Source organism: Mesobacillus jeotgali, assembly GCF_014856545.2.
Classification (GTDB): Bacteria; Bacillota; Bacilli; order Bacillales; family Cytobacillaceae; genus Mesobacillus.
The window spans coordinates 2,551,564-2,609,234 of sequence record NZ_CP109811.1; the positions used below are offsets into that span (position 1 = coordinate 2,551,564).

Annotated in this window: 51 protein-coding genes and 1 pseudogene (2 of these 52 only partly in view); 17 read left to right on the top strand and 35 right to left on the bottom strand. The window is 41.2% G+C overall.

Annotated elements, in window-relative coordinates; genetic code table 11:
• From FOF60_RS13010 to xerS, 5 genes are all read left to right on the top strand, one after another.
• A protein-coding gene (locus FOF60_RS13010; protein WP_192472325.1) for an MATE family efflux transporter crosses the window boundary here: on the top strand, positions 1-701 show its end. The gene continues 733 nt to the left of window position 1, outside the view; only the last 701 of its 1,434 coding nucleotides appear in the window; its start codon lies off the left edge, out of view; the stop codon is at positions 699-701.
• 760 nt (positions 702-1,461) lie between these two features.
• Entirely contained in the window at positions 1,462-1,914 is a 453-nt protein-coding gene (locus FOF60_RS13015; protein ID WP_413632896.1) for a YdhK family protein, read from the top strand.
• 206 nt (positions 1,915-2,120) lie between these two features.
• On the top strand, positions 2,121-2,633 hold the full coding sequence (locus FOF60_RS13020) for an AlbA family DNA-binding domain-containing protein (RefSeq protein WP_192472326.1): 513 nt from the start codon (positions 2,121-2,123) through the stop codon (positions 2,631-2,633).
• The gene (locus FOF60_RS13025) at positions 2,630-3,391 is read left to right on the top strand and encodes a hypothetical protein (RefSeq protein WP_192472327.1); all 762 of its coding nucleotides are present in this window, start codon (positions 2,630-2,632) and stop codon (positions 3,389-3,391) included. The genes FOF60_RS13020 and FOF60_RS13025 overlap by 4 nt, the downstream gene beginning before the upstream one ends.
• A gap of 511 nt (positions 3,392-3,902) precedes the next feature.
• Entirely contained in the window at positions 3,903-4,985 is a 1,083-nt protein-coding gene (gene xerS, locus FOF60_RS13030; protein ID WP_192472328.1) for a tyrosine recombinase XerS, read from the top strand.
• Positions 4,986-5,635: 650 nt separating this feature from the next.
• On the opposite strand, the gene FOF60_RS13035 is transcribed toward xerS, so the two are convergent.
• The 5 genes from FOF60_RS13035 to parE all read right to left on the bottom strand — a co-directional run bounded on the left by FOF60_RS13035 (position 5,636) and on the right by parE (position 13,107).
• Positions 5,636-6,127: a staygreen family protein gene (locus tag FOF60_RS13035; protein WP_192472329.1), complete on the bottom strand. Its 492-nt coding sequence runs from the start codon at positions 6,125-6,127 to the stop codon at positions 5,636-5,638.
• A gap of 92 nt (positions 6,128-6,219) precedes the next feature.
• Entirely contained in the window at positions 6,220-6,966 is a 747-nt protein-coding gene (locus FOF60_RS13040) for a hypothetical protein (RefSeq protein WP_192472330.1), read from the bottom strand.
• Positions 6,967-7,057: 91 nt separating this feature from the next.
• Entirely contained in the window at positions 7,058-8,491 is a 1,434-nt protein-coding gene (locus FOF60_RS13045) for an alanine/glycine:cation symporter family protein (protein ID WP_192472331.1), read from the bottom strand.
• Between the two features lie 204 nt (positions 8,492-8,695).
• Positions 8,696-11,131 carry a DNA topoisomerase IV subunit A gene (parC, locus tag FOF60_RS13050; protein WP_192472332.1) on the bottom strand — a complete coding sequence of 812 codons (2,436 nt, stop codon included), beginning with the start codon at positions 11,129-11,131 and terminating at the stop codon, positions 8,696-8,698.
• The gene (gene parE / locus FOF60_RS13055; protein ID WP_192472333.1) at positions 11,128-13,107 is read right to left on the bottom strand and encodes a DNA topoisomerase IV subunit B; all 1,980 of its coding nucleotides are present in this window, start codon (positions 13,105-13,107) and stop codon (positions 11,128-11,130) included. Before parE ends, parC begins: the two co-directional genes overlap by 4 nt.
• Positions 13,108-13,713: 606 nt before the next feature.
• Here parE and FOF60_RS13060 point away from each other — a divergent pair.
• Positions 13,714-15,108 carry a S8 family peptidase gene (locus FOF60_RS13060; protein ID WP_192472334.1) on the top strand — a complete coding sequence of 465 codons (1,395 nt, stop codon included), beginning with the start codon at positions 13,714-13,716 and terminating at the stop codon, positions 15,106-15,108.
• Positions 15,109-15,159: 51 nt separating this feature from the next.
• Here FOF60_RS13060 and helD read toward each other — a convergent pair whose 3' ends face one another.
• The 7 genes from helD to FOF60_RS13095 all read right to left on the bottom strand — a co-directional run bounded on the left by helD (position 15,160) and on the right by FOF60_RS13095 (position 24,988).
• Positions 15,160-17,487: an RNA polymerase recycling motor HelD gene (helD, locus tag FOF60_RS13065; RefSeq protein ID WP_319801526.1), complete on the bottom strand. Its 2,328-nt coding sequence runs from the start codon at positions 17,485-17,487 to the stop codon at positions 15,160-15,162.
• Positions 17,488-17,775: 288 nt separating this feature from the next.
• Positions 17,776-18,909, bottom strand: coding sequence for a glycerate kinase (locus FOF60_RS13070; RefSeq protein WP_192472335.1), 1,134 nt, complete (start codon positions 18,907-18,909; stop codon positions 17,776-17,778).
• An 87-nt stretch (positions 18,910-18,996) separates the two neighbouring features.
• A complete protein-coding gene (locus FOF60_RS13075) occupies positions 18,997-20,265 on the bottom strand; it encodes a GntP family permease (protein ID WP_192472336.1) in 1,269 nt (422 codons plus the stop codon).
• 120 nt (positions 20,266-20,385) lie between these two features.
• Positions 20,386-21,498, bottom strand: a complete 1,113-nt coding sequence (locus FOF60_RS13080) for a sugar diacid recognition domain-containing protein (protein WP_192472337.1) — start codon at positions 21,496-21,498, stop codon at positions 20,386-20,388.
• A 101-nt stretch (positions 21,499-21,599) separates the two neighbouring features.
• A complete protein-coding gene (locus tag FOF60_RS13085; protein ID WP_192472338.1) occupies positions 21,600-22,013 on the bottom strand; it encodes a CoA-binding protein in 414 nt (137 codons plus the stop codon).
• A gap of 69 nt (positions 22,014-22,082) precedes the next feature.
• Positions 22,083-23,381, bottom strand: a complete 1,299-nt coding sequence (locus FOF60_RS13090; protein ID WP_192472339.1) for a purine/pyrimidine permease — start codon at positions 23,379-23,381, stop codon at positions 22,083-22,085.
• A gap of 170 nt (positions 23,382-23,551) precedes the next feature.
• Positions 23,552-24,988 carry a phospholipase D family protein gene (locus FOF60_RS13095; RefSeq protein ID WP_192472340.1) on the bottom strand — a complete coding sequence of 479 codons (1,437 nt, stop codon included), beginning with the start codon at positions 24,986-24,988 and terminating at the stop codon, positions 23,552-23,554.
• Positions 24,989-25,172: 184 nt separating this feature from the next.
• On the opposite strand from FOF60_RS13095, the gene plsY reads away from it, so the two are divergent.
• Positions 25,173-25,757, top strand: a complete 585-nt coding sequence (gene plsY / locus FOF60_RS13100) for a glycerol-3-phosphate 1-O-acyltransferase PlsY (protein ID WP_192472341.1) — start codon at positions 25,173-25,175, stop codon at positions 25,755-25,757.
• Positions 25,758-25,815: 58 nt separating this feature from the next.
• Here plsY and FOF60_RS13105 read toward each other — a convergent pair whose 3' ends face one another.
• Positions 25,816-26,655, bottom strand: a complete 840-nt coding sequence (locus FOF60_RS13105) for an STAS domain-containing protein (protein ID WP_192472342.1) — start codon at positions 26,653-26,655, stop codon at positions 25,816-25,818.
• 157 nt (positions 26,656-26,812) lie between these two features.
• Between FOF60_RS13105 and FOF60_RS13110 the strand changes: the two genes are divergently transcribed.
• The 4 genes from FOF60_RS13110 (at position 26,813) to FOF60_RS13125 (ending at position 30,241) form a co-directional block, all read left to right on the top strand.
• Positions 26,813-27,811, top strand: a complete 999-nt coding sequence (locus FOF60_RS13110) for an ATP-binding protein (RefSeq protein ID WP_192472343.1) — start codon at positions 26,813-26,815, stop codon at positions 27,809-27,811.
• Between the two features lie 107 nt (positions 27,812-27,918).
• Positions 27,919-28,107 (top strand): hypothetical protein, encoded by a 189-nt coding sequence (locus tag FOF60_RS13115; RefSeq protein ID WP_192472344.1) that lies wholly within the window; start codon positions 27,919-27,921, stop codon positions 28,105-28,107.
• Positions 28,108-28,702: 595 nt separating this feature from the next.
• The gene (locus FOF60_RS13120; RefSeq protein ID WP_192472345.1) at positions 28,703-29,869 is read left to right on the top strand and encodes a CapA family protein; all 1,167 of its coding nucleotides are present in this window, start codon (positions 28,703-28,705) and stop codon (positions 29,867-29,869) included.
• A gap of 78 nt (positions 29,870-29,947) precedes the next feature.
• On the top strand, positions 29,948-30,241 hold the full coding sequence (locus tag FOF60_RS13125; RefSeq protein WP_192472346.1) for a HesB/YadR/YfhF family protein: 294 nt from the start codon (positions 29,948-29,950) through the stop codon (positions 30,239-30,241).
• Between the two features lie 22 nt (positions 30,242-30,263).
• Here the strand turns inward: FOF60_RS13125 and FOF60_RS13130 are convergent, their stop codons facing one another.
• The 10 genes from FOF60_RS13130 to FOF60_RS13175 form a co-directional block, all read right to left on the bottom strand.
• Entirely contained in the window at positions 30,264-30,566 is a 303-nt protein-coding gene (locus tag FOF60_RS13130; RefSeq protein ID WP_192472347.1) for a hypothetical protein, read from the bottom strand.
• Positions 30,567-31,010 carry an acyl-CoA thioesterase gene (locus tag FOF60_RS13135; protein WP_192472348.1) on the bottom strand — a complete coding sequence of 148 codons (444 nt, stop codon included), beginning with the start codon at positions 31,008-31,010 and terminating at the stop codon, positions 30,567-30,569.
• A 28-nt stretch (positions 31,011-31,038) separates the two neighbouring features.
• Positions 31,039-33,360: an AAA family ATPase gene (locus tag FOF60_RS13140; RefSeq protein ID WP_192472349.1), complete on the bottom strand. Its 2,322-nt coding sequence runs from the start codon at positions 33,358-33,360 to the stop codon at positions 31,039-31,041.
• Positions 33,361-33,471: 111 nt separating this feature from the next.
• Positions 33,472-33,693: a small acid-soluble spore protein Tlp gene (gene tlp, locus FOF60_RS13145; protein ID WP_192472350.1), complete on the bottom strand. Its 222-nt coding sequence runs from the start codon at positions 33,691-33,693 to the stop codon at positions 33,472-33,474.
• Positions 33,694-33,829: 136 nt separating this feature from the next.
• Positions 33,830-33,973, bottom strand: a complete 144-nt coding sequence (locus FOF60_RS13150) for an acid-soluble spore protein N (protein WP_192472351.1) — start codon at positions 33,971-33,973, stop codon at positions 33,830-33,832.
• Between the two features lie 67 nt (positions 33,974-34,040).
• Complete coding sequence (locus FOF60_RS13155; RefSeq protein ID WP_144480839.1) at positions 34,041-34,172, bottom strand: FbpB family small basic protein; 132 nt, start codon at positions 34,170-34,172, stop codon at positions 34,041-34,043.
• A gap of 166 nt (positions 34,173-34,338) precedes the next feature.
• On the bottom strand, positions 34,339-34,860 hold the full coding sequence (locus FOF60_RS13160; RefSeq protein WP_192472352.1) for a redoxin domain-containing protein: 522 nt from the start codon (positions 34,858-34,860) through the stop codon (positions 34,339-34,341).
• A 367-nt stretch (positions 34,861-35,227) separates the two neighbouring features.
• Positions 35,228-36,277, bottom strand: coding sequence for an S-methyl-5-thioribose-1-phosphate isomerase (mtnA, locus tag FOF60_RS13165; protein ID WP_192472353.1), 1,050 nt, complete (start codon positions 36,275-36,277; stop codon positions 35,228-35,230).
• Positions 36,278-36,432: 155 nt separating this feature from the next.
• Positions 36,433-36,969, bottom strand: coding sequence for a DUF3231 family protein (locus tag FOF60_RS13170; protein WP_192472354.1), 537 nt, complete (start codon positions 36,967-36,969; stop codon positions 36,433-36,435).
• Between the two features lie 61 nt (positions 36,970-37,030).
• Complete coding sequence (locus tag FOF60_RS13175) at positions 37,031-37,921, bottom strand: LysR family transcriptional regulator (protein WP_192472355.1); 891 nt, start codon at positions 37,919-37,921, stop codon at positions 37,031-37,033.
• A gap of 134 nt (positions 37,922-38,055) precedes the next feature.
• Between FOF60_RS13175 and FOF60_RS13180 the strand changes: the two genes are divergently transcribed.
• On the top strand, positions 38,056-39,342 hold the full coding sequence (locus tag FOF60_RS13180; RefSeq protein WP_192472356.1) for an NCS2 family permease: 1,287 nt from the start codon (positions 38,056-38,058) through the stop codon (positions 39,340-39,342).
• Positions 39,343-39,473: 131 nt separating this feature from the next.
• Here FOF60_RS13180 and FOF60_RS13185 read toward each other — a convergent pair whose 3' ends face one another.
• The 3 genes from FOF60_RS13185 to acnA all read right to left on the bottom strand — a co-directional run bounded on the left by FOF60_RS13185 (position 39,474) and on the right by acnA (position 44,561).
• The gene (locus FOF60_RS13185; RefSeq protein ID WP_192472357.1) at positions 39,474-40,343 is read right to left on the bottom strand and encodes a DMT family transporter; all 870 of its coding nucleotides are present in this window, start codon (positions 40,341-40,343) and stop codon (positions 39,474-39,476) included.
• A gap of 284 nt (positions 40,344-40,627) precedes the next feature.
• Positions 40,628-41,176 carry a hypothetical protein gene (locus FOF60_RS13190; RefSeq protein ID WP_192472358.1) on the bottom strand — a complete coding sequence of 183 codons (549 nt, stop codon included), beginning with the start codon at positions 41,174-41,176 and terminating at the stop codon, positions 40,628-40,630.
• A gap of 676 nt (positions 41,177-41,852) precedes the next feature.
• A complete protein-coding gene (gene acnA / locus FOF60_RS13195) occupies positions 41,853-44,561 on the bottom strand; it encodes an aconitate hydratase AcnA (RefSeq protein WP_192472359.1) in 2,709 nt (902 codons plus the stop codon).
• A gap of 332 nt (positions 44,562-44,893) precedes the next feature.
• Here acnA and sspO point away from each other — a divergent pair, with 332 nt between their 5' ends.
• Positions 44,894-45,043, top strand: a complete 150-nt coding sequence (gene sspO, locus FOF60_RS13200) for a small acid-soluble spore protein SspO (RefSeq protein WP_192472394.1) — start codon at positions 44,894-44,896, stop codon at positions 45,041-45,043.
• 34 nt (positions 45,044-45,077) lie between these two features.
• Here the strand turns inward: sspO and FOF60_RS13205 are convergent, their stop codons facing one another.
• Entirely contained in the window at positions 45,078-45,335 is a 258-nt protein-coding gene (locus tag FOF60_RS13205) for a hypothetical protein (protein ID WP_192472360.1), read from the bottom strand.
• A 113-nt stretch (positions 45,336-45,448) separates the two neighbouring features.
• Here FOF60_RS13205 and FOF60_RS13210 point away from each other — a divergent pair, with 113 nt between their 5' ends.
• Positions 45,449-45,592 carry a small acid-soluble spore protein P gene (locus FOF60_RS13210; protein WP_023614207.1) on the top strand — a complete coding sequence of 48 codons (144 nt, stop codon included), beginning with the start codon at positions 45,449-45,451 and terminating at the stop codon, positions 45,590-45,592.
• 75 nt (positions 45,593-45,667) lie between these two features.
• On the opposite strand, the gene selA is transcribed toward FOF60_RS13210, so the two are convergent.
• Both selA and FOF60_RS24575 read right to left on the bottom strand, forming a co-directional pair.
• Positions 45,668-47,074, bottom strand: coding sequence for an L-seryl-tRNA(Sec) selenium transferase (selA, locus tag FOF60_RS13215; protein ID WP_192472361.1), 1,407 nt, complete (start codon positions 47,072-47,074; stop codon positions 45,668-45,670).
• Between the two features lie 121 nt (positions 47,075-47,195).
• Positions 47,196-47,384 (bottom strand): annotated as a pseudogene (locus FOF60_RS24575) (Rdx family protein); the annotation flags it as partial.
• A 142-nt stretch (positions 47,385-47,526) separates the two neighbouring features.
• On the opposite strand from FOF60_RS24575, the gene selD reads away from it, so the two are divergent.
• Positions 47,527-48,627 (top strand): selenide, water dikinase SelD, encoded by a 1,101-nt coding sequence (gene selD / locus FOF60_RS13220; RefSeq protein WP_192472362.1) that lies wholly within the window; start codon positions 47,527-47,529, stop codon positions 48,625-48,627.
• Between the two features lie 30 nt (positions 48,628-48,657).
• On the opposite strand, the gene FOF60_RS13225 is transcribed toward selD, so the two are convergent.
• The gene (locus FOF60_RS13225; RefSeq protein ID WP_192472363.1) at positions 48,658-49,602 is read right to left on the bottom strand and encodes an L-threonine 3-dehydrogenase; all 945 of its coding nucleotides are present in this window, start codon (positions 49,600-49,602) and stop codon (positions 48,658-48,660) included.
• Positions 49,603-49,669: 67 nt separating this feature from the next.
• A complete protein-coding gene (locus FOF60_RS13230) occupies positions 49,670-50,860 on the bottom strand; it encodes a glycine C-acetyltransferase (protein ID WP_192472364.1) in 1,191 nt (396 codons plus the stop codon).
• Positions 50,861-51,380: 520 nt separating this feature from the next.
• On the opposite strand from FOF60_RS13230, the gene arcA reads away from it, so the two are divergent.
• Entirely contained in the window at positions 51,381-52,613 is a 1,233-nt protein-coding gene (gene arcA / locus FOF60_RS13235) for an arginine deiminase (RefSeq protein WP_192472365.1), read from the top strand.
• Positions 52,614-52,697: 84 nt separating this feature from the next.
• Here arcA and FOF60_RS13240 read toward each other — a convergent pair whose 3' ends face one another.
• From FOF60_RS13240 to FOF60_RS13255, 4 genes are all read right to left on the bottom strand, one after another.
• Positions 52,698-52,883, bottom strand: a complete 186-nt coding sequence (locus FOF60_RS13240; RefSeq protein WP_264647555.1) for a hypothetical protein — start codon at positions 52,881-52,883, stop codon at positions 52,698-52,700.
• Positions 52,884-52,937: 54 nt separating this feature from the next.
• Positions 52,938-53,219 carry an AbrB/MazE/SpoVT family DNA-binding domain-containing protein gene (locus FOF60_RS13245; RefSeq protein ID WP_192472366.1) on the bottom strand — a complete coding sequence of 94 codons (282 nt, stop codon included), beginning with the start codon at positions 53,217-53,219 and terminating at the stop codon, positions 52,938-52,940.
• 251 nt (positions 53,220-53,470) lie between these two features.
• A complete protein-coding gene (locus tag FOF60_RS13250; RefSeq protein WP_192472367.1) occupies positions 53,471-54,199 on the bottom strand; it encodes a YqcI/YcgG family protein in 729 nt (242 codons plus the stop codon).
• Between the two features lie 255 nt (positions 54,200-54,454).
• Positions 54,455-55,858 carry an LVIVD repeat-containing protein gene (locus FOF60_RS13255; RefSeq protein ID WP_192472368.1) on the bottom strand — a complete coding sequence of 468 codons (1,404 nt, stop codon included), beginning with the start codon at positions 55,856-55,858 and terminating at the stop codon, positions 54,455-54,457.
• 302 nt (positions 55,859-56,160) lie between these two features.
• On the opposite strand from FOF60_RS13255, the gene FOF60_RS13260 reads away from it, so the two are divergent.
• Positions 56,161-57,671, top strand: partial view of an ABC-F family ATP-binding cassette domain-containing protein gene (locus tag FOF60_RS13260; RefSeq protein WP_192472369.1) — the 5' portion only. Its footprint extends 43 nt past the window's final position; the window shows 1,511 of its 1,554 coding nt (coding positions 1-1,511); the start codon lies at positions 56,161-56,163; its stop codon lies off the right edge, out of view.

The window sequence follows — 57,671 nt, forward strand, 5'->3', positions numbered from 1 at the left end:
TGACTTCTCTTGGAGCCCCAGCTGCAGGCGAGAGACTAGTCATGCGTGCCGGTCAAATCGTCTATTTTGGTTTCGTCGTTGCCCTTGGTACCAATGCATTTGCCGCTCATCAGATTGCAGGCAATGTCGAAGTATTTTCCTATATGATTGGATATGGATTTGCTACTGCCGCCACCATTTTGGTTGGCCAGCAAATCGGTGCTGGTAATCTTGAGGAGGCTAAGCATTATGCGAAACTATCCACCTATCTCACAGTAGGAGCGATGACCCTGCTCGGTGCCTTGCTCTTCATCCTCGGTGACTGGGCAGGCAGCTTTTTCACCGAAGATCAGCAGGTCATCGATAATATAGGAACCGCATTAAAAATATCTGGTGTTTTCCAGCCGTTTCTCGCTGTTTTAATGGTACTTACAGGTGCATTCCAGGGTGCAAATAACACGAAGTTTCCAATGTACCTAACCGGCTTCGGGATGTGGGCTGTACGAACCGTACTTGTCTACCTCCTCGGAATCAAGTTAGGATGGGGACTTGCGGGAGTATGGATAGCAATCGGAGCCGATATCGCATTTCGTGCAATTGTCCTTGCAATCCAATTCAAACGAGGAAAATGGATGGCGCTCGAAAAAGCACCAGACCCAGAGTCGCACTGTCATCCGCAAACGACAAAAGAAACCATGTCAGCTTGCGCTAATAACTATTAATAAGGAGCATACAGTTATCAATCTGTATGCTTTTTTTAGGTAACAATATTATTGAATTGAATCTAAGTTTATCGTAAGGGGTTCCTGCTTAAAAAAGGTGTTTAGTAAAAATAAAAAGTTCTTAGATCGAGTTGTATCAAACACATTAAAGAACAAAAAGTACAGAATTAATCGTGTAACTGGAGATGTCATAGCAATAACCTTCTTTCCAGCTACCAAATCAAACTCCCTAGTTCTGTTAAAATTATGAAATTCACCCTTATTGGTTTTTTGGTGTTTTACCAAGCATCCAAGAGGTATAGGACATAAGAATCTATTTTAAGGAGGAACATTAATGACCAATAATAAACTGTTAAGAAGTTCAGGATTAGGTTTAGCGGCTTTAGGACTCGTTTTTTCAGCTGCAGGAGTATCGGCAGAAGCCCATAATCCCGGAGCTAAATTCCAACCCAATAATCAGCTTGAAGTTGAATTGAATGATGAGAAAAAACTAGCTATTGTAGAAAAGAAAGTGATTGCTGTTAAAACTAAAATCGAGGATATCGAAGCCTCACTAGGGGAAGCACCTCTAACAGCTGCAGAGGTAGAAATGTATGAGAAGTACCTAGAGGATATAAATCCCTTACTTAATCGTTTAAACGCTGCGGAAAACCAGTTAGATGCCAAGGTTAAAAATCAAAGTAATCCTGATCCAATTGCTGAAGAGATTTATGGATGGATAAACGAGGTTCGCTCTAAAATTTCTGTGGTCAAGGAAACAATGGAATCTCAACTGGCTGATACAATGTCCAGTTCAGGTGAAGTTCCTGAAGGACTTGCTACAGCAGAGAATCCGAAGTTCAAAATCGGAAGCCAGGCTATAATTGAAGCAGATCATATGCCAGGCATGAAAGGTGCTCTAGCAACCATAAAAGGAGCATATGACACCACAGCATACTCTGTTACGTATTACCCTACAACTGGCGGAGAGCCTGTGAAAGATCATAAATGGGTCATTCATGAAGAGTTAGAAAACCCGGGGGAAGAACCTCTTGAACCTGGTACAGAAGTAACCCTTAACGCAGATCACATGAAAGGCATGGATGGTGCTACGGCTATCATCGAATCAGCTGTAGATACCACTGTCTATATGCTTGACTTTACAACAACATATGGAGAAAAAGTAGAGAATCATAAATGGATCACTGAAAGTGAATTAAAATCCATTGAGTAAAAAAACAAGATAATAAAGTATAACATCGAAAAAACAAAGTATACAGGTACTAATGTGCTTGTATACTTTGTTTTTTTTAAATACTTAATGAAACTACCTAGAATTTTGTCCCCCGGTTCTATAAAATGGTTTATTTCATAGTCATTTATATCCAATAAATAGTAAAATATCACTAGTGATAATAAAATTTTTCAGGAGCTGATTTAATGTTTGAAAAAATATTAGAATTATTAGAGGCTGGTGGAGAAACAAGGAATATCGAATTTAAGAAAACTTACAATTGGGGTAATCCACAACATAAAGCAAAGATCGTAAAATGTATTTTAGCTATGAGTAATACTAAAGATGGTGGGAACCTTATCCTTGGCATTGATGATGAAAAACAAGGCTTAGAGAAATTAACAGGTATGGAACAGGAGCATTTCTTAAAATTAAACTATGATCATATAGTAGTTGAGGTTAATAAATTCGCAGATCCTCCTATAGCGTTCCATATGTATCCAATTGAAAAGGATAATAAGTACTTTATATTAATTAAAATCTCTGAGTTTGATGAATTGCCTATTATTTGTAAAAGGAGTGGAGAACAAGGACTAAAAGAAGGAGCGGTATTTTCAAGATCAAAAACAAAGCCAGAATCTGCTCTTATTAGGTCTCAATCGGAAATGAGAGAATTAATGGATCTTGCAATAACAAGGGAATTAGACAATTCTATATGAGGGTAAGAGATTCTGGATTACACCTAGCTGACGACGATACATCCCAAGAGAGTTATGCGAAAGAGTTAGTTGAAATTGAAGAAGATGAAATAGTCCAACTGATTAAGAAAAAAGGCTATTGGAAAATTACAATAAGACCTACTTATTATGAGGAAGATAGAATTGAAACGTTGGAAAATTGTAGAAAGATATTACAAGACAACAAGTTGAGTTTGAGAGGGTGGGATTTCCCACACTTGAACGGTTTTGCGAATGGAAACAATTATGTCCAGTCTAAAGAAAACTTCGGTCAATTCAAAGAGCTATTAAGATTTTATAAGAGTGGTCAATTCATTTATTATAATTCCATGTACGAAGAGTATATGGATGAGAGGTATCAAAAAAGAGTGAATGGGAAGGGATTAGAGGTTATTAGTTCGCTCTATTTATTCACAGAAATATTTGAATTTGCAACAAGGTTAGCACAAGGGAAAATAGTAGGAAATGAAATTACAATAAGAATTGAGTGTAATGGTATTAAAGGACGACAACTTTTCTTTTATGAAGGTACAAGACCGCTTTTCCGTGACTATATTTCAACTATAGAGGACGAAGCACACTTAGAAATAAACATTGGGGTTGAAGAATTAATATCTAATGGTAGTACAATCGCAATTGAGGTATTAAATAATTTATTTGAAAAGTTTAATTGGGACATTCATGCAATTAAAGGAGTATTTATAGAAGAGCAACAAAAACTGTTAAAAGGATTATTATAATTGCAGATTTGGTGGCCAGCAGAATAGCTCTTTTCATAGGAAAAGGGCTTATTTTAAAGTAATAAGATTCAGGCAATAGTTAAAGATAAGGGTGGAAGTATTTCGATGGAGGTCCTTAAATCATTAGCGAAAAAGTGTCGGAATCCCTTTTCCTAAACTAAACAATAATTTACATAAATTTATTCATAGAACAATAATATTATATACCTATATAACTTGTGTAGCTAAGAACCAAGCAGAGAAATAAATGATAAGTGTCTATTGATGCACCGGAGGAGATCATTAGTTGGTTATTTAGCTAAATAGAATATCAGGTTTTGAGAGGTTCCTAAGAACAAAGTAATTTAAGAAAATACGAAATATTTATAGTTGCCTGGTTTAGTCATAACAAAGAATAGGGGGATACATTTTTTTGCACAGTTAGCCCAAGGATTTAAAAATATTATTACGTAAAATATGAATTTGATGTAATATTATAACGAAGACTAATTTTTTCCTTAGGAGTAATTTGATGAAAAACAGCTCGCAGTCACAAAATTACAAAAAACTTGATTTAATACTTAAAGAACTCCCATGGTATGTAGAAGAATATATTGATAAGAAAAAAAGAAAACTCTCACCAGGCACTTTGCTTAATTACTGTCATGATTTTAAGATCTTTTTTAATTGGTTGGTGTCTGAGGGTTTTTATAATGGAGAAATAAAAGAAATTCCGCTGTCATTGTTTGAGACGCTGACTACTCAACAAATCGAAGACTTTCTCAGCTTCTTAAAGTTCCAGTTAGACAACAGAGAAATTACCATTAATAGAAAGTTATCATCTTTAAAATCACTCTTCAATTATCTGCAAAATATAGCTGAAACCGAAAAGTTAGAACCATATTTAATCCGCAATGTAATGGCGAAAATTGAATTTAATGATGTGTCCGAGGATCCTGAAACAATTGCAAACCGAATGGAAGGAAAAATTTTAATTGGAGATGAATATGAGGACTTCAGAGTATTTGTTGCTAAGGATTACGGTGAAATAAATAAATCCAATAAACGCATTACTACATTTTATAAAATGAATAAAGAACGTGATACAGCAATTGTATCATTATTCTTAGGATCAGGTTTAAGGTTATCTGAATTAGTATGGTTAAATATAGAGGATATAGATTTTAATAAAAACTGTGTGAGAGTAATAAGAAAAGGAAACAAAGAACAATACGTATACTTTAGTGAGCAAGCAATGACAGATTTAAAAGCATATCTGAGTATTAGGAGTAATAATTACAATATTCCGAGAGAAAATAAAGCTGTGTTTGTTGCAGCTCCTATGGGTCCTAAAGGAACTACCAGAAGGCTGTCAGGAAGAGCTATCGAGAAATTAATTGAAAAATACGCGATTGCGTTCGGGAAACCTTCCTTATCAGTACACAAATTAAGACATTCATTCGCAACGAGGTACCATTCTGAAATAAATGATGTACCTAAGTTAAGAAGACAGTTAGGCCATTCCTCAATTGAAACTACAATGATATATACACATCTGAAGAATGAGGATTTAAAGAATGCAATCAATAAACTTAATATGCCTAAAGAACAATAAAAAACTAATGTAGGTAAATTCTCTTCAAAAATTATGTATGTAGGTAGATTCTCTTCAAATTTTAACAATGTAGGCAAGGTCTTTTCAAAAAAATTTCAGTGGTTTTAGGGCAGCAACTAAGATTAATGCTCTAAAACACTGAAAAGGAAGGAATGTAGGCACATTCTCTTCATTTATGTAGGTAGATTCTCTTCAACGGACAGGAGAGGAGTGAAGAATATCTCCTTATAAAAAACTTATTTTCTAGTTTACATAACATAAATTCTGGGAAGTTGAATAAAATCATTTCAATACCGTCTCAATAACTAAGTATACTTAAACTAGTGAGACGTAATTAAAAAATTTACGTAAACTTATCAATAAATATATTTAAGTTTTTTCACTAAGTCATTTAAGTGTACTGCATTTAGAATCCATGTAAATATATCTTTATGAAAACCATCATTCCAATTATGGCTTCCAGCGATTTTATCCTTGGCTATATTTGCTTACATTAAGTTATTTAACGTATTATTTTGGCCTAAGGTTCATCATTCTTAAGATCCACTTATACTCCCAGATTCTATATATCACCTATTAGCATTCAATCAGTTTACATAATAAGGTTATGTACTCCTCTTTGAAAGCAAATATAAAAAGCACAGGATTCATCAAGCCTGTGCTTCCGGAGTTTTTTCTTTAGCTGATTTATTAAGATACATTCTTGGCGTACCATAGTAGCCTATTTGATTAAATTCTGGATAGATCGATGAAAACTGCACGTAAATTGGCGCATCAAGCAGCCATGGATAATATGTGAAGAAGCTTCTATCTCCATAAATCATCGCAGTCAATGCTAAATCCAATTCTTTCTTGAAAATCATATATCGGATTCTGGACATATTTAAATCGTATTCGCCGTTGCTAATATAAACCTTTCCATACAGTAAGTATTCACCGTTGATTGTCACCCAGTCGGCCAGTACTTCATCGCGCATTTCATAATTGATGGCCTGGTAGTCATAGACATTCCCGATGGCAAGAAATAATTCTCCAGTAAGGTCAGAATGAGTTAACGTATACTTCCTGCTGTCTATAGGCACAAAAGCCGTTGCTGGTGGAATAAAGGTAACTTTTAGTTGTTCTGGCTTGAATTTGCTCACGTCAGAAGGCTCCTTCCTGATAAAAGAATCCTTTTCCGATAGCTTATGCCAGCTGGGAGAAATACGTGACAATCGCCTATTTCATTGAGAATTCAGGGGTTGACTTCCGCACTCAATAATTTCCATTTTCTGTTTTCATATAACCAGGACGATTCAAGATTGGCAATCCCATCCGCATTATACGCTCCATTTATCCGCTGAATGCCTTTTAGTCCGTAAAGGCCATTTTTGAACTTAACTGGCTCCAATAATCCGAATGGAAGAACCATAAGTTCTGTCGGTTCATTTAATTTTCCATCCTGATATAGCCCGAGCCTTTCATAATCATCTTTCCTGTCGCTTAAATCAAAGCTGTACGACTGGCCTGTTTCTTCGATCGTAATGGAAGCCTTGTATCCATCCTCAAATTGACTGCTGACTGCCAAAGGTTCTGGTACAGTGAGATTGGTAACTTGGAAATCCCTTAAACTATATAAAAAATAATTCGAAAGACCTCCGCTTCCTCCCGTAGGAATACTGATAAATATGTCTTTCACAGAATCGTGATTCAAATCTTTATATATGGTAGCGGGATCGTAGCCACCCTCAAGATCGATTTTATAGATTTCTCCATTGGAAGCTCTGATTTTCAGGAAAATTTTCTTGAGAAACTGGGCACCTTCTTCATAAGGCACGCCTTTCACATAAATTAAATCTTTCTTACCGTCGCCTGTAACATCCACTTTGTCTTCTGAAATCGTCACTGTTTTCTCGTTGGATTCCCCTGCATATACGCCGGCGAAGGCAGTAAACGACATAAAAAAGAATGCACTGAACGTGATTAATAGTTCCCTTTTCATTTTAAATCACCCCGTTAGAGTTAACTTCTCCAGAAATGGTAAAAAAATGCATAAAAAACCCTTCTGACTGAATCAGAAGGGTTAGTCATGATTATTTATTTTTGGACTCTACAGACTTTCGATAATCCCACGACTCAATTCCTGTCAAACCATCGATTGAATCAGCATAGAAAACTGGATCTTTTCCTTGTTTTCGCTGTTCTCTGTAATCCTTTAATGCTGCCATTGCAATCTTCGCTAACAAGGTAATAGCTATAAGATTGATTAGTGCCATGATGCCCATAAAGAGATCTGCCAAATTCCAGACAATGGCTAACTCGACAATTGAACCGAATAAAACCATTCCAATGACAGCAAGGCGATAAATAAACAGTGCTGTAGGACTTTCCTTGATGAATTCAATATTTGTTTCACCATAATAGTAATTGCCGATAATTGAGGTGAATGCAAAAAGGAAAATAGCTCCGCCGACGAATGCTGGTGCCCATGAACCGACATGCACCGTCAATGCTGCCTGTGTTAACTGTATTCCGTCCAAATCAGGGTTCGTATATTCGCCTGACATAATGATGATGAAAGCTGTTGCGGTACAAATCAACAGAGTATCCGTAAAGACGCCTAATGTTTGGATTAGGCCTTGCTTTACTGGATGGGTTACAGCCGCAGTAGCAGCTGCATTTGGCGCACTGCCCATCCCGGCCTCGTTGGAGAATAGTCCTCTCTTGATTCCCATCATCACCGCTGCTCCCATTCCTCCCCCAACTACTTCCTGCAGGCCGAAAGCGTTTTTGACGATTAGCGAGAGCATAGCAGGTATTTCACTGAAGTTCGTAATTACAATAAACAATGCAAGGATTAAATATATTACTGCCATGATTGGCACGATAATTTGAGAGACGAATGCGATTCTTTTAATTCCGCCAAATATGACCGCCGCAGTCATAACTGCCAAGATGACTCCCATCCAAAAGCGGCTGAATCCAAACGCCTGGTCAAAGGCGAGGGAAATGGTATTGGATTGAACAGAACTAAACACCAAACCAAAAGTAAAAACAATAATTATAGCAAATAAGATACCCAGCCATCTCTTATTTAAGCCGCGTTCCATATAATAAGCTGGACCGCCGCGATATTCCGCCTCGTCTTTATCTTTAACCTTATAAATTTGTGCCAGAGTACTTTCGATGAAGCTTGAGGCTGCTCCTATTAACGCAATGATCCACATCCAAAAGACCGCTCCTGGCCCTCCGGCAGAGACGGCTGTCGCAACTCCAGCCAGGTTCCCTGTACCAACCCTTGAAGCTAAGCTGACTGTAAAGGCCTGAAATGATGACCTGCCCCGTTTTCCTTCAGAAGATACGGTCGCTGGATCTTTAAGTACTCTGATCATTTCAGGGAAGTATTTGAATTGAACAAATCTTGTTCTAAACGTAAAATATGTACCCAATATAACTAGTACGGCAATTAAAATATAGCTCCACATATAATTGTTTAATTCGGATATAATGTTGTTGAAAATCTCCATAAAAAACTCCTTTATTATGTACTGGATAAAGTTATTTAAATATAGTTTTTAATGTACCAAAATTGTAATCGCTTTACAATGGTACTTCACTCCCATTATCAGATTTGTCCCAGAAAGACAGAAAGTTACCTACCTATTACCCTGATTATAATAAGAAAAACAAAAAACACAGTAAATTTACTGTGTTTTTTGTTGGAACTGGCATTATTGAGAGTCTTTTGCTTGTTCATTCTCGCTTTTCCAGATCCCTGCAAGCTTTCCAGTTTCACTTTCATCCACAAGGAAGGATCCATTTGTATAACGATCGCTAAACCTTAATTCTGAAGCTTTTATTGAAACAATATGCTGTTTTTCTGAATGGAAGAATAATTCTTCATCGTCCTGGACTGCCTCCATACCAATAATACGGTGAGGATTTGCTTTCAATTCACGCAGCATGACAACACCGCGTTTAGCCCGGGAAGTCTTCTCGAACTCAGACAGCTTCATTTTTTTAACGGCACCACGCTGGGTAGCTATGACAATTGAATGGTTGTTATCAAGGATTTTCCCGCCGACAACATAATCCCCATCCTTCAGGTTCATCCCCTTTACTCCAGCTGCCCTGACCCCAATTGGACTGATTTCTTCTTCGCTGAACCACAGACCATAGCCGAGATATGTTGCGAGGAATAAATCCTTCTCACCATTGGTTACATGTACATCGATGACACGGTCGTCACCTTTTACATTGATTGCGGTAAGCGGCTTGGAGTAACGCTGTGCTTTATAAAGGCTTAATTCAGATTTCTTTACCATGCCATTCCTGGTCACAAATACAAAGAAAGCATTCTGTTCGAAATCCGTGACAGGGACAGCTTTAATGATTTCTTCATCCCGGTCTAACGGCACAAGGTTTGCTACATGCTGGCCAAGGTCTTTCCAGCGGATATCAGGCAGTTCATGTACAGGCAAGTATAGGTAGCTGCCTTTATTTGTGAATAACAGCAAGACATCCTTTGTATTCATATTCAACTGTGATAAAAGCCTATCCGTATCCTTCATCGCAAAATCCTGCCCATTGGAAGCGGCATATGATCTTTGGCTGGTTCGTTTAACGTATCCATCCTTTGTCACAGTTACGATGACATCCTCGCTTGCAATCAGAACTTCAAGGTTAATTTTGATTTCCTCAATCTCTTCCTCGATTTTTGTTCTGCGCTCATCCGAGAAACGCTTTTTGACATCCTTCAGTTCCTTTTTGATGACAGCTAATAGCTTTTTCTCACTGCCAAGGATTGCGGTAAGCTCCTCTACTTTCTTGGCAAGCTCCTCTGCCTCGGCTTGAAGGGCAGTAATATCGGTATTCGTCAGGCGGTATAATTGCAAGGATACAATAGCTTCAGCCTGGACTTCGGTGAATTCAAATTTCTTAATCAAATTATCTTTGGCGTCACGCTTATCTTTTGATGCACGGATTGTTGCGATTACCTGGTCAAGTATCGATAAGGCTTTTATGAGCCCTTCGACGATATGCTGACGGTCACGAGCTTTTTGAAGGTCATATTGCGAACGTTTAGTCACAACATCCTTCTGGTGGTCAATATAAGCATCAAGCAACTCGGCAAGCCCCATTAGTACAGGTCTTTTCTTGTTGATGGCTACCATATTGAAATTATAGGTAATCTGCAAATCGCTGTTCTTGTAGAGGTAATTCAATACCCCATTCGCATCCGCTTCTTTTTTCAGTTCAATTACGACACGGAGCCCTGTGCGGTCGGTTTCATCCCGCACTTCCGAAATGCCTTCTACTTTACGGTCAAGCCGGAATTCATCAATCCGTTTGACTAAATTGGCTTTGTTGATTTCATACGGAATTTCTGTGATGACAATCTGCTGTTTGCCGCCGCGGATGTCTTCGATTTCAGCTTTGCCGCGAACGATGACCTTACCTTTACCGGTTTTATAGGCTTTAGTGATTCCCTCAACACCCTGGATGATTCCTCCTGTCGGGAAATCCGGGGCTTTAATGACTTTCATCAGATCTTCCACAGTACACGCAGGGTTGTCCATCCTCATGATGACCCCATCAATGACTTCCGCCAGGTTATGAGGGGGAATATCAGTCGCATAACCAGCTGATATCCCGGTAGAACCATTGACCAGCAAGTTCGGGAACATCGCAGGCAGTACCGTAGGCTCACTTGATGTGTCATCAAAGTTCGGGATGAATTCAACTGTTCTTTTCTCGATATCCCTTAACAGTTCACCCGCGATGGCTGACAATCTTGCTTCTGTGTAACGCATCGCTGCTGGAGGGTCACCGTCTATGCTTCCGTTGTTACCATGCATTTCGACAAGATAGTTCCGCACTTTCCAATCCTGGCTCATACGGACCATGGCTTCATATACAGAAGAATCACCGTGCGGATGGTAGTTGCCAATTACGTTACCGACAGTCTTGGCTGATTTCCGGAAGCCTTTTTCACTTGTGTTTCCTTCCACGTGCATAGCATACAAAATTCTGCGTTGAACAGGTTTTAGCCCGTCCCTCGCATCAGGGAGTGCACGTTCCTGGATAATATATTTACTATAACGGCCGAAACGGTCGCCTAATACGTCTTCTAATGGGAGGTCACGAAATTTTTCAACTGAACTCATTCGCCAGCAACCTCCTCTGTAACTGAGATATTTTCATTTTCAAGGATGTTTCCATCTTCCTCAAGTCCGAATGCCACATTGGATTCAATCCATTTCCGGCGAGGTTCTACTTTGTCACCCATCAGTGTTGTAACTCTACGCTCAGCTCTCGCCGCATCATCAATTCGGACACGGATCAATGTGCGTGTTTCCGGATCCATGGTCGTTTCCCAGAGCTGATCGGCGTTCATTTCACCGAGACCTTTATAACGCTGGATAATATAGCCTTTGCCGACTTTCTTCATCGCGTCCTTCAACTCTTCGTCGCTCCAGGCATATTCAATCACTTCTTTTTTGCCTGTTCCCTTGCTGACTTTATATAACGGCGGCAGAGCAATGAATACCTTGCCGGCTTCAATCAGCGGCTTCATATATCGGTAAAAGAATGTCAGCAACAGCACCTGGATATGGGCGCCGTCGGTATCGGCATCTGTCATTATGACAATTTTGTCATAGTTGATGTCTTCTACATTGAAGTCAGAACCCACTCCGGCCCCAATGGCATGGATAATCGTATTGATTTCTTCATTTTTAAAAATGTCCTGAAGTTTTGCTTTTTCGGTATTAATAACTTTACCACGCAATGGGAGCACAGCCTGGAATTTCCTGTCGCGGCCTTGTTTGGCAGAACCACCAGCGGAATCTCCCTCTACCAGGTAAAGTTCATTTTTTGCAGGGTTTTTGGATTGTGCTGGCGTCAGTTTGCCAGACAACATTGCATCTGACCTCTTTCTCTTCTTCCCGCTTCTTGCATCCTCGCGCGCTTTTCGGGCAGCTTCACGTGCCTGATAAGCCTTGATGGACTTCCGGATCAGCAATGTACTGATATCAGGATTTTCCTCAAGAAAATAAGATAAATGCTCGGATACCACGGAGTCGACAGCTGATCTAGCTTCGCTTGTCCCGAGCTTTCCCTTTGTCTGGCCTTCAAATTGCAGCAGCTCTTCAGGAATTCGCACGGAGACAATTCCGGCCAATCCTTCCCGAATATCAGCACCTTCAAGGTTTTTGTCCTTCTCCTTTAGCAAGCCAACCTTGCGGGCATATTCATTGAATACCCTCGTCATCGCTGTTTTGGCACCTGCTTCATGTGTACCGCCATCTTTTGTCCGGACATTGTTGACGAATGAGAGCACATTCTCAGAGTACCCATCGTTAAATTGGAAGGCAAACTCAACTTCTATTTGACTGTTGTCACCCTCGAAACTGACAACTGGATGCATCACATCTTTTTCTTCGTTCAGATATTCAACAAACGCCTGGATTCCAGTCTCAAAATGGAAGACATCCTTCACATCATTGCGTTCATCAACTAACTCTATTTTCAAACCTTTTAACAAAAAGGCAGACTCTCTAAGACGCTCAGAGAGGGTATCGTAGTTATATGTTAATGTGGAGAAAATTTCAGGGTCTGGTTTAAAGTGGATTGTCGTGCCAGACTGGTTGGTTTTTCCGATCTTTTCGAGCGTCGTCACTGGTTTGCCGCCATTTTCAAAACGCTGTTCATAGACGAAGCCATCACGTTTTATGGTTACAACTAGCCATTCTGATAATGCGTTTACAACGGAGGCACCTACACCATGAAGGCCGCCGCTCGTTTTATATCCACCCTGCCCAAATTTACCGCCTGCGTGCAGGACAGTTAGGATAACCTCCGGAGTCGGTTTTCCAAGCTTGTGCATTCCTGTAGGCATGCCTCGGCCTTTATCCTGGACACTGACTGAATTATCTTTATGGATTTTGACAATGATCTGATTACCGTAGCCGCCAAGTGCTTCGTCTACAGAGTTATCAACGATTTCATATACGAGGTGATGAAGCCCTCGTGTATCCGTGCTGCCGATATACATACCCGGCCTTTTGCGCACCGCTTCAAGGCCTTCAAGCACCTGTATGGCATCATCATTATAATCAAAAGCTTGCTGATTTCTTGCCACAAACATACCCCTTTCATTTCTTGCAAACAACATTGACGGTTTTTATGTATAGTGTCAATGAATTCGTTAAGTATTCGTCTTTTTTAATAAGGCTGTTTTCGTATTGATGGTTGCTTTTCGTATAAAATGTCTATTCCGCGCGTATTTTAGGCTTCTTAACTTTATTCTTTGTTTTCTAAAATGGAGAAAGACATTGGACTCATACAAACCCATAACCTGTTTTCTTTAGCATGTGAAACAACACGTTAACGAAAAGAGCCTTTGAAAAAGGAGAAAGTTCTTATCTTCTTTTTCAGCATCAGAACAATTGTTCTCTTAGTTATTTTACCATAAGAATGGCGTCTATGCTTAATTGTAGCGATTAATTGGGATTTGGCAAACGGATTTCAAGAATTAATTGGAATTTTGTCATAAAAAATCGGTTATTTGGGGACTTATGTGAAGCTTTCATGTCATTTTTTTGCTTATATAAGCTCCCATAGAGAAGTAAATCTCCTTCACCCTTCCACAATCACAGTCCTTTTAAACTCCCAGAGATTTCCGCCGTTAATTTTTCAATTGTACTGCAACATAAGAACAAATACATTTTACGGAGGCCTTTTATTTATGAGAAGAACGAAGGTGTTCATTCTTGGATTGTCATTCATCCTTCTTCTGGCCCTTACTGCCGGCGGGGTGTTCAGGATCGACGATAGTCAAACAGGGCATGGAGCACGAACCCAATCCTCGGGACAGCAAATTATGTTGACAGAGTCTATGGCAAAAGTTAATAACGTGAAGATGGGTGAGGAAGTCAAGAATCAACTCGATACACAAGAAGAAGTTACACTAATTTTTCATAACAAAAAGGATACAAGCCACTATTATGACCATGAAGCAACAGTTGACTTTGTCAACGAACCCAGTGCAGAGGAATTAGACGAAATTACACGTGATATTAAAGGCTGGGTAATCAAGCATTTGAACTCAATTTATATTTTCAGGTCAACGGTGATGGAAACGCCTGAAATGATTCAGTACTTTAACCAGAGAAAAAACATTGAATATGCTGAGCCCAATTTTATCTTGATGCAAAATGAAGTGAACGGTCCCAATGACCTGCTCTACCAGGAAAAATATCAATGGAATTTGCCAGTCATAGGTACTGAACAAGGTTGGAAGGTAACTCGCGGAAATGAAGATATTGAAATAGCGATCGTCGATACAGGTGTTGATTTGGACCATCCAGATTTAAGGAACCGCCTTGTTAAAGGCTATAACGTGATTGATGAAAAATCTGAACCGGATGATGACAACGGGCATGGAACCCATGTAGCAGGAATAATTGCTTCAGAAACGAACAATAACGAAGGTGTGGCCGGCATGACTTGGTTCAGTAAAATCATGCCCATAAAAGCAATGGGAGCAAAAGGCTATGGCACAACATTCGATATCGCTAAAGGGATCGTCTGGGCTGTCGACCATGGCGCGGATGTCATCAATCTTAGCCTCGGCAATTACCAGCCTTCAAAAGTTCTTGAAGAATCTGTACGTTATGCCTATAAGAAAAATGTGGTCATGGTTTCTGCAGCTGGCAATGATGGTTCAGACCAGCCGACATACCCTTCTGCATATCCAGAAGTATTGAGTGTCTCTGCCGTAGATTATAATGGGAACAAAGCAAGCTTTTCAAACTACGGGGACTATATTGATATTGCCGCTCCGGGTGTTTATATTCCCAGCACTTATTTTAACCATCAATATGCAGCCCTTTCCGGGACATCAATGGCTGCACCGCATGTCGCTGGCCTTGCTGCTTTAATTAAATCTGCCAACCCAGACTTAAGCAGCTCTCAAGTGACTAGGATCATAAAGAATTCCGCGATCGATCTTGGGGAGCAAGGGAAAGATCGTAACTATGGCAATGGCTTAATCGATGTGAATTCAGCCCTGCAGGAAGCGGGCAGAGAAAAACCAAGCCTCAGCAAACGAGAGAAGTCGCTGTTTGACTGGCTCAGATAATACTTAGTTCATAAAGCAAAAGCCGCCATTAATTTTGGCGGCTTGTTGCTGTCAAATCAGATTATAGAGTTGTTCATCAACCTGTTCTAGCAGCGGACTTAGTCTTCCTTTAGAAAGGACATACAGCTCATGCATGGCCCTTGTACAGGCGGTATATAACAACTTCCTTTCTTCAGCCCTGGTATAGGAAGATGAATCATAGATGATCACAGCGTCGAATTCAATCCCTTTTGCCAGGTATGTCGGTACAACATTGACACCATTCTCAAACGTCAATGTGCCTTTTTCAATCAATCTTGCATCATACACTTTTTTGACTTCATCGAAAGCTGCTTTGCTCTCTCTGGCAGTTTTGCAAATAACCGCGATATTTTTATGTCCGGATTTCTGTAAATTGGAAATAATTTCATTTGTCTTAAGAATATGATCGCTGTCTTCACGGCTTTGAACGATAACCGGCTTTGGCCCCGTACGATTGAAAGGTTCAATCATATCTCCGCCCTCGATAAATTGGCGGGTAAAATCAACAATTTGTTTCGTTGATCGGTATGTCTTCGTAAGCCTGTAAACTTCCTTTTCCCCAAATTCAAGGGCCGATTCCGCAAGAATAGTGGGTGCGCCTGTTGGTCCCGAGTAAATCGCCTGGTTAATATCCCCTAACAAAGTCATCTTGCTGTATGGAAACAGCATTTTTATATAAGCAAACTGGAAAGGGGTGTAATCCTGTGCTTCATCAATGAACACGTGGCGTATCGAAGTATTTGATTTCCTTCCTTCAATCAAGTCTTGAAGGTACAGAAAAGGAGTCGCGTCTTCATATGCTATATATCTATTTTCCAAATTACTGATGGCTTGTTCACAAGAGACACTCCAATTTTTAGGCATTGAGGCAGTTTTCAGCTGTTCATCCTTGAAGAAATTCATGTAAATAGCTCTGATATTAATGAATTTCAATTTTTTTACCGCATTGAACAATGGCTTGAAACGTCTTTTGACTACCAAGTCTGACAGCCACCGCTGCTCACGATCATAATCGTGGAAGGTATCATGAGATCCTCCCTGTTTTTGCTGACTTTGTTTGAAGGCCTCCAAATAATCTTCCTTTTCAAGGAATTGAATCTCTTTTTCCACCCATTCCTGGGACAATTCGGCTTTTGCTTTTTTCTTAAGTTCTTTTAGCAGCCATTCCTTAACAAGCTGAACTCTATTCGGAATTGAGATATTGCTGTCGAGTGAGTCATAGTAAGCAGCTATATCCTTCTTAGATATGATCGCCCGTTTATTTAGCCCTAAAGTCTTAAAAACAAGTGTCCCCCTGGCAAGCTTCCCGGTGTACTGGTCCAATAATTCTTTAAATTCCAAACTTGCCTTAAAGCGGATGCTTTCAATCCTGTCAAAATAACTTTCATTTTTTTCTGCTTCAAGAAGGAATTCCATCTGCTCAAAAGAATCTTCAAGTTGATAGTCCGAGCCAAAACGATTGGAAAGATATTCCTGGAAGGTAGCCTGCTGCATATTTTCCTCGCCAAGCTCGGGCAATACCGTTGCAACATAGCTATTGAAAAGCGGATTTGGTGAGAATAACATAATATTTTCTGATGTAATGATATTCCTGTACTTGTATAGTAAATAAGCAACCCGCTGCATGGCTGCAGAAGTTTTGCCGCTCCCGGCCACACCCTGGACAATAACAAGGCTGCTTGAGTCATTGCGGATGATTTGGTTCTGTTCCTTCTGGATCGTTGCCACAATCGTTTTCATCTGAGTATCGGCATTATTGCCCAGGACTTCCTGAAGCATTTCGTCACCAATTGTTACCCCGGTTTCAAACATTGCTTTGATTTTGCCGCCTTTAATAACGAACTGGCGTTTTAACTCCATTGATCCTTCAATAATTTCTGTTTCTGTTTTATATTGTGCAGGGCCGGGGGAATAGTCGTAATAAAGACCCGAAATCGGCGCTCTCCAGTCATAGATCAGGAAGTTTTCTTCCTTTTCATCCATTAGGGTTGCAATCCCCAAGTATATTCTCTCAGATTCGTTTTCCCCATCTTCTTTAAAATCGACTCTGCCGAAGTAAGGAGAAAACCTTAGGCGTGATAATGTTTGCAGCTGCTTGATCATTTGAGATTGTGTCCGCTCACGTTCTGATAAGAGTGCGGCCTGCTGCTTAATACTCGTGAAAGTTTCCGCTACATCATCAGCTTCATCGAAGTTAACCGTAACATCCTCCCAGAAGGTTTTTCTGATTTGAAGAGCATCTGAGCCTACATCACTTGAACTCTCATTCCATTTTTCTGCTTTTTTATCAATTTCCACAATAATGGAATCAACACGTCCCTGTTCCATTTCTAAATCTTTAAGCTGCTTCTCTTCCACAAAAATCACTCCCAAACTCAAAGCTCTTATACTTGACTGCCACTTTAATTTGTGTTATTGTTATATTAGAATCCTTATGCATGCAACACTTTGTTTAATTACTGCCAACTTTCATTTTACTATGTACATATCTTTATTACAAATATCTACAACTAAAACCACCTTAAGGGTGCTTTTTTATTTTTTACATAAGTTTTAATTATATTTATTCTCTTACCAACCTTTTTAAACATAAAAACCGCGTGCTGCAAAATCAGCACGCGGTTTTTATGTTTATTTATTATTCGCTTATTTGCTTAGTTTGATTACGGATGCGATATTTGCTGCAATTCTTTCGACATATGTGTGAGCGTTTTTAAATGCATCATCCAAAGAAATAACACCTGGTACTATGCTGAACACAGCGTCGATCCCATGCTCGTGGACAACCTCACTGTCCGAGGCTACATTTCCTGCGATGGCAATGACAGGTACATTGTGCCGTTTCGCTGTCTTGGCCACGCCAATAGGAGTTTTCCCGAAAATTGTCTGTCCATCAATCTTGCCTTCACCAGTAATGACAAAATCGGCATCTGCCAACTGAGTTTCAAGACTGGTGGCCTCAAGTACAATGTCAACTCCTCTTTTTAACTCGGCTGACAGGAATGCCATCAACCCGCCGCCAAGTCCCCCTGCAGCTCCGGCTCCTGAAACATGTTCGATATCCTTGCCAAGGTCGGTACGGATGATTTCAGCGAAATGGTGAAGGTTGTTGTCCAATACTTCAACCATCTCAGGTATTGCACCTTTTTGGGGTCCAAATATATGTGATGCGCCGCTCAAGCCTGTTAACGGATTATCGACGTCGCAGGCAACATCGATTTTTACTGTTTCCAATCGCTTATCAATTCCATCCATATTAACTGAGGCAAGAGAATCTAAAGCTCCTCCACCCTCGCCAATTTCATTTCCATCCGAATCCAGAAGCATGATTCCAAGGGCTCTTGCCATGCCGGCACCGCCATCATTAGTGGCACTTCCGCCAATTCCAATGATGATATGTTCAACACCATAATCCAGAGCCGCAGCAATCAATTCGCCTGTTCCCCGGGTCGTAGTAACCAGCGGGTTTCGTTCTCCGGGAGGCACAAGATGGAGTCCTGAGGCCGCGGCCATCTCTATGACTGCGGTCTTTTCGTCACCGGATATACCAAAAAACGCATCAACCGGAGTACCGAGCGGTCCTGTTACTGTTTTCGTGATTATTTTCCCGCAAGTAGCGTCTACAAGGGATTGAACAGTTCCCTCGCCTCCGTCTGCCATAGGTACTTTTACGAAACTTGCTTCAGGAAGAATTTTTTTCATTCCATTCTCGATCGCTTGGGCAGCCTCAAGCGCTGTAAGGCTCTCTTTAAAAGAATCTGGCGCAATAACGATTTTCATGCTCGTTTCTCCTCTCATCATATACGGAGTATCAATACACTTGATATGAAAGGCCGGGATTTCTTTGAAAATCCAGACCAATTTTATTTATCCGAAAAACTTGAAGATGCCAAAGATTAGTGTCGATACGATCGCCAGTGTTAAACCGACTGCTGTTTCGTAAGGAATCAACTTTAATCGTTCCTTGATTTCCATGTTGACACTTCCGCCAGTTGCATGGAAGAAGCTTCCGTGTGGCAGGTGGTCAAGCACAGTTGCACCAGCGTGAACCATGGCAGCACCGGCTAAAGCAGTGACACCCATTTCCAAAATGGTTGTTCCGAACACCTGGGAAGCAACTGCTGTTCCCGCAGTTGTTGAAGCAGTAGCAGCGGACATGAAAATACCCGATACTGGCGCCAGGACGAATGCTGGAAGACCAAGTGCATCCAGGCTGTTAATCAAAACGTCCTTTAACCCAGAATTAGCGATGATTCCCGCAAGTGTACCTGTACCAAGGAGCATAATAGCTACACCTGACATTTTACCGAGACCAGCAACCGCATAGTCATTGATATGCCTGATTCGGCCCATGGCAAGTGCTCCGGCGATTCCCCCTGCAGGCAGGGCGATCATAGGGTCGATGTTAATATCAAACAAAGGTCTCAGAGCAAGCAGAATGATTGTTACTAATGGTGCGACAATCGCTGGGACTACTGCCGGAAGTTTCCCTTTAACTGTTGTTTCACTTTCTTGAGCTGTAACGATAGAGCCTTTATTCACTAGCTTCTTTGCTAAAAGATACGTTACGGTCAATCCGAAAACAGCAGGAATGATTCCAGCAGCCATCACAGAAGTCAATGGGATTTGGAACGCATCCGCTGCAGCTATTGCATTGGGATTCGGTGACATAATATTTCCAGCCTTACCGCCGCCAATCATCGCAAGCAGGATAGCTGTTTTGGAAATACCCGCTTTATTGGCAATTGCCAATGCGATAGGCGCAACAGTGATAACCGCAACATCAACAAATACCCCAACAGTAGTCAAAATCATTGTCGCGATGGCCAATGCAAGCAACGCTCGTGTCTCCCCGACCTTCTTAACAATTGTTTCGGCGATGACCGCTGCAGCACCTGATTCGATCAGGACACCCGCAAGCACACCGGCAGCAAGGATTCTTAACACAGCAGGAATGATTCCCTTCGCCCCTTCCATCATTAAGGCAACTGTGTTTGTGACATCAACACCGCCTACAAGACCTCCGACCAGGGCACCGGTGATCATTCCATATGCTGGTGAAACTTTCTTTAAAATAAGGAAGATAGCTACTACTAGTGCTACAACAGCGCCGAAAGCGCTTACTTGAATATCCACGGTGATTCCTCCTCAAAACATTTTGTAACCCAATTGTAAGCGCTATCTATATTTATTACATTAGTCAAACCATCAAAAAAAGACCTGTAATAGAACAGATCTTTTGTGCATTTGCACAATTCATTCCAGCTCATTAATAAGAAACGACAAATACAGGTGAAGCAGATCAGTCGTTTTACGTGGATCCTTTCCTGTTATTTCCGTGATTTTATCAAGGCGGTATCGAAGCGTGTTCCTGTGAACAAATAACTTCTGTGAAGCTTTATTCATGTCGCTGTTTGTTTCGATGAGTGCCCTTAAAGATTCAGTCAGCTCCCCCTTTAAATCCTTTTCTTTTAAATTTTTATAGAACGGCTGCAACTCTTCCGTCAGACCTTTTTCAGCAGCACTTAAAAGAAATACTGGGAGGTAATAATCTTCATACAAGTAAATCCCATGCTGGGGGATCAATTTCAACCCTGAATTCAGTGTGAGGACCGCCTCCCTGTAGGAATCTTTGATCCCTGATAATCCTTCATGGTATTGACCAACACCGATTTTCACTTGAATATTATCATTCTCTTTCAAACCTTTAAGCCATGCTTCTGTTATTTTTCTAATGTAATGATCTATATCGTCTCGAGGAACCACTTTTAAAACAACGATATTGTCATGCTGCATCAAAATTAAATCATCTTTTTGCAGCCGGCTTTTTAAATAGCCAAATGTTTTCTTTCTGTCAGAAGTCATAATGACAATCGCTGTCCTCGCTAATTCAAAATCAATACCCAGGCGCATCGCTCTTTCAAGAAAAAGCGAGTCATGCTTGCCTTCAGAATGGATGATTTGGCTAACGAGCTCCTCTTTCAGTCTTTCATCCCATTGGATTTCATTCATCAAAACCGCTTGCTGAAGGCTAAGCTCAGCAGCCATACGAACGAGTTCACCGAAACTCCTTATTTCATCCGGGGAACCAGTTATACCAATAACACCCATGATTTTGCCATCGAAAAAGATGGGCAGGTTTATTCCTGGACGGACTCCATGGAGCCTTATTGCCTCCTCTTCGGTTATTTCAAAACCCGTGCCTTGTTTGATTACGATGACCGCGCCCTCATGGACATCATCTATTCTCTTTGGGTCACCTGATCCAATGATTACGCCCTGGTTATCCATTATATTGATATTCTTTCCGATGATCCCCATCGTCCTGTCTACGATTTCTTGAGCCAGCTCTTTGTTTAATAACTCCATCTCAAAATCCCTGCCTTGCAAAAATTATACTGCCTTTTATTATGGCTGATATCTTGCCGAAACAAAAGTAAAGCGTGAGAACCTAAGTCCTCACGCCCATATTATTTCGTTAAAGCATGCTCTACCTTAATGCATCTGTCCATGATCACGGTATACCCTTTTTCTCTTAGGAAGTTATAGGCCTCCACGTCTTCAAGACCTAGCTGCGCCCAGTAAACATCCGCATCGATTTCGGCGAACTCTTCTGCAACCTCCATCAAATACTCTGACCGGCGGAACACATTGACAATATCCACGTGTCCTTCGATTTCTTTAAGCGTTTTAACAGCTTTAACTCCAAGAACCTCATCAACAGTAGGATTGACAGGGATGATTTCATAGCCTGCTGCCTGCATTGCCTGTGACACCATATAGGAAGTCCGCTGTGGATTATCGCTCAATCCAACAACTGCAATCCTTTTTGCCTTCTTAAGGATTTGGCCTATTTCTTCGCGGCTTGGATTTTTAATTGCCATATTATATCACTCCTAAGGAATTAATTTGATCCTAACCTTTATTTTATCGTACTATTCTTCAGTCTCAAATCAACTTGCCTTATCAATTCTCTTTTCCTGGTGTAGTGTGAACTGGTCCACGGCTACAGCAATCAGCGTGCCAAGAATTAAACCATTATTAAGGATTGAAACCAGGACAGGCGGGATATTGCGAAAAGCCTCGCCCGGAATGAACATTGCCCCTACACCGGCCAGAAGGGAGGTCCCAATAACGACCCGAATCCTTTTTTTATCGTTCTCACGATCAAATTCCGAGAATGCGATCCCGGCCATATTTACAAATATAACGAAAGTAACGGAGTAACCTACAGGTGCAGGGAGTGCCGCAAACAAGGACATTACATGTGGCAGCATGCTTGCAAGGACGATCAACAATGAACTTATGATAAAAGGCAGGATCCTTGTAATACCAGTAGTAGAAATAAATCCTGCTGCCCCAGAGATTGGAACAGACCCAATCGCCGAGAACACTCCTCCAAGCAGCTGATTGATTCCGGCTGTAAAACCGCTGGCACGATAGCGGAAATCATTAATGTCTGACCCCATATCTTTTAAAACTTGTCCGGTAACCCTTATGCTAGCTAACATATTGGTGATCAACAGGAACGTTATAAAAATAGAAGTTACAATTAAACCGGAATCGAAAACAGGCCTGCCGAATGCGAAAACTTCCGGAAGTGCGATCGTTGCTCCAGTGTATCGTTCGTATGCATTTCCTAGGTCAAAAATTTCAAAAAGCGCCCATCCAGCGCCCAAGCTGATCAAAATGGCATATTGGCTGATCCACTTAATATGATGCCTTGTCAGATAGAATGTGATCCCAACCAGAGTAAAGCTGAAGAACGCAATCTGAAGACTGACTTCGCTTTGTCCTCCGCCAAGACCTGCCATTCCATTCAGGAAGGATCCGCTGAGCTGCATGACAAGCAATAGTAAGTATATTCCGCTGACTACAGGTGTGAATAACACAGCCAGTCTATCGATAAGTTTAAATAAACTTAATAGGAAGAATACAATACCGCTGATAATCATGGCTCCTTCTAAAGCCTGCAGCGTTTCCATGCTGGAGGCAAACAGTGTCGTGCTCAATCCTGCATATATAGTAAAAACACCCCACCATAGTCCGGCAGGCCCCTCATTAATTGGCATACGATGCCCGAACAAGGCCTGCAGCAGACTTGAAATGCCCAAAACAAACATTGTCCTTTGAACAAGTCCTGTCGTCTCTAAATCATTCAATTGAAATAAATCAGCTATCGCAATCGGTGCAACGATTGAACCAGCAATGATAAACGCCATCCACTGTATGGCTGATAATAATGTTTTCATATGATTCCCCATCTTCTTAGCATAATAGTAAATAGTGCAATTATATGAATTCTAATACAAACAATGAATCATTTTCATTCATCTTTAATAATATCGTCTATAAGGATAATGTAAATGAGAATGATTTTTTAAACCATTAAAAAGGACATCCACGCAGGATGCCCTTTATGTTAATAGCTTGTAAACCATAGTATTCTTTGAATCCAATAGATTATATATTTAAATGGCGTCATCTTATCCTTATTTTCTTCATAATCCAGTGTATATTTCACCCGATCGTCATTCCAGATTCTATTGAAATAATGATCAACATCTTTGATGACTTGAGTATCAGAGCCCGCCGCTATCTTGATGTTGGTTTCAAGGTTTAAATCATCGAGATTCCGTCGTGTAAAGTTGGCGGACCCTCCGAGTATCACACTGTTATTTCCACGGTCAAAAAAAATCATTTTGGTATGATATTGCTCCTGGCCAGCATTGTACCATTTAATCTTGATATTATCGCTGCCAAATTTCATTATTTCTTCTGATACCGGAATGTTGGGCAAACCTGATTTCTGGTTGCCAAATGCATTGGTATTAGGATCAAGTATAATATTGATTTTCGCTCCCCGATCTGCGGCCTTGTCAATCTCGTCGATGACCTTCCTTTCGGCAAGGTAGAACATGCCTATCCAAATATGATCGCCTTTCCCCGTATTTTTCAACTCGTTCAGGAGATGCTTGAGGATTTTCCCTTCCGTTAAAATCTGGACCTTAATATCCCCTTTTTCTTTTACAGGTTTGTATTCAGGGAGGTCGCCGCCTCCTGAGAAGTCAATTACTGCCTGCTCAGACTCCAAAATGTCTCCTATGATATTTCCGCTCGTTTCAAAGGCGATATTGGAGTGGAAGCCGCTTGCATCATGCGGGTTCGCAGATGCCACGATCGCTGTCTTTTCAGTGACGAACACCTTCCTGTGATTAGCTTTCAGGTTCAGCAGTTCAAGATAGGAGCGGAGCGTTACGTCAGGTGCATTCTTTGCCATCGGGTTTGGAATCCAGCCTTCCCCCGATTGTCCAAACCACTGGAGAAACACACGCCAAAAAGCCGTATATAATGGATTGGAATCCCGTAAAGGATCCAGATTGGTGAAAATAACCTTTATGTCATTTTCCCGAAGTTCCTTTAAAATACCGGATTTATGGGATCCATAGGTCAAATTAATTTCATCGGTTATGAACACAATCTTAAGGTCTTTATGCTTTTTCTTCTGGGCTATAAGTTTATCTCCAATAGATTCGCTTATCTCCGGATAGCCCATGTCCTCCTTGTAATAGCCATTGAATAAAAACATATCCAGGACAATGAACTCTTCCGCTTCTTCAATCCTTTTAATAATCGTATCGAATATTTCATGCTCGTACTTTTTTTCCCCATCCATCCCCTTGTAGGTTAGATCAGATAAAAAGCGGACATCCTTGACGTGGTGGACTTTCCCTTCATAGGATAAACCTTCAGGCAGGTCCTTATTTGTTTGGTAGACAGCCGTAGTGATAAGAATTATTGCAAGGATCATAAATAACAATAAGGGTTTTCTTTTAAATACATTTTTCCCGATCCTCATTTAGAAGGGCTCCTTAATATCATAGATATACTTACTTATTCACTTATTCAGCTAGTTATAAACTTAGCCAGCAAGAACTTCAGCCATTAATGAACAAAACAGTTTTTGTTCAAGATTTGCATGGAGTTTTTAAGAGAACATGGTAAAATAAAAGAACCTTAAAATCTTAAAAGGAGAAAATTTCATGGCATTAAACGCAATCATCATTATTCTAGCTTACTTGCTGGGATCAATACCCTCTGGTCTCATTATCGGAAAAGTGTTTTATGGCAAAGACATCCGTGAACATGGGAGCGGGAATTTAGGCGGTACAAATACATTCCGGACGCTGGGAGTGAAAGCTGGTTTAGTCGTAAGTATAGCAGATGTCTTGAAAGGGACTCTTGCAGCTAGTCTGCCTTTGCTGCTGAATGCTGATCTCCATATGCTTTTGGTAGGGGTCTTTGCTGTAATCGGCCATATGTACCCTGTTTTCGCTGGATTCCGTGGAGGTAAAGCGGTCGCTACTTCCGGTGGGGTTTTACTGGCATATATACCGGTACTGTTCTTATTCATGCTCATTATTTTTTTCATCAGCTTGTACATAACAAAGTATGTTTCCCTATCATCGATTCTAACCGGTATAGCCGCATTCATTTATTCGCTGTTTACCCAGGATCTCCCTTTGATCATAGTTGTCGCTGTCCTGGCCAGCTTTGTCATTTACAGGCATCGTGCTAATCTCGAGAGAATTCGCAATAAAACTGAGCCGAAAATCAAGTGGCTTTAAAACTTTAGGGAATAAAAATACAGGCCGGCAAACCCATTTAATTTGGTTTGCCGGCTTTTTATTTTCGGACGATTCCAAAGGCCTTCAATGCCTGTCCAAGATTGTTATACATTTTTACATTCTCAAAATTGATGCCAAGAGTAACCACTGAATGAGCCAGTTCTGGCCTCATTCCTGTCAGGTTCACGTCAACTCCTGTCAGTTTAAGACTGTCAATAATTTTAAATAGTTCCTGAGCAACCATCGTATCTACTATGAATACGCCGGACAGGTCTATTATCAGGCAATCTACTTCGTTATCCTTTGTTTCTTTAAGCGTGTGTTCCATCAGGATCCTTGCTCTGTGTGTATCTATATCACCAATGATTGGCAGGACGGCCACCCCGTCAACAATAGAAATAACAGGAGTGCTCAGCTCATCAATGACCTCCTGCTGTGCCCGAAGCCGCTTATTGGCCTGTCCAGTATATGAATTTGTGAAAATGAGAATCAGACCGTCAATGAACTCATTTATAAGATTACCCACCCTCAAGCTTTCTCCTGCATTAAGAGTTTTATTTTTATCAGCCATTTCCGAGAGTTCCTCCCATAATGCACTGCGAATACTATTAAAATGCTGAATGGATTGACTGAGAGAGAGTCCCAAGCGCACTTTTTCTTCACTCAGCCATTTCCCCCAAACCTTGATCTTTTCGTCGTCTGATTCCCCGATTAAATGACTTTCAAGCAAATGGATTAATTCCCTTAGTTGTTCTTTATATAAATTAAGTTTGGTTTGGCTGGTTAATTTAATGAATGCTTCAGGCTGATAATCATCGATTGAATCCAATATATTGATCAGAATTTTTTCTTCTCTGTCAATTAGAAATTCTTTAAATAACTGAATCGCTTTATCCATCTCATAACTCCTTTTGAACAGTAAGTTCTGTATAAAATATTTTTTGTTCTTTATAAAAAATATAGCGGTTTTGCTGGTATAATTTAAATGATTATGTCATATACATTCGAAAGAAATCGAATTAAAGGCTCCCTAATTTAAAGGATGTGAATTCCTGATGAAATTACCCGAAACTATTATGCTTCAAACTAATCAAGTTCACACTACACCGGAAAAAGAAGTGAACGAAACCAAAGCATTTGCATGCTCTAAACCTTTTCATTTCAGCATAGAAATTGATGCCCAACAGTCACGATCCCAAGCTTGCCCAACAAGCAAAAAATCTTTCTTGCTTAATAAACTCGCTATATCGAAGGATGATTTGATAATGAATGATTTAGATCGAAAAAAAGCAGACCTCGAATGCAAAAGTTTAAAACTTGAACAGGAAATTGTTGAAAAAGAGCAGACTTTAATGATCCTGCAAAAGGCCATCCAAACTGCCACAGGAGAATATCAAGCTGTTTCTGCAAGCCATTTGGCAGCCGGGTTAGCTCATGAAATAAGAAACCCGCTAACAACGCTTAAGGGATTTATCCAGTTGCTGAAGCCGGAACTTCAGGCTGTTGGCAAGCAGGAGTTCGCAGACGTAGCTCTTGATGAAATTAACCGTGCAAACAGCTTACTTACTGATTTTCTTTCTGTTTTAAAACCTGGCTCTTCTGAGAAAGAGAAGCTGTCTATAAACGAGTTGGCATCAAGTATGATCCAGTTGTTTTCAAGCGAGGCGATTTTAAAAGATATCGAGATCAGCGGTGAATTTCCTGGACAAGATTTGTATGTATTGGCAGATAAAAATGCACTTAAGCAGGTTCTGGTCAATTTGTTGAAAAATGCAATCGAGGCTGTTGAAGGAAATCATAATGCAAGGGGTTCTATAAAAATAGTTGTAAGTAAAGATAGAGATTTAGTTGCGGTGAGTGTGATCGATAACGGCAGCGGAATTGATGAATATTCCCTAAAGAAGATTTTCTCTCCATTTTACACTACTAAAACAGGTGGAACAGGGATGGGATTGGCAGTCAGCAAGCAAATAATCGAAAATCATGGTGGCAAATTGAGTGTTACTACTCAACCCTTTCAAACGATATTCAAAATTTCGCTTCCTGCCGTTTAATTTGCCGGACATTGTATTATTCGAAAAATTGTCATATTGAAAATCGTTCATCTCTTCCTTTGACTGGTAAAATGTAGGTAAGAACAAGAGAAAGAAGGCGGATTGTAATGGAAGAAGTTATTAAGCAGGCTGAAAGTTTTGTGTTTACAACCACAACCGCTGATGTCACGTCGCCCGATGATTTTATTGTAGAATTTCTTACTGAAAATCCTGCCAACGACAAAAATGAACCTTCTGCGATCAAGATAAAGAACATGGATGAACTGCTGGATTTCATGGAGAAAATGGAATGGTAATCTGATTCACTAAAGCTAATAACTGAGTTATAGATTTCCTAATTTGAAAATAGACTAGAAATCCTCCTTACAAAATTAGTTATAAGAAAAATGCGATTCCCGAAAGAACCGCATTTTTTTTCATTATTGCTTACACTTTTAGCAGTTTGAACTTTCCCGTGCCAAAAACATCTTTTACATAATCCAGTTTTGTATCGGTCAAATAAACTGAATCACCTTCATGAATCAGGATAGAAACCTCTTCAAATGTAAAAATCTGATCATTTTTTAATGGCTGCTCTTCCAGAGCGACCCGAAGCTGAGGTCCTCCTCAGCCGATTCCCATCGTCAGTCGGACGTATAGCTTTTCCCCATCCTTGCTCTCTTTGCGTATTGCCTGGTGCAATATTTTAGATGCACTTTCTGTTATTTTGAACAAGTCCTCTCCCCCTTCCTTAGTCACTTTCTGCCATACCCTTTTTTTAAAAAGATTATCGAATTTTGACAAAATAGTGAATATCATACTGAAATTTATACATTTAACACCATTCTTATAATATATTATCCTTAGAGGCGAAAAAATAAAAATGCCTCATTCTAATCTGGGGAGATTAACATGAGAAAAAAGAAGAAAAAACCTTATGGACTGGTCATGTTTGCTGGCTTAGGTGTTTTGGCATCTGTATTAACATTCCAGATGTACCATGAAGCCGAGGCAAAGGCACCAAGTATTAAAATGAAATCTCAAAAATCCCATCTAGAAAGAAGCTTTGATGTTAGCGGCAAGAGTTTTGTAGAAACAGTAAAGATTGGAGCAATCGGTGACATCCTGATCCACGATACAGTTTATGAAGATGCCTTTGTGAATCCGGGGTATGATTTCAAACCAATGCTCAGTAATGTCAAAGAATACTTAATAGAACCTGATCTTTTGCTGGCGAATCAGGAAACACTTCTTGGCGGTGATGAAATTGGCTTATCAAGCTACCCTAGTTTCAATAGCCCGGTTGAAGTTGGAGAGGCATTGATCGATGCAGGGGTGGATATTGTATCGAATGCAAATAATCATTCCCTTGATAAATCTGAAAAGGGTGTTCTTGCATCCATAAAGAATATGGAAGCGACCGGTCTTCCTTATGTTGGTTCGTATAAAGACGATGCAGACAAGCAAGAATTACGGATCCTAAATAAAAATGGGATAAATGTTTCTTATTTGTCTTACACCTATGGAACAAATGGCATCCCAGTCCCTTTTGGAAAGGATCACCTCGTGAACCTAATTGACAGAGAAACAATGAAAGCTGAGATTCACCGCGCCCGAACAGAATCAGACATTGTCGTTATGAGCATTCACTGGGGTAATGAATACCAGCGTTTCCCTACCACTGATCAAAAAGAGCTTGCCCAGTTTCTCATCAATGAAGGTGTTGACATCATCTTTGGTCATCATCCCCATGTTCTTCAACCTATGGAATGGCTGATGGCAACGGACGGCAGAAAGGCATTGGTCGTCTACTCTCTGGGAAATTTCCTGTCAGGTCAAATGTGGGATTATAAAGATATCGGCGGTCTTGCTACTGTCGAAATAACAAAAACCCTCACACCGGATGGCAAAAAAGTCGTATTGCATAACCCTGAATTCCTTCCAACCTTTGTTTCGAGCAGCAGGCAAAGTAATTATCGGGTTGTTCCGTTGCAACAAGCCGGTCAATACGGTCTTGCTGGAGCTGAAAATAAATACAATGAGATCATGCATCATATGACTCATTTAATAAAAGAATAAATGTGAGAGAGCCCGGTCCATGAAGACCGGGCATTGCTTATGTTATAATCGTTCTATCTGGTATGAAAGGAGAACAATATGAAAATTACAATTAATGATGATGCAGCAGCATGGTATGAAAATGAAATGGACCTTTCATCCGGAAGCTATTTGCGATTTTTTGTCCGGTACGGCGGTTTCAGTTCAATCCAGAAAGGTTTTTCATTAGGTGTCTCCAAAGAAGAACCGGATCACATTGGCGTAAAAGCAGAAAAAAATGGCATCACCTATTATATTGAAGAAAAAGATATTTGGTATTTTGATGGCCATGATATGATCGTGGAACTCCACCCAGTTGGCCAAGAACCTGACTTCAAATTCGAAAAGGAATAAGGCAGACGCGAAAGCGCCTGCCTTATTTTTCACCTTTTATGAGAGGGCTCTCAATACCCTCCTGTTTTAAAATTTCAGCCTGCTTCGTTCCTAAAAGATCGAAATGAGGGTAATTGTTATTCCTTTTGTCAATCCACTCTGGCCGCAAACCATACTTTCTCCCCCACTCAGCTAACCTTTCAAGATCCCTGCATCCTACCTTCGTAACCGTTGAACAGTCCGGGTAGCGTTCATCAATCCAGTAATGGGTCAGGAAGGCGAGCTCTCCTCTATCTACTTTATCCTTCCATTCCTTAAGCTCGTGGCGTTTTATCCCGAAAGCCAATCAGACCTGCTCCTTTACATCTTCAGGCTTTTTCATGGCCTGTAAATAAGCTTCATGCCAGTCGGGATAGCTCCTTTTTAGCGAAATCGGCCGGAAGCTATCTTTTTTAACACAGACATGTTTTGAACTGCCGGTCAATGCCAGCTCCCCTTCTCCATTGAAGATTTCATATTTATAGACAGACCGGATCCCATCATACTCCTCCACCCATGTCTTAATTGTTGCTGTATCTCCATATCGCAATGGTTTTTTATAGGAAGCCTGTATATCAAGTACAGGTGAAATGATTCCATCCTTCTCCATCTCTGCATAATTGAAGCCAAGCTCTTTGATCAATTGTGTTCTGCCCAGCTCCATCCACACCAGATAATTAGCGTGATACACGACCCCCATCTGGTCTGTTTCCGCGTATCGAACCTCAATCTCCCTTGTAGAAATTATCATTGATATTCCCCTTTATTTTCAAGGATTTTTATCCTTTAAGTTTTTTTAAAGCTCTTTCAAAATCCTGTTTTTCCAGGTATAAAACATCCTCATCCAAATCCTCAAAATGATTGTGGTCAATCAATCGATATGCCTGAGATTGAATCGCTTCATCCACTAAGTTTGTGGCGAATCGCCCATTCCCTTTTATTTCTGTTTCTGAAAGTTGCTCAGTCAGAAACGCTTCAACTTCGGTACCCATTCTGTATTGATACTTGCCAGCGTAGTTTCTGATGATGAGCAGTAAATCACCCACACTATAGTCAGGAAAGTGGAAAAACTTCTTGAACCGTGACCTTAAGCCAGGATTACTTTCCAGCAGCATATCCATTTCAGCAGGATAGCCAGCAAGAATCACGACGAGATTTTCATTATGTTTTGTCATTTCATCGACAAGAGTATCAATAACTTCCTTGCCAAAATCACCCGAGCTTTGGCCAAGAAGAGAGTATGCCTCATCAATAAATAATACCCCTCCGAGCGCCTCACGGATTTTTTTCTTTGTTTTGATGGCTGTCTGTCCAACGTAACCAGCGACAAAATCCGCCCGGCTGCTGACGATGAGGTGCCCCCTCTTCAACATGCCGCATTCCTTCAAAAGTTCTGCGTAAATCTTGGCTACAGTCGTTTTTCCTGTTCCAGGATTACCGGTGAATACAGAATGGAGCTGGATCGGCACAGCAGGCAATCCTTTTTCCTTTCGCAGCTGCTGCATCCTCACGAATGAGGTCAGGGAGGTAACCTCTGCTTTTACAGTGTCCAATCCTACGAGTGCATTCAGTCTGTCGAGCGGTTTTTCAGTTGAAGTATTTACTGTAGATTCAAAATCCTCTTTTTCCAATAAAGTATAGGTCGAAAAGTCATGTTCTTCACTTTGCCTTGATCCCTTTTTAAAAATCGCTTCCAACACAAGGTTTCGTACCGTCCTGGCATTACCAAAGGTATCATCGACTCTTTCCTTTTCGATTCGATCCGTTAGTTCAAGCTTTGCTGCTTCTGTCATGGCATAATCGTTATCCTGTGCAGCTTGCTCAGCGATTTGTAATAGCTCACTATTCGAATAATCAGGTAGATGAATTAAATTTGATTGCGGGAACCGGGATCTTAACCCTGGATTCGCATCAAGAAATTGTCTCATCTCCTCTGGGTACCCAGCAAGAATCACGGCGAATTGACCGCCATATTCTTTCCCGGTCATTAAGGAAACGAGAGTATCAATAGCAGTTTGGCCATAATCATTTCCAGTCTGACCTTCCCGCTTAAGACTGTAAGCCTCATCAATAAATAGCACGCCACCGAGGGCTTGCTCGACGACCTTCCTGACATTTTCTTCTGTTTGTCCAACATAAGCACCTACAAGCTGGGAACGGTCCGCCTCAATTATTTCTTCTCGCGGCAGTACTCCCAGCTGGTGATATATTTTGGCGAGCAATCGTGCTAATGAAGTTTTCCCTGTTCCTGGATTTCCGGTCAGGACCATATTCAAGCTTTGATCATCTTTCGTTTGCAGACCAAGCTCTTTCCGCTTTTGCTGATATTTCAAGAACCGGTAAAAATCATTCACTCTCTCCTTGACCGATTCAAGTCCTATCATTTTGTTAAGTTCGGCCAAAGGGTCTATTTCAGATAGTTTATCGCTTTCCGATTCCTCAGCAAATTCTTCTCCCCAGTTCAGCTTGATTCCTTCCAGGGTTTGAAGTCTTTTCTGCATTTCTTCATAATGGACAGCTGTGTGAAACACTCCGGTAACAGACTCTTCATATAACTCTGTTGCTTTCAGGAGGGCTGCAGTCTCTTCTACAGCCTTCTCCAGCAAATTGGTCAGCCTTTTGAATTTAGCCCCAGCTTCAGAGCCTGCATCAAGCTGCTGGGCTTGAAGGTCATCCAGCTCTTCTTCAGCATGTGACAGGAATTGCTGTGAAATATTTATGTACTGCTCTGCTGTTTTCTTTTTTAATGCCCGATTATCAGTTTCCCTGATCCGAGGATAAACAAGCTGGTCAAATAGATTCGCTTTATTTTTCCATTGATTTCTCGCAAGCAGGGATTTTGCCTTCTTGTTTGCTGTATCGTTTTCAAGCGCAGTCCTTAACCATTCAAGGACAAGAGAATCATATCCGTTTCGCTGGGCTCTCGATTGTGCCGCCAGAGTCAGGGTTTGAGACAGTTGCTTATGGTCTTCCGTTTTTGACAGTTTCCTGATTGCGGTGATCAAACTGGCTTCATCCTGAATGAAACCTTTTGTATTTATCTCCTCTTCCCACAGCTTAATCTGTTCAGCCATAGGAATTTGTTTTTTTTGTCGTTCCATCTAAATCACTTCTTTATCTAAAGAGTTTTCGTAGTTTTAGTTTACATTCCGTATATTATCACATTTTTAAACAAACGGAAAAAGACCCGCCTGTTGACGGGTCCTTTAAATTTACTGCTGGTTATGCGCTTCATCCTTGATTTCTGCCCTGAAGGCATCAATACTTTCTCTGCGGCGCTCATTCTTTGCCTTGATTCTTTGCTGGTCTTCAGGACTAGAGTTGACCATTGCAGCTTCCGCATCTTCCATGTTTTCAATCGTATGATGGATCATAGACTGCAGCTTTTCTACATTATCGCTTCGATCATCTGGCTTTGGTGTATGGTTTGCCATGGTATTGTACCTCCTTCTAAAAAGTACATCAATAGTATGCAACCCGTCCTATCAATTATTAGCGGAAAACAGTGGATATCTTTTGTTGGGCAAAAAATAAAGGCCCGCCAAGTTATTGGCAGGCATATTCACTCGGTTATTCACCTTTGGTTTGCATTACCTGGGCATGTTCACCCGATTTATCATTCATTTTCTTCCCTTTATTGCCACTGAAACCACGCGGCTGTGTGCCGAGGTGGCTTGGAACATAATGCTTGCTGTCCCTTTTAGGATTGCTCATGTATATCCCTCCTCTAGAATAAGTTTCTCCTAAAGAAGAGGTATTCATAAATGGTAATGTATGATATTTACTCAGCTTTGCCCAAGTGTTTTTGCTCTAATTTAGCCTCGATCTTCTCGAGTGCATCACGGTCATTCAGAAGTTGGCGTTTATTTTCCATAACAAGCTCTTGAAAAGAACGCTTTCTAGGTTTTCTCATCGTGTTCACCATCCTTTGTCATCATTGTAACAGTTATTATGTCCGGAAACGGTTGCAATTATTACAACTTTTTGAAAATTTAATCGTATTTTATTCTTACCCGCTAATTTCGTGTATTCTCCATGCAATTTTTACCATAAAAAAACACCAGTAGCTTGTACTGGTGTTACTTCGTGAGTTCCTGCATTTGATCGTATGTCATCGAGCCGATGTGCTTTTTTAAAATCAAACCCTGCTCATCGATAATGAATGTTGTGGGAATAGAAATTATCGAGTATGTTTGCTGTGTGGATCCCTCTTGATCAAGCAGTATAGGGAAGGTTAAATTATTTCCCTTCACAAATGATTTTACATTGTTCTGAGGATCCAGATTGACGGCCAGTATTTCAACATCCTTCGACTTTTCATTGTAAAATCGCTCCATCGCCGGCATTTCTTCTTTACAAGGCGGACACCAAGTGGCCCAAAAGTTCAGCATCACCTTTTTGCCTCTGTAGTCTTTCAAACTAACCTCGTCACCGGCAAGGTTTTTCAATTTGAAATCAGGAGCTACCATCCCCGCATCAATTCCTGTTGTTGCTTTTGACGCTTCAATTGCTTGTGGTTCCTCGATTTTATAAAATTGCTGGAAAATGGCAAATAAAACCAGTCCAGCAAGAATACCAGCCACGATCGCTTTTTTGACCATGGGAAAACCCCCTTCGGTTAATTTACAAGTAGGATATCCCAAGTATACAAAGATAATGAAAGTGGAAAAGTGAGAAAATTTGAGGATTGTGTGAATTTTAATGTAGAATACTTAGTATTTTCAGGACTGATAAGTGGTATGTACAAGCTTAGACTTTGTACCTCAGGAACAGCTTTGTCGAACTTGGTAAATCTACGGACAAAATATATCAGCACTCGCTCTGTTTTGTCCGAACCTAGGGCACCTTCGAAAAATCAACCGACACACATACAGTTGTCTTAGAACTCCATCTTAATCCAAACATCTCAAACCCAGCCAACATCATTAAAAATGCCAGGGAGTGCATCATCCCTGGCATATACCATGCTTATTGTTCAAACAAACGCGGCAGTTCTTCGCTGTAGTTTCCTTGCATGATTCCTTTTTCTGTAATGATTGCGGTTATTAAGTGATGTGGTGTTACATCAAATGCCGGGTTGAAAACCTTGACGCCTTCAGGTGCTGTCGATTTCCCAAAACCAGCAGTGATTTCCTCTGCTGCACGTTCCTCGATAGGTATTTCATCCCCTGTTTTTGTTTCAAGATCAATTGTCGATAGAGGCGCAGCGACATAGAAAGGGATATTATGGGCTTTCGCGAGCAACGCGACTCCATATGTACCAATTTTATTTGCAACGTCTCCGTTAGCTGCTACGCGGTCGCAACCCACGATGACTGCCTGGACCTTTCCCTGTTGCATGACCATGGCGGCCATACTGTCAGTGATCAGGGTTACATCGATTCCAGCCTGCATTAATTCCCACGCTGTCAGACGCGCCCCCTGGAGCAACGGACGGGTTTCATCCGCGTACACCTTTATATCCATTCCGTGTTCTTTAGCCAAATAGATTGGAGCAAGCGCTGTTCCATATCTTGCTGTGGCAATGCCGCCAGCGTTGCAATGAGTTAACAAAGTCATGCCGTCTTTAAATAAAGTTAAAGCATTCTCGCCGATGGAATTGCAGACATTTTCATCCTCCTGGCGAATCAGATGGGCTTCCTGTTCCAATAGCCTTTTTATTTCAGCTACAGGCTTAGAGCTTGATTGCTTAGCACATGTATCCATCCTCTTCAATGCCCAGAATAAATTGACCGCAGTTGGCCGAGATGTGGCAAGATAATCTGCTTTCTCTTTAAAAAACTCATAAAATGCGTCATAGTCACTTTCAGGAGCATCCTTGATGCCAAGGGCAAGGCCGTAAGCAGCCGCAATGCCAATTGCTGGAGCACCTCTTACTTTTAGCTGTTTAATCGCATCCCATACATCTTCAATATTATCGATTTCAAGGAATTCTGTTGCCTGGGGAAGTTTTGTTTGGTCTAATATATATAGTTTTTCACCATCATATTTGACGGATTGTAAAAATGATTCTTCCATGGTTATCCTCCTTCTGGCTTTTAAGACAATTCTGAACTAAATATCATTTTATCAATTATAGGCCCCATAGCAAGTGAAAATTATATATAAAGAAATTTTTTTCGCTTCACCGTAGTACCGGCACATTTAAAAAGCAGCGCCAATTGACGCTGCATTCACTGTTTACCGGTAATATAATATGGTGGAACTCTTAACCATCCTTTTTCCTGCATAAGCGATTTAAATGTCAAAGAAAAGGTGATTTTCATCGTATGGTATTTTGCAAATAAGTAACCAACATCCGACCTGACAGATTCAGTAATGCCCCTTGTTGCAGAAGTGATCCCTACTACAAGATTATAAGCAATCAGATTGGCAATTTCCTCATCATTCATCCTTGCCCCTTCAGGAAGTGCCTGGTATTCACCAACTATCTTTTCCGCTCCTACATCAGGCAGGGGGATTCCTTCGTCTTTGAAAAACTGTGTTAATTCCTTGATCATTGGTCTGTGTACATTCTCGATGATATCCATGATTTTTTCTTTGAGTTCAGGATCTTGTGCTAAATTGTATGCATGCTGGTCATAGCGGAGAGTTTGTTCGGTCCCATGAAGATAAAACCATAGGTTCATTACTTCACCGACATGCAACGGCTTTTTTTCACCGTCCATAAAAGGGCCAAATGCATCCTTCAATACCTCAAGTAGATTCAAAGCATGGCACCTTCCTTTCTGCAAATGAATTTGCAGTTATTATTGGAAGAATAAAATCTTTTTATTCATGACCTTTTTCGGTTATTCCCAGCCTTTGTTTTATCAAATCGATAAAATTTCTTGCCGGCCTGGAGAGGTGATGTTGTTTTAACCAGATCAGGCCTACAGAGGAAACCAACTCAGCATCTGAAATCTTTCGGGCAAAAAGATTCGAATATCCATATGATTGAAAAACAGACTCAGGAACTATGGTTGACCCAATACCTGAGTATACCAATTGCATCAGTACATTCATATCCGAGCATTCACAAATGACCTGAAGCGGCAGCTGCACTTTTGTAAAGGCGTCGTGGATTATATTAAAGCTGCCCAGTCCCTCAGTAGAAGGAAGGATTAGTGGATAGTCGCTAATTTCTTTTATAGAGATCTTTTCTTGTCCATTTTGCCTGCAAACGAAAACGAATGATTCATTATATAAATGAAGGTAGTTTAGATCTTGATTTGCCAATGGAAGCCTGACCAGCCCCAGTTCAATTGTTCGGTTTTTTACAAGCTCAGCCAAGTAAGCAGAATCATTTTGTACAATCCGCAAATAGACTAGCGGAAAGGATGAGTGAAATGCTTCCAGCCAATCTGGAAATTCCGGCACAGAAAGAGTGTTGATCCCAACTGATAAATTCCCCTTCCTCCCTTCATCCGTTTCTTGAAGTTCATTTTTCACTTCCTCAAAGGCATGGACAATGTTTAGTGCATGTCTATATAGCAGCTGACCCTTATCAGTCAATTCAAGTTTTTTTCCATGCCGCTCAACCAGCAGCACTCCCAGTTCTTCTTCCATTTGTTTTAACTGAAGGCTTAGCGGCGGCTGTGACATATGAAGTCTATGTGCTGCAGCTGTTATATTCCTTTCTTCGGCGATCGCGATGAAATAACGCATTTGTCTAATATCCATAAAAACCCCTTCTATTTAAAAAAGATATGATTTTAATATAAATTATATATTTTAAATATAACTCAAGTCTATGGTACGATATTTTCATTCGTTTCAAAACGGAAAAATTTATCTAAAAAGAGAGAGGAGAAAAAATGGATAAATTATTTCAATTAAAGGCACATGGTACAACGCTAGGAAGAGAGTTATCTGCAGGTCTTATTTCCTATATCACTGTTGTATACATTATCATTGTCAACGCAACTATATTAGCAGCAGCAGGCATTCCGCTCGAAGCAGGAATCATTGCTACGATCCTTACCGTGTTCGCAGGCTGTTTGCTCATGGGATTCTGGAGCAACACTCCAATTCTAGTGATTCCTGGCATGGGGTTAAATGCGATGTTTACATATACAATCGTGCAATCCGGGGGTTTTACATGGCAGGAAGCTCTAGCAATGGTTTTTGTATCTGGTATCCTGTTTATGGTTCTAGCCTTCACTCCGCTGGCAAAAACCATAATCGCATCCATTCCCGACTCGTTGAAAGAGGCCATTACAGTTGGTATTGGAATACTGTTGATTTTAATTGGTTTTGATAATAGCGGGATTATTACAAGCTCTGAGCATACCCTGCTAGAAATCGGGGATCTGAGCAGTTCAACAGCACTCATCACATTGATTGGTCTAATCGTCACAGTGGTCCTTTTTATTAAAAATGTTCCCGGCAATCTATTGCTTAGCATAGTGTTTACTTCTGTACTTTCCTTCCTTTTCGGGGACTTCGGAAGTGGTGGAGTTTCGTGGGCCATGCCGGCTATTGGTGAGTACACATCTGTTTTTGGGCAACTGTCATTTGCCCAGGCAGGTAATTTTGTATTCTGGCTGACAGCCTTTTCTCTTGCAATGGTTGTCATTTTTGAAAACATCGGCTTGATCCATGGCCATACAAAAATGCTTAATCAGACTCAAAAAAGTAAGAAGGCCCTCCAGGCTAATTCAATTTCGGTTGCCACTGCAGGGATTTTCGGAACGAGCCCAACTGTATCATCTGTAGAAAGTGCTGCAGGAATAGCGGCTGGCGGCCGAACAGGATTAACGAGTATCACTACAGGTGTCCTGTTCCTGGCTTCGATCGTGCTGATTCCTGTTATTAAAGTGGTACCTGAAAGTGCTGTATCACCGGTATTGATTTTAATAGGGATATTGATGCTTCAGAATATAACGAACATCAAGCTTGATGATTTAATGGAAAGCTTCCCAGCACTTTTGATTATCGTATTAATTCCATTAACCTACAGCATAGCTGACGGCATGGCGATTGGGTTTATCCTTTACCCGCTCTTAAAGCTGCTGATGGGTAAAGGCCGGGAAATCCAGCCAGCACTTTATATGATTGCTTTGCTGTTCCTTGGCAATTTCGTACTGCAATATGCACTTTAATGCATTTAAAAGCCTCGAACTATCCCAAAACTGTTCTGTTTTTGGGGTGCATACGTCAAAAAAGGCATAGTAAATGGCGCGGAAATTTTTCCGCGCCATTTTTTATTTTATTTAAGTGAAGATTAACTTGCTCAGTCAGAATGCTTCACACTTAGTACAGTGATCGTAGCCAAGATGACCATCATTCCAAATAGTTGAATGGTGGTCAATTGATCCCCGATAATCAGCACTCCAAATAATGAAGCTGTCACCGGCTCTACCATAGCAACCATAGAAGCAGTTGTTGGAGCAGTCCTGCGAATGCCAATCAAATAAAATACAAATGAAATGCCAGCACCTACGATCCCTAATAGAAGAAACCATCCTATGTCGCTTGACGTAGCCACAGCAACTGCTTCATCTTTGTCCGCAAAAAGCAAAAGGATGAGACATAATGAAAAAAATGCAATGGTTAACGTTGTCTGCGGATTTCCGATTGACGAGGCGTTTTTGAATCCAAATATAAACAATGCATAGGATAGGCCAGCAGCTAGCCCCGCTGCCACTCCTAGAAAACTTACTGAAACCGATTGGGTGTTGTAGGCACCTGTTAGCAGGGTAATGCCTATAAGTACACCTGCAATGCACCCCCATTTAAACCAAGTTGAACGTTCTATTCGGAACAAAAAAGATATTAAGAGGACGAAGACAGGCGCCGTGTACATTAAAGTAGCAGCAACAGCAATGCTTGAAGCTTGAATACTTAGAAAATAAAATGTGAAATTACCTGCTACACCAACACCCGCGAAAAAGGACCATAAGAATAAACGTGTAGAAGAGGTCCAATTCTGCCTAAAGCGGAATAGAAGCCACGCAAAAAAACATAAAAATCCAACCGCCCCTCGGTAAAGTGAAATCACAACAGGGTCCCAGCCCTTGGTCATTAAAATATCGGCAATCCCTCCACTAATGCCCCAGAATATTGCGGCTAACATAACTAAGCCTACCCCTGCAAACTTCATCTTTTCCCCCCTTATATTGGTTTGAATTTTATACACTGTTAATAACATAAAAATAATTCCAACATTTCTCATTAAGCTTCTCTGATCAATATATGTTTTTAAAAAGGTATTAACGATAATTCCCTTGTTATCCTGGCTAAAACATGCTGACATCGTTAAAACTGGTGAATAGGGTTGTTTATGATTAGTAATTAAAAAATACATAAAAAATGGCGTGTAAAAACTGATAGTCAGTTTACACGCCATTTTTTTGTATTGAAAAGGCACCCTAAAACAGGGCAGTTTTAATTTGCTTTTTTAAGAATATACGAGGATGGGTTTGTATGGACGTTTGGAATGAACTTTGAAGCTTCCTGCAACAAATGTATTTGTGCAGCCTGTGCCTGATCGACTGTCCCCATGCCATACATCTTCAAGGACCTCTCAAGTACAAGCATCGATTCATGACCGTTTACATAGTAGAGACTTTCACCAACACGAGGGTAATAGGATTCAAGAGGTTTAATATTGGAAATGACATGATACTGTGCTTCCCCGTTTTGAGAGTACCCTGCGACCACTGCTTCAAAAGACTGTCCATCCACCATAAGCATGGGATTATTGATTGATGACTGGATGGATTCAGCCAATTCTTTGAGACTGAGTCCTTGATTAACGAGAGTTTCAGCAGCACTTGCGGCCATCATGGCATATTCCTGATCACCAGAGAAAGCTATGAAGGCTGTATTTGGTATTAATTCTTTAAACCTGATATCATCAATCACCTGATGAGTCCCCAAATCAGTTACCAATGAAATAAAATCCTCTCTTGCAACTATTGATACTAGGCCCATAGAAAACACTCCTTTTGTTCCATCATCTACCTTAAACATACAACTTTGGGAGTAAATATCAATAGGAGAAGTTGTCGATTTATCGGAAGTTTTCGCGGATTTTGTAAGAATTGAGTATTAAGAGGGGATACAAGTATAAAAGTAAAAGGAGTTTGAGGATTAATCAAACTACTGACAGATTTGTGCGTTGCCATTTATACAGGCACATCAATCTCATAAGTCATAAGGATACGGAGAAAGATGCCCTTATGTAAGTCATTCCTGCCTCATAAGGGTACCGTTCACCCAGAAAGATGCCCTTATGAAAGCCATTCCTCCTTCATAAGGGTACCGTTCACCCAGAAAGATACCCTTATGTAAGCCATTCCTCCCTCATAAGGGTACCGTTCACCCAGAAAGATACCCTTATGTAAGCCATTCCTCCCTCATAAGGGTACCGTTCACCCAGAAAAGATGCCCTTATGCAAGCACTTCCTAGTCATAAGGGTACCGTTCACGCAAAAAGATGCCCTTATGCAAGCACTTCCTAGTCATAAGGGTACCGTTCACGCAAAAAGATGCCCTTATGGCAGTCATTCCCACCACCAACTGAAAAAACTGGAATTTCCACAGGTTTTATCCCCAAACACAAAAACCCCCTGGTCCGCATAACGGCCAGGGGGTTCAGCTAAATTATTTACGCTTTTAGTTTATCACGAAGAACCATTTGCAGGATGCCGCCGTGACGGTAGTAGTCGATTTCGACTTCTGAATCGAAACGTACAAGAGCATCGAACGTCTTCTTGTTGCCGTTTTCGTCAGTTGCTGTCACAGTGATGATGTCGCGTGGGCGAACCTTTTCATCAATCTGCACATCGAATGATTCTCTTCCTGTCAGGCCAAGAGTTTCTGCGTTTTCACCAGCTTTGAATTGAAGTGGCAGAACGCCCATCAATACAAGGTTTGAACGGTGGATACGCTCGAAGCTTTCAGCGATAACAGTCTTGATTCCTAATAGGTTAGTACCTTTTGCAGCCCAGTCACGGGATGATCCCATGCCGTAATCTTTTCCTGCGATAACCATAAGGCCAGTGCCCTGCTCTTTGTACTTCATGCAAGCATCAAAGATGGACATGACTTCGTTCGTCGGCCAGTAAGTTGTGAAGCCGCCTTCTGTGCCAGGAGCGATTTGGTTCTTGATACGGATGTTTGCAAATGTTCCGCGCATCATAACTTCATGATTACCACGGCGTGAACCGTATGAGTTGAAGTCGCGAGGTTCTACACCCTTTTCACGCAAGTACTTTCCAGCTGGTGTATCTTTTCCGATTGCACCTGCAGGAGAAATATGGTCAGTTGTTACAGAATCACCGAACTTGCCGACAATACGAAGGCCGTTCAATGGAGCAACTTCCCCAGCCTCTGGAGTCAAGCCTTCAAAGAATGGAGGGTTTGCAATATAAGTTGAATCCTCATCAAAAGTGTAAAGCGGATCGCTGTTTGTTTGGATCTCGTTCCACTTTTCGTTGTCAGTGAATACAGTTTCGTACTCTCTGCGGAATAGTTCTGGAGTAACAACGCGGTGAACGACTTCGTTCACTTCTGCAGTTGATGGCCAGATATCCTTGAAGAATACATCGTTGCCATTCTTGTCTTTACCGATAGGATCGTTCTGAAGGTCGATGTCCACAGTTCCTGCAAGAGCATATGCAACAACCAATGGCGGTGATGCCAGGTAGTTAGCTTTTACAAGCGGATGGATACGTCCTTCGAAGTTACGGTTACCTGAAAGGACAGAAGTAACTAGAAGGTCGCTTTCAGCAACAGACTTTTCGATTTCCGGCTTTAATGGTCCGGAGTTACCGATACATGTTGTACATCCATAACCAACAAGGTTGAAACCAAGCGTCTCAAGGTAAGGAAGCAATTCTGAATCACGAAGGTATCCAGTAACAACCTTTGATCCTGGTGCCAATGAAGTCTTGACGAACTTAGGAACTTCCATACCAAGCTCAACAGCTTTCTTGGCAACAAGGCCTGCACCTACAAGTACGTATGGGTTAGATGTATTTGTACAGCTAGTGATCGCAGCGATGGCGATTGCACCAGTCTTCATTGTCGTTTTGTCACCATTAGCGAACTCAACAACAGCTTCTTTTTCGATTTCTTTCTTGTCTAAGCCAAATCCCTGATTTCCTGCAGGTGCAGTCAATGCTTCCTTGAAGGACTTTTGCATTGCTGAAAGCGGAATCAAGTCCTGTGGACGCTTAGGGCCGGAAAGGTTAGCTTCGATTTCTGAAAGGTTGATTTCTACAACATCAGTGTAAACCGGCTCTAATGCAGGATCGAAGAATAATCCGTTCTCCTTGCAGTATGCCTCAACCACTTTAATGTGATCCTCTGTGCGTCCAGTTAAACGCATGTAATCCAGTGCTTCTCCGTCAACTGGGAAGAAACCGCAAGTTGCGCCGTATTCTGGTGCCATGTTGGCAACAGTCGCACGGTCAGCAAGTGGAAGTGTAACAACGCCAGGTCCGAAGAACTCGACGAATTTACCAACAACGCCTTTACTGCGAAGAACCTGAGTCACTTTAAGTGCAAGGTCAGTTGCAGTAGCGCCGTTCGGCATATCCCCTACTAATTTAACACCTACTACTTCTGGAACAGGGAAGTATGAAGGCTGGCCAAGCATTCCAGCTTCTGCTTCGATACCGCCTACGCCCCATCCAAGAACACCAATACCGTTGATCATAGTAGTATGAGAGTCAGTACCTACCAATGAATCAGGGAAAGTTTCAAATTCGCCATCTGCATTTTCAACAGCATGGACAACGCTTGCAAGGTACTCAAGGTTAACCTGGTGCACGATACCTGTTGCTGGCGGAACAGCACGGTAGTTATCGAAAGCTTTCTGTGCCCAGCTCAAGAACTGGTAACGTTCAGCATTACGTTCGAATTCAAGCTCCATGTTTACATTAAGCGCGTCTGGAGTTCCGTATTTATCAACCTGTACAGAGTGGTCGATTACAAGATCAACCGGCTTCTCTGGATTGATTTTTTGCGGGTCTCCACCCATGTCAGCCATTGCTTTTCTTAGTGAAGCAAGGTCAACAACTGCAGGTACACCAGTGAAGTCCTGAAGAATGACACGTGAAGGCTTGAAAGGCACATCCACTTCTTTTACTTCGCTAGTTCCCCATTTTGCTAGATTTTCAACATGCTCTTTAGTGATTACAAAGCCATCATGCTGGCGAAGTACGGACTCAAGCAATACCTTAACAGAGTAAGGTAGTTTTGAAACATTGCCGATTCCAGCTTTTTCTAGTGCTGCCAGGCTATAGTAATGATAGCGTTTCCCGTCAACTTCAAATGAACTGCGGGCGTTAAAAACATCTTGGTTTGACATATGTTTACCCCCTTCTTCTACGTAAACATCATAAACTAAATAAAAGTAATTGTCGAAAAGTTTGAATCTTGTATCCCATCCTAACTTTTCTCACAATTTCATATTAATATAACCTTGTATATAAGTAAATAACAAGAAAGTTATTGTGGTTGATAAGTTTTTCTTATTATAAAAATTATAAACATGATTAAAACAATCCTAATGGGATTTTATCAAAGAAAAAATCCTGGCTGATTTTACAACTCTAGTATTCAAAACTATTTTACAAAAATGAAAAAGCTGGATTGGGTATGGCTAAATGGGAAAAAATATGGCAGATGGAGGTGAATTTTATGGTAAAAAGAAAAGCAAATCATGTCATTCCCGGAGCAAATGCTGCAAAAGCCCAAGGCAATGGTGCAGGTTTCAACGAGGAAATGGCTAACGAACCATTATCTGAACTGGAAAAGCAAAACAATAAGAAACGCAAGAAAAACCAATAATAAAAAGCGGAAGGCCTCCCTTCCGCTTTCCCTGCTATTCCATATTGACTTCATTTACAATGCTTCGCAAATCCTGCTGGAACCTTTCAAGCTGCGCCCGTTGATGTTCAGATGCATTTTCAAGAGCGTTTTCGATTTGCTGGAATGCTTCATTCACTTCATTTTTGAGATGCTTTAGTTGGTGTCCATAGCTTGCGCTGTCCCGGACAATTTCCGAGTACAGCCCTTGTGCGTCTTCGAATCCTTGCTGTGCCGCCTGGAAAGCTTGCTGTTTATCTTTATTATAAGGCATGTGTGATTCCTCCTGGTGTAATAAATCTATACCGTTAAATTGCTCAGTTATAAGTAATTTATTCAGTATAAATTCGCTTGAAAATCCAATCCTAAAGTCAGGAGGGATGAGCTATGAATAAAAATGATTCAAAGGATATGCGCAAAAATGCTCCGAAGGGTGATCAAGACAGCCAGCCTGCTCCATTAAGTGGATCAAAAAAGGTTAAAAACCGAAACCATACTCGTCAAAAACATAATTCTCATCACGACATGTAAAAGCTAAAAGACGCATTAACTGCTGAACAAACCAAAAAAGTAAGGTCTGCCAGTTTAAATGGCAGGCCTTACTTTCTAAATAAGTTTAAAAGCATCCAAAAGAATTCTTTCTTCCTCAACCGTGACCGTCCGCAGATCGATATTAACCTCTTCTTTTTGTATCCGCACCACGATTGCCGGTGAATGTTCCGTCCTTAGCTTTCTGGCAATATGTTCAGCGCTGACCTCCGGATGGCTAACTGAGACTAGATAGGTGGGCAGCTGGACATCGGGCATTGTCCCACCGCCGACCTGGCTGGTTCCTTCAGTCACAACCGCTTTTAGCTCACCCTCAAAAGAATTAATCTCCTGGGCAAAGCGCTTCGATCTTCCTTTAAGTTCATCTGCGGGAACAAGCAAGTCTCTTAGAGTCGGGATATTGAATAAGCCCTGCTCTCCCCTTAGATAATCCATTAAAGTACCCTCTAATGCCGCCAGTGTCATCTTATCGACTCGAACGACTCTTGCCAGCTGGTGTTTCTTTAAGTTATCGATCAGTTCTTTTTTTCCAGCGATAATACCAGCCTGTGGTCCTCCCAGCATTTTATCTCCGCTGAATGATACAATGTCGGCACCCATTTTAAGCACTTCACCGACAACAGGTTCTTCCCCGATCCCATGGCGAGTGAAATCATAAAGAACACCACTTCCAAGATCTTCGTAAAAAATAACCTGATCGTGCTTACCAGATAGTTGGGCCAATTCATTTGTTTCAACTGTTTTTGAAAATCCATATATTTTGAAATTGCTCGTATGAACCTTTAGGATCATCGCCGTATTTTCTGTAATGGCATCCTCATAGTCATATAAATGTGTTTTGTTGGTTGTCCCAACTTCTACTAAATGAGCTCCGCTTTCTTCCATAATAGAAGAAATCCGGAATGAGCCCCCAATTTCAACAAGCTGCCCGCGTGAAACAATGACTTCTTTGTTTTTGGCGAGTGCACTCATGATTAAATAAACAGCTGCTGCGTTATTATTGACGACCATCGCAGCTTCAGCGCCGGTGACTTGTTTAACAAGGGTTTCTACATGGCTGTGCCTGGATCCGCGCTCACCTTCCTTAAGCTTATACTCAAGGTTGGAATAATTCCTCGCGGTTTCTACCACATGCTCCACTGCATTCTCACTCAACCGTGCCCTTCCAAGATTCGTATGTAAAATGGTCCCTGTTGCGTTAATGACCCTTTTCAGTGTGTAGTCAAATCTTGCTTTTGCTGATGAATCAATCAATTTAAATAGCTCGTCAATAAACAGATTGGTACCAGGCTCTGGACCGCCCCATTTATCGCTGACAATTTGTTTCCTAATTTTATCTAAAACCTCTTTAATTAGGTCTGTGAAACGTTCTCCGTCTGTATCATGCTTCTTGATTAATTCAAGAAATCTGGAATCTTTCTGTAATTCATGGACAGCGGGAAGCTGCCTTAATAATTGTTTCAAAATCGATCTCCCCCACAACGGTTGTACATTCATTCATTATATCATTATTGACCATATAAAAGTTTTTTCAAAACGGTGAACTTGAATGGTATGAAAAAAGCCCGGCTAAATAGCCCGGGCATTAATTCATCGCTTCCATTTGTTTGATCATTTCGTCTGAGTCAGGAAAAACACCTGTGTCCAGTTTTGAATATATTGTCTGGCCATTTATAGTAACTTCAAAAGCTCCCTTTGAAGCCGGAATCAACTCCATCTTCTCAATTCGGCTTCGAAAATGAGTGAATAGTTCTTCCGCGAAACTCGCGGCTTTTGGTGCGTAGTTTCATTGCATGCAAAATTGGATGGTTACCTGAAAATTATCCATTATTGAATCCCCCTGTATAACTTTATATATGTATTTATTGTCATTTTAGTGTAAAGACAATGTCAGTGCAAATAATAATAGCTTAAGGATGATTTTAAAAACAAGAAAGAGTATACTTTTTGTGGAGGTGATCAGGTTGAGTGAACACGAGAAAATCCGTTTGACTTCGCTATCAACAAAGGCTGGCTGAGGATGCAAAATCAGTCCCGAGGACTTGACGCAAGTTTTGCGTCTATTGCCAGAACAGGATTATGTTCCTGAATTGCTTGTCGGACATGAGACTTCCGATGATGCAGGTGTTTATAAACTTACAGAAGATATCGCCCTGATCCAAACAATAGATTACTTCACCCCCGTAGTGGATGATCCATATATGTTTGGACAGATTGCTGCCGCCAATGCACTAAGCGATGTCTACGCAATGGGCGGGGAACCTAAGACCGTCCTTAATATAGTGGGATATCCTATCAAAAAGCTTGGTCCGGATATACTCGCTGAAATATTAAGAGGTGCCAGTGACAAAGTGAAGGAAGCTGGAGCAGTGACGATTGGCGGTCATTCAATTGATGACCAGGAACCTAAATTCGGCTTATCTGTAACTGGGCTTGCCCACCCTGGTGCTATTTGGAAAAATATCGGTGCAGAACCAGGTGATTTGCTTGTTCTCTCAAAACCAATCGGTGTTGGAATCCTGACTACAGGAATCAAGCGCAACGCAGTAACTGCTGAACAAGAGCGCGAAGTGACCAAAACAATGGCTTTACTGAACAAGTCTGCTGCAGATGCGCTGAAAGACTTCACTCCACATGCTGTAACGGACGTCACAGGTTTCGGTCTGCTTGGGCATGGCAGCGAGATTGCACGTGGCAGCAATGTCAGTTTTGAGATTTCATTATCGGATGTACCTGTTTTAGAAGGCACATATGAGTTGGCTGCAAAAGGAGTCGTGCCTGGAGGCTCGAAATCCAACCACAGATGGCTGGATGGTGATGTAGAGTATGAGGATATTTCTACAGAAGAGCAATTAGTACTCTGTGATGCGATCACTTCTGGAGGGCTCCTTGTTGCGCTTCCTGAAAACGAAGCTGGTAAGTACGTGGAAGCCCTGAAAAACAAAGGACTTGTACATGCAGCTATAGTCGGGAAAGTCATAGAAAAGAAAGATAAACTAATCTATGTAAAAAGGTGAAATCAATGAGATTTCACCTTTTCCTTTTATCTATAGCTTTGCTTTTAATTTTTCCAGCATGTCAGCAGTCATACTTGAAAGATCATACTTCGCTTTGAATCCCCACTCTTCTGCTGCAGTTGATGCATCAATGGAGTTTGGCCAGCTGTCCGCTATTGCCTGGCGTACAGGGTCGACATTATAGGATATTTCGAAACCAGGAATATGCTTCTTGATTTCCGCTGTCAATTCCTCTGGATCAAAGGTCATTGCAGTAACGTTGAAAGCATTTCTGTGAATCAGCTTTGAAGGATCAGCTTCCATCAGATCGATGATTGCTCCAAGCGCATCAGGCATATACATCATATCCATATACGTGCCTTTATCTATATACGAGCTGTATTTCCCATTTTTGATCGCTTCATAGTAAATTTCAACGGCATAATCAGTTGTGCCTCCGCCTGGCGGGGTTACATAGGATATCAACCCAGGGAATCTAACACCCCTTGTATCTACTCCGAAACGGTAGAAATAGTAATCAGCCAGCAGTTCTCCGGCAACCTTGTTGACACCATACATTGTGGTTGGACGCTGGATTGTGTCCTGAGGCGTTTTATCTTTAGGCGTATTCGGCCCGAATGCCCCAATGGAGCTAGGCGTGAAAAACTGCAAATCCAGCTCTCTTGCAATTTCAAGAGCGTTCATCAATCCGCCCATGTTAAGGTTCCAGGCAAATACCGGCTTCGTTTCAGCCGTGGCAGACAACAATGCTGCCATATGCATGATCGTGTCGACATTATATTGCTTTGCTAATTCAACCATTTTGTTTGCATCCATTACATCAAGAATCTCGAATGGACCGTTATTAGCAGCTTCAGTATCAGTTTTCCTGATATCCGTAGCAATGACATTTTCCTGTCCGTAAATATCACGTAGTTTAACAGTTAGTTCAGAACCAATCTGGCCAAGAGCGCCAGTTATTAAAATTTTCTTCATTTGTATGTATTCCTCCTGGTTACTCTGAAAAAGGAAGCCGGCTTGTTATTCAAACCGGCCTATTCAATTAAATAATTTCTAATTCCTTGCCTACTTTTTCATAAATAGAAATGGCATTGTCTAGCATTTCCTTTGTATGTGCCGCTGAAGGCATATTCCTTACGCGGCCAGTTCCACGGGGTACGGTAGGGAATACGATTGACTTAGCGTATACTCCCTCTTCGTACAGCCTTTTGCTAAACTCTTGCGTCTTGACTTCATCCCCTATGATACATGGGGTGATTGGAGTCTCGGAATGGCCAATGTCGAAACCAAGCTTTTGCAGTCCATCCTTCAGATAGTTCGCATTGTCCCATAGACGCTCGTTCAGTTCTGTACTGTCCATCAGGATTTCAATGGCTTTAATGCTGGCTGCAACATCGGCTGGAGTGAGCGAAGTCGAGAAAAGGAATGGACGGCTTCTTACTTTCAGCCAGTCGATTAAATTTTGTTTACCAGCTACATAGCCACCGACTACTCCAATAGCCTTTGATAAAGTCCCGATTTGGAAATCGACTTTATCTGAAAGGCCGAAATGCTTAACAGTTCCAGCACCTTCACCTAATACACCTGAACCATGTGCATCATCAACATATGTAATAAGGTCGAATTCTTCTGCGATTTCAACTATTTCCGGAAGTTTTGCGATGTCACCATCCATAGAGAACACGCCGTCAGTAATAACCATAATCTTATTGTATTGGCCTGAATCCTTCGCTTCTTTCGCTTTTGCGCGAAGGTCTTCCATGTCTGAGTGATTGAAGCGGATGATCTTTGCTCTGGATAAACGGCACCCATCAATGATTGATGCATGGTTCAATTCATCAGAAAGGATGGCATCATTTTTATCCATAACAGCTGAAATAGCAGCCATATTGCACATAAATCCTGATTGGTATGCAATCGCAGCTTCTGTTTTTTTGAATTTGGCCAGAATTTCCTCAAGTTCTATATGCAGCTTGAGGGTACCGTTAATTGTCCGTACTGCACCTGCTCCTACACCAAATTTGGCAATGGCTTCATCTGCAGTCTTTTTCAATCTCTCATCAGTAGCAAGTCCAAGGTAATTATTAGAGGAAAGATTGATCATCTCTTTCCCATTGATGGTTATAACTGGTCCATTAGGGCTTTCAAGCGGGTCTATTACATTATATAAACCCTTCCCTTTTAAATCCTCAAGGTTCTCATTTAAAAACTGATCCAATGTTTTACTAGACATCGTAAATCCCCTTTCTGCCGTCACATTTGGCATGTCATTATAATGGATACATCTGTCTTTTTGGAGAGGACAATTAATTTGTCTCTTTTTCCATATTTCATGTATGTTCACAAAATATACTTTATCATATTTATTTTATTTGTACATCTATGAAGGACAGAAAACGCTTTCTTTTTTCACTTGTTTATTTTCCCCTATATTTCGTCACAATGCATGATATTTTGTAAGTCTGGATTCTTATGGATTTGTACCTTCCATTAAAGAGGTAATCTCTAACTTTTTCATAATTCTTCCCTATGGAAAGCGAAGCGCCTGGAACGAAAATCAACAGCCTAGTTTAACAGTGCTTTTAAGTAAAAGCTTTCAAAAGTAGGTTTGAAAGCTTCTATTAGGGTATAGAAAAGGGAGCCAGTCTGCAGGCAAGCAGTTTGGCGGGGGCAGTGAAATTTGAGTTTTACATAATAATCACTTCCTCCTTATTTCATATAGAAATAGATACTGAATTATGGAGGCTACTTATATGAGTTACCCTTTGAATGTAACATCTGAAATTGGTGAGTTAAAATCGGTGGTCCTTCACCGGCCAGGAAAGGAAGTCGAAAACCTGACGCCCAAATACCTGGAACGTCTTCTTTTTGATGATATCCCTTATTTACCAGCAGTCCAGAGAGAACATGATTATTTCGCCGATGTATTAAGAAATCGGGGGGTTGAAGTTCTTTATTTGGAAAAATTAATGGAAGAAGCATTAAAAACCGATGAATTACAACAACAGTTCATCGATCAAGTATTGAATGAAAGCAAGAGCAATTTGAATGGCTCGAGACAAACAGTGGAAGAGTACCTTCATTCCCTTACAACTGATGAAATGATCCGAAAAGTCATGTCTGGTGTTCTTAAATCAGAAATCGAGCTAGAGAAAAAAGTTCATTTACATGAACTGCTCGATGACTACTATCCTTTCTTTCTGGATCCAATGCCAAACCTTTATTTTACACGGGACCCCGCAGCCGTGATTGGAAATGGTGTCTCTCTAAACAAGATGTGTGAAGGTGCAAGAAAAAGAGAATCGTTATTTATGGACTTTATCATGAAGCACCATCCACGGTTCTCCACTCATGAGATTCCTCATTGGTATGACCGTGATGAATATTATCCATTAGAAGGCGGAGACGAGCTGGTGCTCAGTCCTGAGGTAATTGCGATTGGGGTTAGTGCAAGGACGTCTGCACAGGCGATTGAAAAATTGGCGAAACGGATTTTTGCAAGGAACGGTACCATTAAAAAAGTAGTTGCGGTTGAAATTCCTAAATTAAGAGCTTATATGCATCTTGATACTGTATTTACAATGGTTGATCATGAGAAATTCACCATCCATCATGGAATTGAAGGCCCTAATGGAAATATGAAAATTTATATTCTCGAAAAAGGCATGGATCCTGACACTCTTAACATTTCCGAGCGCTCAAATCTGACACAAACACTAAAAGAAGTTCTTGGTCTACAGGAGCTCGTATTGATTCCATGCGGAGGCGGACATGAAATCGCAGCGGCCCGCGAGCAGTGGAACGACGGCTCCAATACTCTTGCGATTGCACCGGGTGTGGTCGTTACTTATGATCGTAATTATGTTTCGAATGACTTGTTGCGTAAAAATGGTGTGGAAGTCATTGAGATTCCTAGTTCGGAGCTATCAAGAGGACGTGGCGGCCCGCGTTGCATGAGCATGCCTATCTACCGAAAAGACTTGTAATTTAAAAAGCAGTCCTGGAATGAAGCGGGACTGCTTTGAATGTTAACTTAAAAATAAGTATAACTCTTGCACTATGATTAGTATCTAGCTCCAGCGCCTAACCCCTCGAGTCACTTGTCTAGTGTCGCCTCCTAGAAACTCCGAAACTTCAACTCCACCGGCAGAAGCAAAAAGCGCTTCTTTGTCGGAGTCTCCAGTTTCTGCGTTTCTGGGCAGTCGGCTATACTTTTCGGTTTCGGTCCGCCCAATGAAGTCAAAGAACGACTTCACTGGTCGGCCCTCCAGTGCTTTTCGGGGCTGACCAAGGCGCTTACGCTTTTATTTCTAGTTGGTCGCCAAATAGCTTTGCAGTTCTTTGATCAATTGCTCAGCTCCTTCTTTGCTTAAGACGATTCTTCCATCTGCCAGTGACATATTATCATTGCTGATTGTACCGGTTATGAGGCAAGTCAGATCTGGCTGGTATTTCTTCAGGATAATCATATCCTCATCAACAAAAATTTCAAGCGGATCACTTTCACCGATGCTCAGTTTTTTCCTAAGCTCCATCGGAATGACCACTCTGCCCAGCTGATCTGTTTTCCTCACAATTCCTGTAGCCTTCATAAAGCATCCTTCCCTTCTAAAAAAGTATGGGATGTGGATGTCAGTTCTTTGAATAAATTCTAGCCCAATACAATTATAGCAAAACAAGGCATTATTTTACATAATTAATGTGTCATTTTTAAGCAATCAGTGTTAGATCGTTACTATGATCAATATAGCTTCATCTGAGCATAAAATACCTTTGATATCGAATTAAAGAGTATTCCAACACAAAAAGGCTAAATTCTAAAATTAGAATTTAGCCCCCATTCTTATTTATGATGAAAAGGACATTTACCTTCTATTGGTTTGCTATCGTCTCCGATAAAATACATTTTCCATTCTCGATGATCTGGGTCGCCATAATGGCTTACATTAGGGTGCTTTGGCAGGTTGTCCCATTTCTCAACGCGCTCCCTCACCTTTTCCCGTGACATAATTCCGCCCTTTGACGTTCCTTCAAGTCCCTCGAAAATACGACGCGGCTGAAAACCAAGAACAAGACTATTCCCCAAGTCCCTAGTTTTCCGCTGTTTATAGGCCGGTGCATTTCCGAAAGCAAAAAATGGTTCGCCTGCAAACGAAAATGCCCATAAATGATGGTCAGGATCTTTTGGATAATCAGCATGCCATGGCTGCGTATCCTTTTCATGCAGGAACTGAAGTACATTCCAGAAGTATTCACGATAGTATTCAATTGTTTTCTCTTCCATTTCAGGTTCGACGAACACAAACAATCCATGTCTTATAAGAGGCTTGGAATCATCAAACAATGCAATGAATTCTTCAATAGCGCCGGGTAATTGTTCCCAATTGTCCCGGCTTATATAGGAATAACGGAGTTCTCCTTTTTTCTCGGCAGACATTCCAAAATAGCAAGGAAACTCCCGATTTGTGACTACATCCCGGAAATTTTTATATTCTCTTATCACCCATTCAGGGACAAGGTCTGGATTGACCATATCTTCCTTAGTAAACAAATAACTATTGGTAACTGCCATGTTTTACACCTCAATTTAGTTAGTCAGTTACCATTTACCCCTACTATCTATTCATAAACAAATTGGTTTCTGTCTTTATTTTTCACATACCTACATTATAAAAAAAATAAAAGCACGCAACCTCCGCGTGCTTTTACCTTAAATCATTGGCTGATTTCGTATACTTTTTTTCTTTTAATAAGTGGATTTCCATCCCAGAATACACGCTTTCCGCAGAGAGAATATGAAAAATCCAAACTTTAAAAAACAGCCAAATTATTCTACACCCTTGCTATGTGTTGTGGAAGAACTGTTATTCTTCAATAAAACCTTCAATCCTGATCCGATATCAGAAGCAAGAATATAATTCCTGTCGACAAACACTCCCCAAACATCACTTCTTTCAGGAACATATTGACCTACTTGAACAGGTTTCGCTGGATCTGTTATATCAACTGCATATACTCCCCCTGCATAGTGGGACAAGTACAATGTGTTACCATGGACTTTTGGGTCGTGGACTGTATTTGCGAATGTGACACCATCCTCGACGTTATCAACTAAATCAGTCTTGAACTCACTTAGCAATTTAGGATTTGTTTTATCTTTAATATCGAAAATCCTTGTGTAGCCATAGGATTGTTCATAACCTTCTTTAGTCGGGTTATAAACTTCCCTTGTCTCAATCAGAACATTTCCTCCTTTTGCAAGGGTTGCCGAGTGTGCGGATCCCTGCTGTTCGGAACCGAAATCTGTGCGTCCCAGGTATTCAGGGCTTTCTGGATTGCTGATGTCAAAAATGACTGTTCCCAAATCCCACATGGAGACATAGGCATACTTTCCAGTTTCATCTATCATCGTACTGTGATTGAATACTGGACGGGTTTTTCCGTCAGGAGAATTCCAATGGTATCCGTTAAAGTCGTCCGGAATTTCTTCAAGCATTCTTGGATCAAACTCCCATAGTTTTTGAGGGTTTGCAGGGTCGCTGACATCCACAACCTGGAAGTCCTTCTCCTCCCCATGGCTATAATAGTCTGCATAAGGGTTGGCAGCAAGCACGATTGCGCGGTTTCCCTGCATCGTTAAGTATAATTCATGTGTTCCATTTGTCTTTTTCGTAACTTCATAGAATCCAAGCTTTTTGGGTTCTGCAGGATTTGTAACGTCATAAAGCAAGAATCCGCCTTTTGAGTCAGGGTTATTACGGCTAAGCTGCTGTACGCTCACCACTGCTAGGTCTCCTTTAAACGATGGAGTGTTGACGCTTTTTACGATTACTTTTTCCTGCCAGGTTCCAGGGATATCATTATTGGCAAAAACAGCAACTTCTTCAGGGTTTGAAGGATCCTTCATATCAAACACCCTTACCCCGCCATTTCCACCATTTTTTGTGTGAGTTCCAAGATAGGCATATCCTTTATGTGCATAGACATCTGCAAAGCTGTTTTGCTTTCCGTCAGCTCTTACCGTTTCCATTTCAGGAGCGGCTGCTTCATGTAAGAATTGAAGGTTTTTGCTGCCCTCCATTACCGGGACAGAAACGTTGCTATATCCAGCCCTCTCTCCTTTTTCAATATTGACATCACCAAGTTCGTCGTGGGCAAGGACATTGAATGGGACTGAAGAGACCGTCAAGGCACCAGCTAGAATCAGACTAGATAACAACCGTTTTTTCATTTTATAAAACCTCCTTCTATGTATTGAATAACAATATAGCAGAGGTAGAAACTCGTCTTCAATTAATAAACTGTATATTTTGTAAATTCAGTTAATTTATCCTAATTAAGTAATTTTCTGCTAAGTCCATGGTAGTTGTTTCGGAAAACGAATTAGGTAATATGCCACAAAGCTGGCAGGAACAGTTTCCATATCTTCCAGCCTAGAAAACGCTGGTCGAAAACCAGAGATTTTAGTATGATTAAGAAATGTGATTGTACAATATTTGTTCTCTTAAAATAGATTAAAGCGAGGATTTTATCATGAGTTTATTGAATGTAGAAAATTTAAGCCACACATTTGGCGATCGTACCCTTTTTAAAGATGTTTCTTTTCGCTTGCTGGCAGAAGACCATGTTGGTCTTGTAGGAGCGAATGGTGTAGGAAAGTCGACTTTGATGAATATCATTACCGGGCAGTTGATACACGATTCCGGTAAAGTTGAATGGACTCCTGGCGTTGAGTACGGATATTTAGACCAGCATACTGTGCTGACACCAGGAAAAACAATCCGCGATGTATTGCGTGATGCCTTTCTTCCTCTCTTTAAGAAAGAAGAAGAACTGAATGAAGTCACAGCAAAAATGGCGGACGCAACACCTGAGGAGCTCGAAAAGCTACTTGAACAAATGGCTGAAATCCAGGATGCCTTAGATGCAGGAGGTTTCTACTCCCTTGATATGGAGGTAGAAGAAGCAGCAAGGGGTCTTGGTTTGGATGCAATCGGTATAGACCGCGATGTTTCTGCCTTGAGCGGCGGTCAGCGCACAAAAGTCCTGCTTGCAAAGCTTTTGCTAGAAAAACCAAAGGTTCTCCTGCTTGATGAGCCGACCAACTACCTTGATGTCGAGCATATCCAGTGGCTCACAAAATACCTGAAGGATTACCCTTATGCTTTTATCCTGATTTCACATGATACTGAATTCATGAACCCGGTTTCAAATGTTATTTTCCAGCTGGAATTTTCAAAGCTGACCCGCTATACTGCTACCTATGAAAAATTCCTGGAATTGGCTGAGATCAACAAGAATCAGCACATCAACGCCTATGAAAAACAGCAGGAATTCATCAAGAAACAAGAAGATTTCATAGCCAAAAATAAGGCGCGCTATTCGACAACAGGACGGGCAAAGAGCCGACAAAAGCAGCTTGACCGTATGGAACGGATTGACAGACCTGAAACAGCCGTCAAACCTACTTTTGAGTTCAAGGAATCACGCGCAAGCAGCCGTTATGTATTTGAAGGTACCGACTTTGAAATTGGATATACTCACCCGCTTCTCCCTAAATTGTCAGTTACGATCGAGCGCGGAGAAAAGATAGCGATTGTCGGAATGAATGGTGTCGGTAAATCGACCTTGTTGAAAACGATGCTTGGAAAAATCCCAGCGTTGAGCGGAAAAATCGAACGCGGCGACTTCCTCTACCCTTCCTACTTTGAACAGGAAGTGAAAGCAGGAAGCATAACGCCGATTGAGGATGTCTGGAGCGAATTCCCGGGCATGGATCAGCACCAAGTCCGCGCAGCATTGGCACGTGGCGGCCTGAAGAATGAACATATATCCCGTCCGTTGAACCAGCTTAGCGGCGGAGAGCAGGCGAAAGTCCGCCTGACAAAATTGCAGATGCACGAGAGCAACTGGCTGCTGTTCGACGAGCCTACCAACCACCTTGACATTTCTGCGAAAGCAGAATTAAAACGAGCATTGAAGGCTTATAAAGGGACGATCGTCCTCGTCAGCCACGAACCAGACTTTTACGAAGATTGGGTAAC

Bases quoted from the DNA above. Each gene is read 5' to 3' on its own strand.
- FOF60_RS13020 (WP_192472326.1), top strand. From the start codon at position 2,121: ATGTTTGAAAAAATATTAGAATTATTAGAGGCTGGTGGAGAAACAAGG.
- FOF60_RS13060 (WP_192472334.1), top strand. From the start codon at position 13,714: ATGAGAAGAACGAAGGTGTTCATTCTTGGATTGTCATTCATCCTTCTT.
- FOF60_RS13040 (WP_192472330.1), bottom strand. From the start codon at position 6,966: ATGAAAAGGGAACTATTAATCACGTTCAGTGCATTCTTTTTTATGTCG.
- plsY (WP_192472341.1), top strand. From the start codon at position 25,173: ATGGCATTAAACGCAATCATCATTATTCTAGCTTACTTGCTGGGATCA.
- FOF60_RS13155 (WP_144480839.1), bottom strand. From the start codon at position 34,172: ATGAGAAAACCTAGAAAGCGTTCTTTTCAAGAGCTTGTTATGGAAAAT.
- acnA (WP_192472359.1), bottom strand. From the start codon at position 44,561: ATGTCAAACCAAGATGTTTTTAACGCCCGCAGTTCATTTGAAGTTGAC.
- FOF60_RS13255 (WP_192472368.1), bottom strand. From the start codon at position 55,858: ATGAAAAAACGGTTGTTATCTAGTCTGATTCTAGCTGGTGCCTTGACG.
- FOF60_RS13045 (WP_192472331.1), bottom strand. From the start codon at position 8,491: ATGGAGATTTTCAACAACATTATATCCGAATTAAACAATTATATGTGG.
- arcA (WP_192472365.1), top strand. From the start codon at position 51,381: ATGAGTTACCCTTTGAATGTAACATCTGAAATTGGTGAGTTAAAATCG.
- FOF60_RS13025 (WP_192472327.1), top strand. From the start codon at position 2,630: ATGAGGGTAAGAGATTCTGGATTACACCTAGCTGACGACGATACATCC.
- FOF60_RS13105 (WP_192472342.1), bottom strand. From the start codon at position 26,655: ATGGATAAAGCGATTCAGTTATTTAAAGAATTTCTAATTGACAGAGAA.
- tlp (WP_192472350.1), bottom strand. From the start codon at position 33,693: ATGGCAAACCATACACCAAAGCCAGATGATCGAAGCGATAATGTAGAA.
- FOF60_RS13095 (WP_192472340.1), bottom strand. From the start codon at position 24,988: ATGAGGATCGGGAAAAATGTATTTAAAAGAAAACCCTTATTGTTATTT.
- FOF60_RS13070 (WP_192472335.1), bottom strand. From the start codon at position 18,909: ATGAAAATCGTTATTGCGCCAGATTCTTTTAAAGAGAGCCTTACAGCG.
- FOF60_RS13090 (WP_192472339.1), bottom strand. From the start codon at position 23,381: ATGAAAACATTATTATCAGCCATACAGTGGATGGCGTTTATCATTGCT.
- FOF60_RS13080 (WP_192472337.1), bottom strand. From the start codon at position 21,498: ATGGAGTTATTAAACAAAGAGCTGGCTCAAGAAATCGTAGACAGGACG.
- xerS (WP_192472328.1), top strand. From the start codon at position 3,903: ATGAAAAACAGCTCGCAGTCACAAAATTACAAAAAACTTGATTTAATA.
- FOF60_RS13125 (WP_192472346.1), top strand. From the start codon at position 29,948: ATGAAAATTACAATTAATGATGATGCAGCAGCATGGTATGAAAATGAA.
- FOF60_RS13190 (WP_192472358.1), bottom strand. From the start codon at position 41,176: ATGGGCCTAGTATCAATAGTTGCAAGAGAGGATTTTATTTCATTGGTA.
- FOF60_RS13120 (WP_192472345.1), top strand. From the start codon at position 28,703: ATGAGAAAAAAGAAGAAAAAACCTTATGGACTGGTCATGTTTGCTGGC.
- FOF60_RS13160 (WP_192472352.1), bottom strand. From the start codon at position 34,860: ATGGTCAAAAAAGCGATCGTGGCTGGTATTCTTGCTGGACTGGTTTTA.
- FOF60_RS13245 (WP_192472366.1), bottom strand. From the start codon at position 53,219: ATGAAGGCTACAGGAATTGTGAGGAAAACAGATCAGCTGGGCAGAGTG.
- FOF60_RS13185 (WP_192472357.1), bottom strand. From the start codon at position 40,343: ATGAAGTTTGCAGGGGTAGGCTTAGTTATGTTAGCCGCAATATTCTGG.
- mtnA (WP_192472353.1), bottom strand. From the start codon at position 36,277: ATGGAAGAATCATTTTTACAATCCGTCAAATATGATGGTGAAAAACTA.
- FOF60_RS13150 (WP_192472351.1), bottom strand. From the start codon at position 33,973: ATGAGCAATCCTAAAAGGGACAGCAAGCATTATGTTCCAAGCCACCTC.
- FOF60_RS13230 (WP_192472364.1), bottom strand. From the start codon at position 50,860: ATGTCTAGTAAAACATTGGATCAGTTTTTAAATGAGAACCTTGAGGAT.
- FOF60_RS13205 (WP_192472360.1), bottom strand. From the start codon at position 45,335: ATGCCTTATAATAAAGATAAACAGCAAGCTTTCCAGGCGGCACAGCAA.
- FOF60_RS13085 (WP_192472338.1), bottom strand. From the start codon at position 22,013: ATGGCAATTAAAAATCCAAGCCGCGAAGAAATAGGCCAAATCCTTAAG.
- FOF60_RS13250 (WP_192472367.1), bottom strand. From the start codon at position 54,199: ATGGCAGTTACCAATAGTTATTTGTTTACTAAGGAAGATATGGTCAAT.
- FOF60_RS13115 (WP_192472344.1), top strand. From the start codon at position 27,919: ATGGAAGAAGTTATTAAGCAGGCTGAAAGTTTTGTGTTTACAACCACA.
- FOF60_RS13210 (WP_023614207.1), top strand. From the start codon at position 45,449: ATGAATAAAAATGATTCAAAGGATATGCGCAAAAATGCTCCGAAGGGT.
- FOF60_RS13175 (WP_192472355.1), bottom strand. From the start codon at position 37,921: ATGGATATTAGACAAATGCGTTATTTCATCGCGATCGCCGAAGAAAGG.
- sspO (WP_192472394.1), top strand. From the start codon at position 44,894: ATGGTAAAAAGAAAAGCAAATCATGTCATTCCCGGAGCAAATGCTGCA.
- FOF60_RS13015 (WP_413632896.1), top strand. From the start codon at position 1,462: ATGGAATCTCAACTGGCTGATACAATGTCCAGTTCAGGTGAAGTTCCT.
- FOF60_RS13140 (WP_192472349.1), bottom strand. From the start codon at position 33,360: ATGGAACGACAAAAAAAACAAATTCCTATGGCTGAACAGATTAAGCTG.
- FOF60_RS13110 (WP_192472343.1), top strand. From the start codon at position 26,813: ATGAAATTACCCGAAACTATTATGCTTCAAACTAATCAAGTTCACACT.
- FOF60_RS13225 (WP_192472363.1), bottom strand. From the start codon at position 49,602: ATGAAGAAAATTTTAATAACTGGCGCTCTTGGCCAGATTGGTTCTGAA.
- FOF60_RS13135 (WP_192472348.1), bottom strand. From the start codon at position 31,010: ATGATAATTTCTACAAGGGAGATTGAGGTTCGATACGCGGAAACAGAC.
- parC (WP_192472332.1), bottom strand. From the start codon at position 11,131: ATGAGTTCAGTTGAAAAATTTCGTGACCTCCCATTAGAAGACGTATTA.
- FOF60_RS13180 (WP_192472356.1), top strand. From the start codon at position 38,056: ATGGATAAATTATTTCAATTAAAGGCACATGGTACAACGCTAGGAAGA.